Raw genomic sequence first — 57,671 nt, 5'->3', positions numbered from 1 at the left:
GTGCATCTTCTGTGAAGGTAAGTCTGGCCGCTTAGGGTTTTTGATAATAGTCACTTTCCAGGTTGATGTGTCACTGCGGTCTATTAAAGGCTCGCGCACATTAACGTCTAGCATGAATTTGTTTTGCAAGTGCGACTCGATATCGGCAGATAACGAAGAGAAGTCTTTAGGTGAAAAATGCGCCCCTCCTGTGAAGTCCAAGTCTTCTGACAAGCGATTAGAGCCATAGCACATACGTAAAGCCGTTCCGCCGATAAAAGTGAGATGTCCCAGAAACCCTTCTTTATGCAGAATGTTAAGCAACTCATGATGCACAATCTCTTTTTCTACTACATCTTCCAACCCTATTAATTGAGGGTTCTTCTCAATCGCCTGAGAGACCAAATCACTAATCATTCACTGCCTCTTCATTTATCATATCCACATTTCTCCCGACCCGCTTTAAATCAGCTATTGCGCGCTTGGCTCTGGCCCGGAAAATTCGTGTATCTGGATCATAATACACATCTTCTGCCGTTCGGTTTTTTCGATTGGTATGCGTAAACTCAATGGTTCCATATCGCGTCTCTATTTTCCCACTTCGACCTTGTGTCATAACGGTAAGGTAACTAAAAGGAATTTGCGATATTACTCCTTGCCTTGAGAGCTCACTTTCGAGACTGACGTATATGAATTTATTCCAATGCAGGCGCGATGCAATATATTCAAGCACGCCTCGCTTTGTAGGCTCATCACTGGGCAATGCATACATGTCTCGGCATACTTTCAATAGCCACCCTCTTGAAACACCTTTAGAAAGTTTTTTTCGAAAATTATCATCAGCGCTTTCTAATAAAGATAATGCAATATCGTGAGTCGTAAATATACCGAAGTGCCCGTTTTTTATGGCTTTGTGTAGTGTACTAGTAACCTTAAGAGCAAAACTCATCTACACTTTTTCTCCATATAGACGAAATTATGTATAGATAATAGCATAAGTTTTTAAGTTTACTTCACTTGGTACTTCGCAAATATTCACCAATACTGAAGAATATTAACGTTGACATTGGTGCATGTGCATGGCGAAGAATCGCCCCCCCTCAGCATATGTTTTTCTCATCTATTTAGCAGAACAACGAATTGGCTCGTTAACTTTTGATAAAAGCACCAACCTGCTTAAATTAGAATATGAGTCGGATTGGCAGCGTCATGGAGAAGCGATACTCGATAGCGCATTGCGAGCCATAAGGTGTCAACGCTTAAGGGTCGAATACAATTCAGGGCATGAAGTTCAGCATTATGGGATTTCCATAACGCATATCGGTAACACGTAAAAAAGGTCTATTGTACTCCTCATACAGATAAACCTGCGTACGTGAAACGCTGTGTAGAAGAAGAATGACTTAATCTATGAGTGCTTGATGCTGCTTTATCAAATTATCTAGCGTAGATACGATACTTTTACCTGCAGCTCGTAATTGCATTTCGTCTTTAGACTTTAAAACGCCTTCCAGCTCTAAACTTGATGTATTCTCAATACCAGCAAGCGCCATCGACCAGTCGGCAAAATTCCTTTCTTCTAGCGGCTCAAAGTGCAACACGGTAACGTCGGCATGGCGCTCATCCATTTGGATAATTTCAAAAAGCGTTTCTAACGCATCTTCTGTTCCTTCAATAACCTGACAAAAATAGCCACCGGAATAAAGTAGCGCGCCTGTAATTTGCATTGCAGGGTTATTGCGACGTGCTGATTCAAGTATTTTAGCAATCTCTGTTTTAACATCATTATCGTCGCCATGTATGGCATTACGACTGATATAAGCAATATGAAAAAGTGACATAAAGGTTACTCGCTGCTGTTAGTCTGTAAGTAGGTGGCCACATTGTTCTCCTCAAGAGGACGTGAAAAATAAAACCCTTGAATAAAAGTAACTCCAGCATCTAAGCATGTGGAGAGCTGGTACTGTGTTTCCACACCTTCGACAATAGGAACAAGATTGAAAACATCTACCAGTGATACTACGGCTCTTATCATATTAAGTGCTTTGCGCTCTTGCTTCTCGTCTTTTCCGCCAATGCTTGCGATAAATGAACGGTCGAGCTTTACATAGTCTATCGGGATATTGTTGAGTTCCATCAACGAAGAGTAGCCCGTTCCAAAATCGTCGAGCGCGACCGAACAACCCAGTGTCCTTAATTGGCTAATGGTTTCAATCATGCCGCTCGATATTTCCTGAGACTCTGTAATTTCTAAGTTTAAACGATTTGGGTTAAGCCCACTTTTGTCAAGTGCACGTTTTACTGTTTGGTAAATAAGGGCCCTATTTTGTAACTGGCTAGGGCTCAAATTTACGCTGATACGGGGAGATTGATGTTGAGAAGTCTCAGGCCATGCGGCCGCGAGCGTGCACGCTCTGCCTATTACCCAGCTACCCAACAAGTCCATCACCCCAATTTGCTCTGCAATTGGAATAAAAACTGTAGGAGAAATCACCCCTTTTTTAGGATGACGCCAACGTAACAATGCTTCAAATGCAGAAACCTGCTTACTTTTTGCATTTACAATTGGCTGGAAAACCAAAAAAAACTCTTCGCTTTGAACTGCTGTATGAAGCTCGGTAGCCTGTGTTGTTAACGACACTCGCAATGCGTTTTCAAGTTGGTGAGAAGCTCGCGCATCAGCAATCATCTGCGTGTCAAAAAATGAAAATTTCACTCGACTACTTAGTGCATTGTGCAATGCTACTTCTGCGGCATGAATTGCGTCTGCAATATCATCAAAGTGAGAACAACTCTCCGCTACACCTATGTTAACGCTTAGTACAATAACTTCACGCCGCAGCAAAATTGGACGCTCAGCAAAATCTCGCAGTCGTGTTATTTGATGCTCCACTTCGTTTTCAGACAGATTGTAAAACAGCAGCGCAAAATTACCGCCAGCCATTCGGCCAAGCAATGCAGCATTTGGAAAGGTTTGCTGTAATCGCTTCGCTATTTGCACAATAACCTTATCGCCTAACTCATCGCCTAACCCGTCGTTAACCTGCTTAAAGCGAGCTATCTTCATACAAATAATTGTGTAGGGCACGTCTGGCGTGGTGAGGGATGCAGCTTGCTCAAAGAAACTTTTTCGCGACGCAAGCCCAGTCAGTCTATCGGTCATCTTTTTTCCGTTAGTTTCTTACTCAAGCAGTTTTGAACGTAATATTGATTACTTATTGAGTATTACAATTCTAATACTAAGTTAAACAGGCATAATTTCGTCTAATATTTAAAACTACCATTACATGCTTGTAAGCACTCTAAATTTTCGTTCAGAAAAACAACATACTAATACTTTTATTAAAAACGCACACTTTATTCTAGATATTCATTTGAAGAATGTTTCGCCCCTTCGGTGGACATTAGCAGTTCCGCAAAACTTAACTTTAATTAAACAGAGAAACGTCTTCAACAAAGCAACAAGCTAGTTTGGCTATCACTTGGATATTTTTAAATTCGGCGATGGGTATGAAATACGCTGGTTGCGCTTTGGACGGGGGTGTGACAGCAATGGCAATATGACTAAGGTGCAACCACAAACCTGTACACAACACAGCACCTAAAAGCGCCATATATACCGAATATTGTAATATGAGGTTATTTACTAGTTAGCTGACTTTTGACTAAACCTCATCATGGTAAGCTTAGCCATGAAAAGCACATACTAGATATATATTTAATGTATATACTCCTGTAAGCTTGTTAGAATATCAATTGTGTTCATACGCATTAGTGCGCACACTTATATGCGAAATAATGCATTTAAAGAACTTCTACAGTCAGTGATGTAATGCATAAACTTGTTTTAAGTGCAGCAAATTAGGAGAAAAGATTTGGAAAACTGGACTATGACACCGTTCGAGCCGCTATCCGGCGTAGCAGGAGGCATTCTCATTGGGTTATCAGTTGTACTGCTGTTGCTCACGCTAGGCCGCATCGCAGGTATTTCTGGTATTTCTGCTGGTGCGTTAACCCAAAGAGGTTCAGAACAGTATTGGCGACTAGCATTCCTGGCAGGAATGATTTTAGCGGCCATATTCTACAGCAATTTTATGGGCGGCTTTAAGGTAGAGACTCAATTAGGCTCGGGCTGGATGATAATAGCAGGGCTACTGGTAGGCTTTGGCACTCGCCTTGGCTGTGGATGTACGTCTGGCCATGGTGTCGCGGGTTTATCTCGATTATCACCACGCTCGATAGTAGCCACTCTGACGTTTATGGCGGCAGCCGCCGCTACCACAAACATTATAAGACACCTTTAATACAGCGGAGGAAATAGATTATGAAGGTACTTATCGCTTCGCTATTTAGCGGCCTACTTTTCGGTTTTGGGCTTGTTGTATCGGGAATGAGTAACCCTGCCAGGGTGCTTAATTTTCTTGATTTTAGCGCGAACTGGGATGCCACTTTAGCTTTTGTTATGGGCGGTGCTATTTTAGTGGCGGCCCCAGGCATTTATTGGGTACGCAAAAGAAGCAAACCTATGTTTGCTAGCAAGTTCGATATTCCCACGAGCAAAACCATAGATAGTAAATTGGTTTTGGGATCTGCGTGTTTTGGTATTGGCTGGGGAATAAGTGGCTTTTGTCCAGGCCCTGCCGTGGTTGCTGTTGTATCTCTTCAGTCAGATGTTCTTTTATTTATCGGCGCCATGCTTGTTGGCATGCTGGCGCAGCATTTTTTAACACCGAAGTCTTCTTAATTAAAAGGAACACACCATGCTAAAAATAAAAAACGTAAACCTGATGGCTTGTTGTTTGGTCGCTCTCTTTAGCTTTAACTCTGCTGTTAACGCTCAAATGTCGACGTTTAAAGACGGACCAGTAATCACTGGCTTTGGAAAAACCGCCCCCGTGCCCTCTCATTCTTTACCTGAAAACAGCGAATTTAACATTACCTTCGACGTTGCCAGTACCAGTGGTGAAGGCGTTGTAAACCGAAAGTTTGATAGCCTTGCGCGCTTTATTAATATGCATGCTGCTGCAGGTGTGAAAAAAGAAAATATCCACCTTGCCCTTGTTGTTCACGGAAGCGCAGTTTTTGATTTATTAAATGATGTGTCTTATCAAGAAAAGTTCGACACACCAAACCCTAACGAACCGCTACTAAAAGCACTTTTAGAGAACAACGTGCGCGTAATTTTATGTGGTCAGAGCGCCGCTTCAAAAGCTGTAGAAAGCGGCCAGCTGGTAGAGGGCGTAGAGATTCAATTATCGGCTATGACCGCTCACGCTTTACTTCAGCAAGAGGGCTATACGGTTAACCCATTCTAAATTTATAAATATTATACAAAGCCAAACTTGTTATCGGTATCAGCGAATTGTTCTTCATACGGCTAATAGAAATGAGTTTACTGTGAGTTGTAATACTAAAGAGAATTGTATTGTTATGAATTGCATTAAAGTCTTCGTTGGGGTTGCCTTTTTACTCACTGCCAATACTGCGCTTGCTGACGTAAAACGAACGCCAGATGAGACCAAGTTACCTAACTACCTTAACAGTTTTAGTAAAGGTTTACCTCATAACGAGTGGGGAGTAGTGGATGAAAAGGCTTACGAGATACTATTAACGGCACTCAAAGAAGGTAACAGTACTGCTTTTGAAAATGTGCCTATGGGCGTGAAAAACGGGTTTGGGCTTCGTAATCCACTCGCGGCCTACGCAAGTGTTCACGAAGGGGACGCCCCAGACACTTTCACAATACCGTCAGCTCCCGAGTTTGATAGCGCATGGCAAGCCTCAGAAGCCGTTGAGGTAATGTGGAAAGCGTTACTTCGAGATGTACCTTTTGCTGACTACGCAAGTAATTCACTAGTTAAAGATGCCACAAAAGACTTACAGCAGCTGTCTGAGTTTCGCGGCCCCACATCAAACAACTCGCATACAAAGGGCAAGATAAGCTCGCAAACATTGTTTAGGGGTGTAGGCCCTGGCGAAACTGTTGGGCCTTACATTTCACAATTTTTATTGAAGCCTATTCCTTACGGCGCTACTACTATTCCTCAACGCTATAAGGTGCCCAAGCTTGGTAACGATCACCTCACAAATTACAACGAGTGGCTTCGTATACAAAACGGCGGTAAGCCCTCTGGTATCACTACAGCATTATATGAAGCCGAAAGTCTCTATTTATATAGCGGTAGAGCGTTGGGCGAATACGTATTGCACGATTTTGTGAACATGGCCTACCTCAACGCAGCCCTTATTATTGGTTCGTTTGGTGATGAAGCATTTGCTAAATCAGATCCTTATAGTAAAACCAAGTCTCAAGCTCGCGCGCCGCTATTTGGTATTAATCATGCCATTGATCTTTTATCTCGTGTATCAATGCCGTCACAGCAAGTAGCGTGGTACCAAAAGTGGCTAGTACACAGGCGTGCACGACCTGAAGTATATTTCGGGCGTGTTCACAACCATTTAGCAGACAATGGCATTGCATACCCGATACATGAAGAAATGCTGAACTCCAAAGCGCTTGATAAAGCTCTGAAAGAAAATGGCACCTATTTATTGCCGCAAGCCTCGCCCAAGGGCGCGCCGCTTCACCCTACTTACCCAGCTGCTCACGCCGTTATGGCTGGCGCCGCTGTCACAATGCTGAAAGCGTTCTTTAATGGTGATTTTGTTATTCCCGACCCAGTAATGACAAGTGCTGATGGAAAGCGATTATTGCCTTATAAGGGTGAATCACTCACCATAGAGGGTGAGCTTAATAAACTCGCCAGTAATATTTCATTGGGCCGTAATTTCGCTGGTGTGCATTATCGCTCTGATGGAGACTATGGCTTAGTGCTAGGTGAGGAGTATGCCATCAGTGCACTAAGAGAAATAGCACACCAATATAGAGAAGAGTTTGGAGGTTTCACCTTTAGGCGGTTTAATGGAACTACCGTGGAAATAAGTCAATGAGGCGAGCCGCAGCGGTAATCAACTGGTTTAATTTTCATACATATAGCCGAATGTGACGACCAACCGATGAAAGACAAAATACTCTCTATTACTTTAATTTGTATTATTGTGCTTAAAATTGCAGATTTAAATGCAGATGTTGCCGACGAAGCTAGCCTCACCCACCTGATTCAAGAATCCATTTTGATTTTGATTTCATCCGGGCTGTTCATTTTTCTTATTTTTGATATTCGCCAACGATCAAACAACGCAAAAGAATTAAAAGCAGAGCTTGCCGCTTCGTCAGAAAGAGAGCAGAAAGTAACCGCGGAACTGCATCAATCGAAACAGCAGTTTTCAAAAGCGATTGAAGCACAGTTTAATGTTTGGGGCTTAACACCGAGTGAGAAAGAAGTGGCAATGTTTTTATTGCGAGGCTTAACGCTATCAGAAATTGCAGAAATGCGGAGTACTTCAGAAAAGACTATACGCCACCATGCTTCTGCAATTTATCGCAAAGCAGATTGCAAAGGCAGGCATGAGCTAGCGGCTCTTTTTTTCGAAAACTTGATTTAAATCATAATTTTATATCGTTTATAGGCGGTTTGCCCTAGGTTATTAGGTGCTATGCCCAATATCTTTTCTACCTTGTTTACCGTATTGTCATTGTAGTTTGTGAATGGCTATGTTCGGATTAACTGTTGTTGAATCGAAAAGAGCCTGTTTTCGTTAAGGTTTTCTGGATTATCCATAAACCTGAACCAACCCAGGTAGTGTTCACTACCTGGGTTGGTTCAGGTTTATGGATAATCCAGAAAACCTTAACGAAAACAGGCTCTTTTCGATTCAACAACAGTTAATCCGAACATAGCCATAATATTAGATATATTTTATAAACCGCTAGTCTAGAATATGTGAGGGACATGCGCGTCGTAAACCAACTTTCGATTAAAGTTTTACAGTTCTTTTTGATAAGCTTCTGGCGGCAAATTCCTGAGAATATTACATGCTCTGTCTTCGTTTTTAGTATAGCTGCCATACCGAAGGAAGTTTTGTTACCTGATGGAGATTTTCAAACAACAAACAATCAAAAAAATTGAGCGTTACAGGGTGTTGAAGTGTTCAATGAAACCCTTTTAATGTAGTTTACCAAGCTAGATAAAAATCTGTTTGAAATTACGCTTTTGTATCAAGTTGTTAGCATCTCCAATCTCCACCCTATGTAATGATTTCTAAAGGGTAACGGTCTTTTGTTCGTCCTTGTCAAAGAGATAATGTAAGTCGCTAGCGATGTAGCAAAGAAAATTCATGGTATCTCCATATAATTTGTAAATGTTAGACGCACATAAAATGGTCTCGAAGACTAACACTCGAAAGGTGAAATTGGTGAACATGGCGCGATTCGAACGCGCGATCTATCATTCCTCTTGAGGGGAAGCGCGTAACGCCAATATTGAATAAAGCACACATACATTCGCCATTAATCGAACTTGCCCCCCAAACGACACATCTTTGTCAATATCATAACCCCAATGCTCCGAGAGAATTCGCTTTAGCTTGCGCTTGATATTTTTTAATAGACCAGGGCGAAGGTATTTTTGCGGCAACATGTACTTCACGGGCAGATTTTGCAAAATAGAAGGGTAGTCTTTTCTGTAAAGCTCAATACATTTGAGCGCTTTATCAGCAAACTCCATAGGGGGCAGAAACTGAACCTGCTCTTTATTCTCTTTTTCCATCTTAAAGAAAAGGTAAGACTGAACGCTCCATGTGATGTCAATAATTTCGCTAGGTATTTTGTTTCTGATTACCTCTGACAAAAGCAGCTGGAAAGGCAAAAACTCTGTTAGCTCCTCTTTTTTTTGAAACGAAGGCATATTAAATAAACAACGAAACACTGGAGGCGATAGTTGCAGTGCAGTCTCACTCCACCAACTAAGACCCATCGGGTCTCTATCGATGTAAGTTTTACAAAAATAGGAGCCAGCTAAAAATGCTTCTTCATCGCTCAACTGAATGTTTGAGAGTAACTGCCCTAGCTTTTGTGTAAACTCGGTATAGATGTTATGTGTGGAAAAAATAGATAATTCGTCATAGTTATTGTGACATGCAATCATACCATTTGAGCGCGGATGAATGGGCTGCCTAGGTGAACCTTTATAAAAAAAGCCCCTGTCTACTTTTGTCCGCCCTAAGACGAAAGTTAACTCCTCCATCAGTTGTAAGATACTTCTCGTTTGCATGCCTGAGAACCTGTCATCTGAGACAGTATCGTTAGTTGTAGGCCTCAACCAATGCATCATACACTGTCTATTCACGCTATTTCGATGAAAATATCCGCAAAAAGCAGTTAGGAATAGCATGCTTTTGCGTTGAATATTAGAAACGCCCAACTCATCTGCCTTTGAACACCAGGTAGCCAGATTATGCTCTGGCGACTTTTTATCGGATGCAGATAACTCAGTCTCTGATTGCGCTTTTTGTAAATTATAAGCGATATATTCTAACGCTGGCATCAAAGAGGGACTTATCACCTTCCCATTTTCCACACAGTAATCTTGAAAAACATCATGAGTTGCTTGCCAGGTACTGAGATAATCCGACAGCCCTTTGGCCATTGCTACCTGTTTCCCATGATTCCGACAAAGGCGAGTCCAAAATCCAGCTAAAACTTCGTTCCTTGTATTAGAAAATTTTTTGTGTCCATGAAACGTGCAGATTTGACCGTGGAACAATTGAGCCAAGACTTCTAAAGCTTCACAAATGATTTTCACATCGCTTTTCGTGACACTATCCTTCTTACTCAATTCGTTCGATGCCACGGTGATTTCACGAGTAAACTCTCGATAGAAATTGTCTATATTGTAATTATCGAATGGGTTGTAGAGGAAGGCCGACTCATCTACATCAACCAAAAAGTCGGTCACTTTTTTGATGGTTGGATGATTGAGAGCGCTTACCTGCTCTTCACAGAGCTCTAAATTTAGGCGAGTTATTAATGATTGAACTGACATTTTATTCTCCTGTTTTTAGCAAAAACTAATCACAAAGAGAATATTGAGATTGGGGCATTGGAACGTATGAGGTCGTTACTACACCAGAACGATTAGGTCGTTACTATTCCAATCCAAATATTCAATTTGGAATACGACAAGGATAACGTATCAGTAATGAATGTCCAATCTATTCACTACAGTAGTAATGTCACATTAATACTTAGCTTTGTTAAAATAGTTATGCCTTTTCATCACGCCTTTTTACGTCGTTAGTATTACTACAGACAAATATCGCGTTTGATATGCTCTATTGCCTAAATTATTGAGGCAGACAAATGCTCTCTCTTCCAACCAATCCTTTTAAAAGCGACGCTACCAACATAGCATTGATGTAATAAAGCATTTGGTTTACCAACTGTGCCATCAACGAAAACAATATCCGAATATTTGAGATCATGTTTATATTCAATATCAATCGAACACTGCACTGCTGAAGTATTATCAACCTTAAAAACAATAAAGCGCCGGCTCTTGTAAATAATCTGAGATTCGAGAACATAGGCAGGAAAAGAATAGTGCTACTCAAATTTTTGTATAAGCCTCTCTTTAGGTGTCTTACCTACGACCCCAGCCATATATTCTCTGGTGTAACGGCCACTACCAACGCAAATAATTCGGGCACGTTTACCTCTGAATTTTGATAATACACCTCGTTGATACATAGGCACGTCATACAAATAAGACGAGCCAATCCTATAGGCCAAGTAACGCTTTGGAGGGCCCTTGAACACAATATATCGTTTCTTTTTAAGAAGGTTCAAAAGTTTAGCCTTCAACTCAAACTTTTTGGCTGTCCAGCTATCGATGGAGTTGATTTGCTCTAGAAGTGAATTTACTTCGTCATCAAGATTGTCATTCAATTGTGTTTCTTCGGATATCATTCTTATGACCGAGCTTTGCATAATATGCCCATGGTTTTTCATAGTAGCTGCCATGTGAGCAGGTTTCAATCGAGCATCCAGTTAGCGCTAAGCAGGTTTTACAAAAACTGATTATTGTGTTTCAGTTATGAATAACGTCATTAATGGTTCAAAGATTTATGAGTGTTAGCTGCAGCCTCATCCAAGCTTATCTGAATGCAAAATATGTAGTTTGTACTGAACCTCAGATCACCATGCGAGTTAACGAATTTAATGCCGATTTGTTGCAATTTCTAGCAAAAAATGACGGTGCAACGGCTGCCTTTATCACCGCTTATAACCCTTTCAGCAATTCTCTTACGCAAGAGGAAAATGAGCGACGGCACGCAAATTTTCTCTCTATAATACTTGAAAAGAACATGCAGCACTTTGTGGGCTTTGGTACAGACGAAGCCAAGGACTGGCCGCAAGAACAAAGTTTGTTACTTTTAAATATCGGAAAGCCTTATTCGACAGAGCTTGCCAAAAAATTTGGCCAGAATGCAATAGTGTGGATTGAAGATGATGCAATACCTCGGTTACTGATCACGCAATGACCTTCATAAGCTTTATTGATGTGACTACAGAAGGGTACTACCGGTTTAATTAAAAACCAATCGATTTCGGATGAAAAAAGCTCCAAGATATCGATAATGAAAAATACCATTAATTTCAAAAACTTACTTCACCCCACTCAAAACCCAAATTTCGCCTGTTAACACCGATGGTCACAGTACTGCCACAAAACTTTGTGACTTTGCGTGGTGAAATTAGCAGTATTGGAGCACTTAGTAGTCTCTACAAACTTGCTCGAATCACTGAGCGACTTTAAGTTTTTTAGTTTTTTAGTTTTTTAGTTTTTTAGTTTTTTAGTTTTTTAGTTTTTTAGTTTTTTAGTTTTTTAGTTTTGTAACCATTAACACTTGTTGAATGTATTTTCTTAAAGACTGTTCAATGTCAGCCATCTTTTTACCCTCTAATTCTTCTTCTCTGCACTCATTTAAGTAGAAGTCAGAAATTTTTCTACCAACAATATCGTATTCAAAATGAAAAGAAATAACTGAAACTCCATCGTTCTCAATCGATAAGACATAGCCTTTTGAATAATTCGTATAGTCTTCTTCGCTATCAAGCTCTTGTTCGCAAAACTGACTAATCCCAGTGTCAGAAGTGCTTCTGTTAACTAAATTAGTACACTCCTTACGAAATGCGGACAATGTATCGTCAAGCTTAGAGAATTCATCAAGTCCTTCTTCAATTACAAACCAATCCTCAAAATGTTCAATCAGGCTTATCGTATACATTACAGTTTTACCATATATAGATTTGCTATTGGATTTCATTTTTAATGGGAGAACACTATAGCTCAACAGCTAATAGTTACAAGAGGAGTCTATCCCGATAGAATTAGTAGGCCCTCAAAACATAGCAGTATGAAAGGTTTTACGCTTAACCTGATGGCAAGTCTAGTTGCTTATTGTCTCAAGGAGAGCAGGCCATCCGTTAATATTAATGATGTTAAGCGCAATTCAATTTAAACAATAAACAAAACATCAAGACTATCTCAACCTCAGACTATCATTTGTTGAACGGTTCAATTAACGTTTAGGAACAAACTGAAATATTTTCTACTAATTTTGAAAAGGAAAATTAATTGGCAATCACTGTTGTCTTGCGATTGTTCAGCTTTGTTTAACCAACTCAAGGCTCTATGAACGCGAAGTGCAAGCGGGTCAGAACACCGATCTTATACACTCCTTTGCTTTTGCTGCCTGGTAAGTCATAGAATTCCTTTTGCAATGTTTTTCAAATATTACATTAGGGGGAGAGGCCTGCAATGTCAGTCAACTGTTCAGGAAGCACTCAATTATTCCCGTTTGTAAGATGGACCAGAGGTATTGAACTTCATGAACGAGCAATTTGCGGAAGCACTAATTAAAATTTTCCTACTTATTCTACCGTGGTCACTGTAGATAATGTGAAATACAATGTAAGTTCGAGCACTGAGTAAACTTTGGTCACGACTACGTCACGACCCCAAAAAACTACAGGAAGTAGTCACAAGGGCTAACTCTCAAAAAAGAAGGAAATGGCGCACCTGGCGCGATTCGAACGCGCGACCTACGGCTTCGGAGGCCGTCACTCTATCCAACTGAGCTACAGGTGCGTAGCGGGTTACATCATTTATAGTGTCAGTCTCGACCAAGACACTCCAAAAGTGTTGTTGACCGTTTGCCCAGTGACCCAGTTTCAAAATGACCGTCGGCTTCGGAGGCCGACACTCTATCCAGCTGAGCTACAGGTGCATTAAAGACGTTTGCAGACATTAATGTATGTTAATAATCACACGTTGCAAACGAGGCGTATGATACTTAGGGCTACGGCGAGCATCAACTAATTTGTTCTTTTCTTTTTATTTTACCAAAGCCCAATTGTTAAAAATCCTTACTTTTTATAGGTAATTGGATTCTAATAGTTGTTCAACCGCCAATTACCGTTATAATCTGGCGTGTTATATTTTAAACAAATTCATCATTGCCTGGAGACAGATGTGAAATTAAAGACTTGGTTAACTGTTGCTGCTACAGCGCTTACTGTTTTTGCAGCACAAGCACAAGAAATGAGTAACGATGAAATTGCAGATCGTATTAAACCACTAGGTAAAGTGCATGTTGCAGGTGCAGCAGCACAAGGCGACGCTGCTGCGGCAGGCGGAGCAAAATCTGGTGAAGACATTTACAATTCTGCTTGCGTTGCGTGTCACAGCGCAGGCGTTCTTGGCGCACCCAAATTACAGGTAGCAGCAGATTGGCAACCACGCCTTGATGAACGCGGCTTAGACGGCGTTTGGCAAAATGCTATCAACGGCATCAACGCTATGCCTCCAATGGGTACTTGTGGCAACTGTTCAGAAGACGATATTAAAGCCGCTATCGAGTATATGATCGAAGGAATTTAAACTAGTCTGCTTTAGTTTAAGTTGTTTGAAAAATTAGCGTTTTTTCAGTGGATGAGGTAAGTTATTCCGCTACATAAAATGTTAGTTTTATATTGGCGAGTGGAATGTCATCAAATTCGACACAATCTGAGCTGTCTGAAGAAGAACTGCGGGAACTCATACCGCAGCTTCAACAGCTTACAGATAAGTACAAGCGCGCTGAACGTGTTCAGAAAGCGCTTTTTGACATTTCCGAACTCGCCAGTTCAGTTAGTAATCTAAACCATCTCTACACGTCTATTCATGAAATCATTGGCGATTTTATGAACGCGGACAATTTCTTCGTAGCCTTTTACGACCCCGAAAGCAATGTTGTCGACTTTTCTTATTTCGTTGATGAATTTGACGAACAAACGGTTCGCCAGCTTCCCGCGGAATCGTTAATGGACGGCATGACCGGCTATATTCTTAAAACGGGTAATCACCTTTTTTACAAGCGTGACGAAGAGCAATCTCTTTCCAAAGAATTAGGGTTTAAACTTGTTGGCTCTCCGCCTTTTGAACTGCTAGGCGTACCACTTAAACGTGGAAGCCAAGTTATAGGGGCTATGGTAGTTCAAACCTACGATGAAGGTGTTCACTACACGCAAGAAGACCTTGAGGTTCTGTTGTTTGTGTCTCAACACATTGTAACCACTGTAGATAGAGTTAAAAACAGAGAGCTTACTGAACGCACTATTCGTGATCGCACGCGACAGTTGAGACGAACTAACGACGATTTACAAGAAGAAATCCTTGAACGCCAAAAAGTAGAATCGCTACAGCAGGCGTTATTTGAAATATCAGAGTTAGCGGCCAACCTTGAAGGCGATATGAATGTCTTCTATTCAAGTCTGCATGAAATTCTCGCCAGGCTTATTAGTGCGCCAAACTGTTACATCGCTATTGTAGATAGAGAGCAGAACAAACTAGAGTTTCCTTACTTCAGTGATACTAATCAGGCCAGTATAAATTCAAGGCCAATGAGTCGTGGTTTAACTGAGTTTGTGCTTCGCACTGGTCAAGCGGAATTAATAAACCCGCCTCGCGTTTTACAATTGGCTGAAAGCGGTGAATTAGACGTTACCGTTGCTCAGAAAATGCTTAAGAGTGCTAACTCTTGGCTGGGCTCACCGCTAGTTGTAGATGGCGATATTGCCGGTGTAATCGCAGTACAAACTTATGGTAAGCACGCCAAATATACTGCGAGAGACCAAGAACTTTTGCGCTTTGTTTCGCACCATATTGCTGTGGCTATGGAACGCAAGAGCAACACCGAGGCAATTCAAAAGTATAATCTTCAGTTAGAAGAGCGAGTAAAAGAACGCACTGCTGAATTAAACCGCGCTAACAGCTTTTTACAGCAGCAAATTGATGAACGTAAAGAAATCGAATTAAAGCTTATTCACGACGCTCATCACGACTCTCTTACCGACTTACCCAACCGAGCCATGTTTACTAGCCGCTTAGAATTAGCCGTTGCTAGCAAGCAGCGTTATAGCGAAAACATGTTTGCGGTACTATTTATCGATTTAGACCGCTTTAAAGTAATTAACGATACATTAGGCCACCACGCTGGCGATGAATTTTTAATTGAAGTGTCGAAACGCATTGCGCTTTGCATTCGCGGCCATGATTTATTGGCCCGCTTAGGCGGTGATGAGTTCGTTGTCTTATTGGATAACTTTGAAGACAGTAGCGATGTAGAAGAAGTAGCTCGTCGCATTATTTCGTCTATTTCAGAGCCGTTTTTACTGGATGGTCGAGAAATGTACTCTGGAGCAAGTATTGGTATTGCTCACATTCAAAGTTACTACAATGCCGCTGATGAAGTGTTGCGCGATGCAGATGCCGCCATGTATCAAGCAAAAACACTGGGCCGTGGGCGCTTTGTAATGTTCGATAAGAGCATGCGTGAAAGGTTAATTGAAGAGCTTGAGCTAGAGAATGAGTTTAGACGAGCACTTAGAGACGAGGAATTTGATTACTTTTTACAGCCGGTAGTCAATCTTGGGGATAAAACCACTCTGTATAGAGAAATGTATATTCGCTGGTCTCATCCCACTTACGGGAAAATTGCGCGAGAGCAATTTAGGCAAGTTGCAGAACACAGCGGGCTAACGATTGATTTGGATCTCTTTCAGCTGACAAAAGCGTGCGAATTAATTAAGCGTTATGAGTCTACCGATACTCCTATAGAGCGCATTGCTGTAAACGTTTCAATCAATCATCTATTACAGCCCTCTATGGTCAATCGAATGACCGAAGTTATTGCAGAGCAAGGCGTTAAAGCCAAGCAATTGGTGTTTGAATTCGATGAAAATGATTTAAATCGTCGCTCGCAGTTTATACTCCCAGCCATTAAAAAGCTTAAGCGCGCTGGTGTCACCTTGGTATTAGATAACTTTGGTAGCGGCTTAGCCTCTCTTAGCTATTTATTTGCCTACCCTTTCGACTTTATTAAAATTGATCATCGATTTGTTAAATCCCTACCTCGATCACAACGTAACCTAAAACTTATTCAGTCTGTCATGCTGATTTCTGAGCACTTAAAATTCAGTGTAATCGCTGAGGGCGTAGACGCTAAATCTCAGCTTGATGCTCTTAACGACATTGATTGTGTTTACGGACAAGGCAAAGCGCTTGAACGCGCAACTGTGCTGGACATGTCTAAGGTCACCGAGTAACTGCACACCCCAGTGCGCTTCGTAGTTAGTAAACATTCACTTTTTTATTTTTTACCTAATATATCCCGTAAATTTGCAATTCCTACCTGCGCTTTTTGTTGGCGCTCTTCTTTTGTCGCTTTTGGTTTTTGATTTTCCCACTGGATATCGTCTGGGGGCAATTCAAATAAGAATCGACTTGGCTCGGGCTGAATAACTTCACCAAACTGCCTGCGCTCTTTTGCCAAACTAAAGATAAGCTCTCGTTGCGCTCGGGTTATCCCTACGTAAGCTAAACGGCGCTCTTCCTCTACATTATCTTCATCGACACTGCTTTGGTGAGGTAGTAAGCCCTCTTCCATACCCACTAAAAATACAATGGGGAACTCAAGGCCCTTAGACGCGTGTAGCGTCATGAGTTGAACTTGGTCGCTTTCACCGTCTTCTTCTCCCCGCTCCATCATGTCGCGAAGTATTAAGCGATTTACCACTTCATTTAGCGTCATGGGGCTGTCGAGATCGTTCCCCTCTAACATATCGTTCACCCAACCAAACAGTGTACTTACGTTAGCCATCGCCATTTCCGCAGCTTTAGGACTTGCGCTAGTTTCGTATAACCACTCTTCGTACCCCATGGTACGGATCATACTTCTCACTGCCTCTACCGTATTTCCACGCTCAGCGTTATCAGACAATTCAACAATCCAGCGCGCAAAGCCTGACACCGAATGAAATGCTTTATCCGGCAGCACACTATTTAAGTTATTGTGCGTAGCAGCTTCGAACATCGAAACCCCCAGGCTATTTGCAAAGTTACCCAGCTTTTCTAAGGTAGCTCTACCAATACCCCGCCCCGGCGTATTAATTACCCGCAGCAACGCATTATCATCGTCTTGGTTTACCAGCAGCCGTAGGTAAGCCATGATGTCTTTCACTTCAGTGCGACCGAAGAATGACATGCCCCCACTTATTTTGTAGGGAATACGGTTACTCATGAGTAACTTTTCAAACAAACGACTTTGGTGATTACCGCGATAAAGAATGGCGTAATCTTTAAACTTAGTACGGTTCATAAACTTATGCGCCAGTAGCTCGGCAACAACCCTCTCCGCTTCGTGCTCTTCGTTTTTTGCTTCAATCACTTTTAAAGGTTCGCCGTAATGAAGCTCAGAAAATAGGGTTTTATCGAATAAATGCGGATTGTTTTGAATGAGAATATTTGCACAGTGCAATATGCGTCCAGACGAACGATAGTTCTGCTGAAGTTTAATAACGTTTAGGCGCGGAAAATCTTTTTGCAATAGGTTTAGATTTTGAGGCTTCGCACCGCGCCATGAATAAATAGATTGGTCGTCGTCTCCCACCACGGTAAATCGAGAGCGCTCGCCTACCAACAGCTTCACTAATTCATACTGACTGGTGTTTGTATCTTGATATTCATCAACCAATAGATAGCGTATTTTATTTTGCCACTTTGTCCTTATCTCTTCGCTTGTTTTCAGCAATAAAGTGGGCAGCAATATAAGGTCGTCGAAGTCTAATGCGTTGTAAGCTTTAAGGTTATCTTGATAGCGCCGGTAGGCTTCTGCAAACTCTTTTTCTCCCGTGCTTGTGGCTTGTTTAAGGAGCATGTCGGGCAAAATAAGATCGTTCTTCCAATTAGAAATACAACTTTGCAGCAGTTTTAATTGGTCTTTGTCGCCGTCAAGTGTGTCGGCTGTAAGGTCAGTAAGCAGAGAAATGGAGTCTTTATCATCAAAGAGCGAGAACCCCGGCTTTAGGCCCAAATCTTTCACATGCGATTTAATAATGTTTAAACCTAACGTGTGAAATGTAGATACTTTTAACCCTCTTGCCTCGGGCTTTCCTAAGGTTTGAGCCACCCGCTCTTTCATTTCACGAGCAGCTTTGTTAGTAAACGTTACCGCCGCGATATAGCGTGCCGGCATATCGCAGTTGCGAACTAAATGGGCGATTTTATTTGTAATGACTCGTGTTTTACCGCTGCCTGCCCCTGCCAATACTAAACACGGGCCAGATACGTAGGTAACAGCAGATTCTTGAGCATCATTGAGTTTCATTGTGTTCCTAAAGCAGAGTTAATAGTCGTCGGTGACGAATAAATCACGTTGGTTTTGTCATCAGTCAAACGTAGTGCAAAGATACCTGTAAAAAGATACGCGTAATAAACGGCCTAGACCGGCTAGCTAATTTTGCGGTTCACGGTTTTCATTGCATGTCGTGTCGATACCGATAGAATAGAATGACTATTTTGAGCTGTGTATTATAAGGGAATTCCATGCTGGATCCGAAAAAACTAGAAGAGTTAGCGAAACAGATTGCAGATGCTGTACCGCCAGGCGTAAAAAATATGGCCGAAGGCGCAGAATCACGCGTAAAAACAGTACTTCAGTCGCAGCTGTCGAAACTCGATTTAGTCACACGCGAAGAATTTAATATTCAAAGCCAGGTGCTCATTAGAACACGTGAAAAACTGGATATGATGGAAGCGCGTATTACCGAGCTTGAAAGCCAGTTAAACGAAAAATAAATAATTCGCCGCTAGTCCGATGGTTATACAAAGACCAACTCTATGACTTTCCAAAAACGCAGTAAAACAGCCCTCGCGCTGTCTGCGTTTTATTAGTTGGTAATGCCTTACACATAATAAACCAGCTACTAAAACAGACACAAAGTATGGCCATGCGGCCCCTATCGCTAAACCAACGCACCACAGAATAGTAAGAGTAACTGCCTCTAAAAGCATAACTATAGTGACATCTTGCTTGCCAAATAGTATTGCAGAAGACTTCACTCCAATTTTAAGGTCGTCGTCTCTGTCTACCATGGCGTACATAGTATCGTAAGCAACTGTCCAAGTGAGGTTGGCTATAAACAACCACCAGCCATAGGCAGGTACAGTTTCTAATACCGCCATAAATGCCATGGGGATAGCCCACCCAAATGCGGCGCCCAAAACAGCCTGTGGCAAATGCGTGTAGCGTTTCATGAAGGGATATGAAGCAGCAAGTAACAGTGCCACCACAGATAGCGCTATGGTTTGCCAATTTAAAAACAGAACCAGGACAAACGCAATGGCAATGAGCAAAGCGAAAAGCTGCAACGCTTGTTTTGACGTCACCTCACCTGTAGCTAGGGGCCGAGCAGCGGTACGCTTTACACTTCCATCAACCTTTCTATCGGCATAGTCATTAATAACACACCCTGCACAGCGCATCACAATCACTCCCGCGATAAAAATAGCGGTAATACCGAGCGATGGTAACCCCTGTGAAGCAATAATTAATGCCCATAGAGTTGGCCAGAGTAAAAGGTAAAAGCCAATGGGCTTGTCTAAGCGCATTAAGCGAGCATATGCGCTCCAGTTATACTGTTTCATGTCCACTTCTCACTCATTAATGACCTACAAATATACGCCATTTGAGGCATAAACTGGCGACGGGGGCAGGAAAACTTCAGCCACTATTAGGTGGTGAGCTTCAAAAGTAAATACAGAACGTCTACCCCATAAGCTATGGCTAGTATCGCCTCCTAACTGGTTAGCTTGTGCCGACGACAGCTTACACACCTGAAATTCCGACCGTAAAAAACGTTTATCATTAAATAACCGCTTTCCTAAAGGTTCACGGCCTAGATTTGATAACTCGGCGTCTATAATGGCTTGGGGGATAACAGAGCGGGCAAACACCCAAGGACTGTCGTTATCGCACAAAAGGATTTCTCGTACTTGGTAAGAAATGGCCTGATGATGGGTCTCTTTGTTCCCTTGCAGTAGAGATAGCTCATTTTTGTGAGGGGTTAACACTTCTTGACCTAACAAGCGCAACGAGAAACTATGACAAAGCGACTGTACTCTATCTGTTAACGAGCCCGTATCTAACAGCCAATCTTTCAAGGTTGCATTGGGTATATTTGCGTCTTCTGGAGGCATCCAGTTAACAGCAAGGCCAACAGGGAATGTAGCGGTAAAGCTCACTTCAACACACTCTCTTTCTTAGTCTTTTTGCATGATAACATTTATTTATGCACTGTAATTGCCTTCAACGCTAAACTTTACATAGTTAGTAAGCGTAAGATGTTGTAGAACATAAACAAAGGGCTTTGTGCTATTCGCACCTTTGTAGTGGTGTACTACTTTTGCAGTAGTGCGTTTAGGCGCAGCTTTGCTACAATAAGGCTGATCAAAATTTTATCACTTTTCGGTTTTCACCATGCCCAAGTCTTTCATTTTACATTGTTTAGCGTTAAGCGCGTTATTATTAAGCGTATCGTTTTCTGCTCAGGCTCAAGAAAAATCACAGTTTGCCTACATTGGCCTAGAGCCTGAGATTGTAACAAACTACATAAGCGATAGTTCTCGCAAGTTAGGCTATGTGCGCGTTCAAGTTGAATTGATGATATACGATGTAGACCAGCTGGAAATTGCTGAACATCACATGCCTCTTCTGCGCTCTACGGCAATCGAAATTTTTGGTCAACAACCCGCCGAAAAAGTGAAGTCGTTAAAAGGACGCGAAGACATTCGCCTAGCACTTTTAAAAGCGCTTAAAGAGCACATGAAGCAAGAAACTGGCGGTGAAGTAGTAAAGAACGTGATCTTCACAAAGTATCTTTATCAGGGCGATTAAGTGACTGACGCTACCGGCTTTATTTAGATTTTCCAGACCCTAAGCTTAATACGCCGGCTAACAAGCACCCTGTTATCAAACCAGCTGTATGGGCTGCATTAGCCATATTGACCCATAAAATATCTGCGTAGCCCAATACCAACCACACCAACATAAAACCAACAATGGAATTAGGCAACGATAGCCCCCATTGCGGTCGCAACCACCCTAACCACCACACAAAGCCCATTACGGCGTATACCACGCCAGATAAACCACCAAATAAAAATATGTTGGACGAAACAGGCTCGCTAAATAAGGCTTGTGCTGCGTTTGATACAACTGCCGATACAACGAACACAATGCACAGCATTGATACGCCAAACGTACGCTCAATTTTGGCGCCGAGCATGCTCCACCACAAAAGATTAAACACAATATGCAGTATGCTGAAATGAATAAACGCAGGGCCTAACAAACGCCACCATTGGTTATTTTCAGCCAACAAACCAAAGGGCTGCATGAGCAGCTGTTGAGCAATAGGAGCGAACAACCCTAACAAAGACAACCCGTAAACCAATACGCACAACATAAAAATAAGCGACGTAAACGGGGTTGAAACAGCATTTGCGAAAAGCTGACCAACAGAAAAACTGCTACCAGAGGATGCCAGCTTTATGTTTTGACCGCTATCCCATGCGGCTTGCTGATATTTAGGGTGTGTTGGGTTGGCAAGAAAGTCTTTAGCAATGAGTTCAGCTTGAGCGGTTTGCTCAGCATCTTTGAGCACAACTATAAATTCAGACGATGATTTTTGCGATGAGCCAGACTCGGAGACGGAAGAGTGGATACCTTGGCTATTAAGGTAATTAGCGAGTAAATGCGCAGCGCTTTGCTGATTAAAGGCAATGAGCGGATGGTCCATCTAAGAACAACTCCAAAACACAAAGGAATACTGTAAACACCATATAGGTATTACGTTATTAGTAAATAGGAGAAAGAGAAGAAAAGGTGCACAAGGCACCTTTTTACTGGAACTATTCTGTGTCGACAGGGTTGGCTAAGCGCCACGCTTCGAAACCGCCATCCATACTATAGACAGTCTCAAAACCTTGCTGAGCAATAACTTGGGCGGCTTGTTGACTGCTCACACCGTGATAACACACCACTACCACGGGTTTGTCTTTCGGAGTCTGCTCTACAAACTCAGAAAAATTATCGTTATTTAACGGCTTTGCATTAGGTATGTGCCCATTGGCATAAGACTGCGGGTCGCGAATATCGACTATAGATACATCGCCTTTAAAGTCAGCGACATCTTGTACACTAATGTGTGAAAACGTGATCATGATTGCCAGTCCAAAATAACTTTTCCAGATTGCCCAGAGCCCATGGTATCAAAACCTTTCTGAAAGTCATCAACGCTGTAGGTATGAGTGATTATGGGCGACAAATCTAGCCCGCTTTGCAGCAAACTTGCCATTTTATACCAAGTTTCGAACATTTCTCGTCCGTAGATACCCTTAATCACTAAGCCTTTAAAAATAACTTGGTTCCAATCAATGGCCACATCGCTTGGTGGTATACCAAGCATTGCCACCTTACCACCGTGGTTCATTTTATTGAGCATATCGCGCAGAGCTACTGGTACACCAGACATCTCTAAACCCACGTCGAAGCCTTCGGTCATGCCCAGACTGTTCATGACATCTTGCAAATTCTCTTTAGATACATCGACAGCACGGCTGGCGCCCATTTTTTCCGCTAACGCTAAACGGTATGGATTAATGTCTGTTATAACCACGTGTCGGGCGCCAACATGCTTAGCCACTGCTGCAGCCATAATGCCTATAGGGCCAGCACCTGTTATAAGCACGTCTTCGCCTACAAGGTCGAAGCTGAGTGCGGTATGCACTGCATTGCCAAACGGGTCAAAGATAGATGCCAGTTCGTCGCTAATGTTATGAGGAATTTTAAACGCGTTGAACGCAGGAATAACCAAAAATTCAGCAAACGCACCAGGACGGTTTACGCCAACGCCCTCTGTATTGCGGCACAAATGTCTGCGCCCAGCTCTACAGTTTCGGCAATGGCCGCAGGTAATATGACCTTCTCCAGATACTCGGTCGCCAATGTCAAAGCCTTTGACTTCCTGTCCCATGCCTACCACTTCGCCCACGTACTCGTGACCAACGACCATAGGTACAGGAATAGTCTGTTGAGACCATTCATCCCAGTTGTAGATATGCATATCGGTTCCGCAAATGGCGGTCTTGCGAATTTTGATCAGTAAGTCGTTATGGCCTACTTCTGGCTTTGGCGTGTCTTCTAACCAAATGCCCCGCTCAGCCTTCGCTTTTACTAATGATTTCATGCAATGACTCCCATTTCTTTGCCCACTTCAATAAACGCGTCTATCGCTCTATCGACGTGTTCAAGAGAGTGACCAGCTGACATTTGCGTGCGAATACGCGCTTGTCCTTTTGGCACTACTGGGTAAGAAAAGCCAATAACGTACACGCCTTTTTCAAGCAGCTTGTCGGCCATTTCGCTCGCTAAGCGAGCATCACCTAGCATGACTGGGATAATAGCGTGATCTTTGCCTGCTAACGTAAAACCAGCCTCTTCCATACGATTGCGGAAATGCTCTGCATTGCGCCACAGTTTTGCTCGCAGCTCATCGCCATCTTTCATCATTTCAAACACTTTAAGCGATGCGGCAACAATAGGGGGCGCAACTGAGTTGGAGAAGAGGTAAGGACGAGAGCGCTGACGCAACCATTCAACCACTTCTTTTTTGCCCGACGTGTAACCGCCTGAAGCACCGCCTAATGCTTTGCCAAGTGTACCGGTTATGATATCTACGCGGTCAAGTACACCGCAGTATTCGTGGCTACCTCGCCCATTTTCCCCGAGGAAACCTGTAGCGTGGCAGTCATCTACCATTACCATAGCATCGTACTTGTCTGCCAAGTCACAAATAGAGGCAAGGTCGGCAATCACACCGTCCATAGAAAACACACCGTCAGTTGCAATAACCTTAAAACGGGCGCCTTCTTCGTTTGCCTTAATTAGCTGCTCTTCCAATGCAACCATGTCGTTATTTGCATAGCGGTAGCGTCTTGCTTTACTCAAACGGACGCCATCAATGATACTTGCGTGGTTAAGCGCATCTGAAATAATAGCATCTTCGGGACCTAGAATAGTTTCAAACAGGCCGCCGTTAGCGTCAAAGCATGATGGGTAAAGAATAGTATCTTCGGTACCTAAGAACTCACTTATAGATGACTCTAGCTGCTTGTGAATGTCTTGTGTGCCGCAGATAAACCTTACCGATGCAACGCCAAAACCGTGCGTATCTAAGCCTTGCTTGGCCGCTTCAATTAATTGTTCGTTATTTGCGAGGCCAAGGTAATTATTGGCACAGAAGTTAACGACATGGTCTCCGTTAGCAACATCAATATCAGCTTGCTGCTGAGAAGTGATCACGCGTTCTTTTTTATATAAACCATCTTGCTTGGTGGCTTCAATTTGCGATTGCAAATGCGAAATAAATGCCGCTGACATGCCGTTCTCCGAAATAAATAAAAGTGTATTTTAGTAAAAGCCTAATGAGGGGTATACAGTGATACGCTCTATTTCACAGGAAAGCCGATGAAGTGTGTAAATTATTTAGCACACTTATAGTAATCAAGATGGTAGTAATCACGATGGCCAGACTCGAGTTCTGGATGAAAGTTAGCTAGTAGTGCCGGTCGACTTTGAAAGTTTCCAATATCCACCTTCAACATACTTATTTAATACACTCCAAACCTGATGCTCTGGAATTGGCTTGCTAATCATGTAACCCTGACCATAATCGCATTCAAAATCACACAGTAAGTCATATTGAGCTTGTGTCTCGATACCTTCGGCAACCACCTGCATACCCATATTACGTACCATAGACACAGTGGAATTAACGATATTGCGGTCGTCGGTATCATTGGTAATATTTGACACAAAGGAGCGGTCAATTTTTATATAGTCTGCAGGCAGAGACTTAAGATAGCTTAATGACGAATATCCTGTCCCAAAATCATCTATGGCCAACATGCACCCCATATTGCGAATGGTTTGCATAATATCTCTCGCTCGCTTTATATCCGACACTAACACCGTCTCTGTCAGTTCTAGACACACTTGCTCGGGCGCTATTTCGTTACGTTCGATCTGTTGCTGTAAATAGTCAGGTAAGCTGGGGTCGATAAACTGACCGGCCGATACATTTATTGCTACCTTAATGTCAGGGAAACCACTGTGACCCAGCTCCTGAATCAGTGAGCAGGCTCTCGCTATTACCCAATAGTCTAGTTCAAGCATAAAGGTGGTATTTTCTAAAAGCGGAATGAAGTCTGCTGGCGAAATAGCACCTTTGGTCGGGTGGTACCAACGCAGTAAGGCTTCAAAGCCTATCACTTTACCTGATTTCATGGCTACTTGAGGCTGTAGCGCCAGACTAAACTGGTTTTCTCTCAGCGCTTCTCGAGCTTCAGACTCTAGCTCGACCTTTTGCATTACGGCCAGGTTCATTTTAGCTTCATACACTCTGTAAGCTGCACCTTGCTTAGATTTTGCCGCGTACATGGCAATATCTGCATGCCTCAATAATTCAACAGGGCTAGCTTGAGAATGGCTCGTTATAGCAATTCCAATGCTTACTGAAATATAAAACTTGTACCCTTCGATAATAATAGGGGTAGCGAATTCATTGATTAGCTTGTTGGCAATATCATCGACCTGGGTGCGCTCCTCAATATCAGAAAGCAACACCACAAACTCGTCTCCACCAAATCGCGATGCGATATCACTCTCTCGAATGGGGCGGGATATTCGCATTGCCGCAGCTTTGAGCAGCGCGTCGCCTACATCGTGACCGTGGCTATCGTTTACTTTTTTAAAATCATCCAAATCCATGAACATGAGTGCCACTAGCTTTTCATCACGAAAAGAACGGGCAAGTTGCTTTTCAATCTGAAACGTAAGCATGTTTCGGTTGGGAAGCCCCGTAAGCGCATCGAACATGGCCATTTTTTCTAGCTTTGCTGTGTTGATAGCCATTTGACCGTCAAAATCTTCGAGCTGTTTCGCTAAATTATTGGCTGCGTTCTCTACCACATCTAATTCATCGACAAAGGTTACGTTTGATAAGCGTTTCTGCTTAGCGGCCACGGCATGGAATTCATAAAACTTGTGATCGGCTAACAAGGGGAGCCGCTCACTAATAGAAAGCAACCGCCTTTTATAACCGTTCAAAAAGAGGTAGAGCAGAATAGTAAAAATGAGGAATAAAACGATAGCCGAACCAACAACTACCGCCTGATATTGTTTAGTTTGCTGAACAACAGCCGTCACATCTTGCACCAACAAAAGGTACGGGCGGTTTGCATTACTTTTCGAAAACGGCAGCAAACTTATCAGCAACTGTTGCTCGCCAAGAGTGATATTAACCCCTCTGCTGGTTAGGCGATTAATAGACCAGTCAGGCGGTAAGCTATCGAACACCTGCGTTATATATTGACGATTTGCCGCAGAAAGCTGGCTAGCAATAGATAATGCAGCTTGGCTGCTTTCATCAGTGCCTTGCTTCACGATTGCCACCTTGTGCACACCGGCGGCTCGGTTAAATAAATAAAGTAGTTCGCGTAAAGATGTCGAAACCACCACAACCGGGATAGTGTCATTGCTACTCATTAGCGGAATAGACATGTAGTGCGTGCACACCTTGGCGCAAAAAATAGTAGAGCGGCTTTCTATGTTATTTCGGGTTGCTCTGACAAGTTGCTCCACAGCCTGGCGTGATTGATTGACACTTTGTCCAACAGGACCTGCCTCATCGAAAAGTATTAGCTCTTCGACCTGAAAATTGAGGGTAAAATAGTCAGACAGATTGTCCAGCGTGCGTTTTAGTTCATCAAGACTTTTATATTGAAGCTCTCTTTGCTGACTCACCACATCAATAAGGTTAATCATGCGGTTGTGCAGCACTTCTTCAAAAAGTTGAATTCGACGTTGATGGCTGACTTGGCTTTCTCGCTGCTGAAGCAATAAGCTAGCTTCCGACTCTTTAATTAGTAGTGCGGAGACAACAATAGTCACGGTTAAGACCATCGCCAACAGTATGGTGATGGTCTTAGTCGTGAAAGATACTTGAACCTTCATGGTATCTCTACCACCAATACATCAGTTGCAGAGACCACATATCCCAGTTTTTATCAGCCTGCTCTGCAACATTCAGGTTGAGAAGACTGACGACGCGCGTAGCTCCTTCAACCCAGTGATATTCTCCCTGCAGCCTCCATTTTGGAGCAATATCCCAGCGCAGCCCTATAGTCGTTGTGTCTTGATAACCAAAGTAAGCAGGGACAGCACCGCCAGTAGACTGCTCTAACAACTTTCCATCTCTATCGTTTCGATCATTATCATAGGTGTCGTAACCAACTAATCCGCTTAACTCACTGTTAAATAGATATCTGAGCTGAACAAAACCGCCTTGCCCTCGGCGCTTTTGATCAAAGTCTGGTGCAAAAAGCCCTTTGCTATGTTGAGTTTCAGAGAGAAGCTCCATGGAGAATTCCCACTGCTCTGCAAAATATTGTGCAGATAGCATGAACCTCTCTATGTTTGCATTACCTGCAAGACGATTATCTTGCGCTGCAGGTGTATAGCTAAAATCAGAATTGAGCCAACTCACTCCCACTTTCCATGCCATGGATGACGGCTGCCAAAACACGCTCGCCTGATGCACAAAATCTTGCTTCGCCTTACCGTTTGCTTCCTCACCTAACAAGAAATTCCGCTGCGCATCGTTTATATGAGAACGACCATAGCTCCAATTTATTTCCCATATATTGTTTTCCCCAAAATGAGTAAAGCTGGTCAATACGCCGTTACTGCCTAACGCAACATCTCGAAAACCATCGAAATACACCGACTGAGGAAGCACGGCGGTGTAACGAGTTTGCGGTACATCCCGGGTTACAGAGTAAAGCCAGTGTCTGTTTTTAAAGCGTCCTGCATGAATGTGGGCTTGCCACCCTGCGCCCAAATCAGGAATTTTCCAGTCGACAAAAAGATAGTCAAGACGTGTGCCTTGCTCAAACCGGTTGCCGCCATCTAGATAGTTTATTTGCCCAGCAATAGATAAGTTTTCAGACAATCGATATAAGCCGTTAATGCCAATTTCAGTGAGTTCTGCAGTAACAGCGTTATTGTCGGTGATAAAACTGCTGTCTCTAGACTGCGTTAACCCTTGAGAAACATATCCATGCCAAGAAAAATCTGACTGAGCAGAGAGAGCGGTAAAACTGCTTATAAGCAGCGAAAAACAAACCAATACTTTCATTTTTCTTCTACCTCTATGCGACGAAGTTTAACAATGTCGTTTTTGTCGCCATAACCAATAGCTCCCTCTGTTGACTCGAGCGCTTTTATTAAAGCGTTATATGTTGATACCCGTACAGGTGTAACACCTTGCCCCGAGTAGGTTAGTTGATCCCATAACCGAGATAGCTGATAAGGAAACATCTGTAAAATGTCTCTACAAAATTGCTGATGTAGTTCGTCGCTGTCTTGCAATACAAATACGGTGATTTTTGTTCCGTCTTGCCAGTATTGGCGATGACCTGTGAATATTTGTCGCAGCTCAGAACGATTAAGCTGAGACACGGTGACACTGTCATGAGCCATTACTTTTAACTCCGCCGCATGTAAAAAAGACGAAGTCATAGTTATTGTCATAACAATAAGAAAAGTACGATAAGGAATAAGAGAAAAAGACTCTACGAGCCGCCTTATCAAGGGCGTTTTCATTTGGTAACAGCTCCCTGTTGTTGAGCAACACTATTTAATGAAATAAAAAGCACCGTGCTTGTTGAAATATTCAACTTTATTTTAGAGAAATAGAGCAATTAAGGTTGCTAAACACAGTGTAGTTACAAGCTGAACAATTTACCCAGAAAAAAGCAAGCTAAACGATATAGCCACTGATTTTTTCTTTTACCTGTTCGATGGAAATTCTTTCCATTAGGTGGCTGCCTTTCGCTCTTGTCCCCCACGGAAGCTTGCGCCATGACTTGCCTTTTTGCTCTTCTATACATTCATTATAAACGGACACAACATCATCAAGATTATTATATGGGCCTGTTCTAAGAGGGTTTGAATGCGCATAGAGCCCAATAACAGGGGTGCCAACGGTGGTAGCCATATGTGCAGGGCCAGTATCTGGCGCGATAACTAAATCTGCGTGTTTAAGTAACATAAGCAACTGATGAAGCGACGTTTTTCCCGTGAAATCCTGTAACTCCGTGGCTGCATGGTGCTTAATGGCGTCAGCAGTCTCTCTATCGAGCTTTCCTGGGCCGCCGCAGAGTATTACATTTACATTTTGTTGTTGAATATAATCAGCAATACTCGCGTATCGTTCTGGCAACCAATTGCGTTCGGCTTTACTAGCAGCTGGGGCAATAACGATATACTTACCTAATTTTTGAGCTTGTTGACGCGCCCATAATTTATCTTCGTCAGACACTGGAATGTCCCACTTCAGCTTCTCTACACTGGGCACGCCGAGTGCATCTGCAAAGTCCATAAAACCGTCTAAAACATGGGCATGCTTCCTACTTGCCACACGCTTATTCGCAAATAACCAATGAAGTTCTTTACTGCGTGCCCAATCGAAGCCAATGCGCTGCTTTGCATTGATTACCCGAGACGCTAAGTTAGCTCTAAGCGCCACTTGCATCATCAATAGCGTATCAAATACCTCGTCTTTAACCGCATGTTTAAGATCGTCTACAGCCGCCTTTCCACGTTTTTTGTCAAAAATAATGAAACGAATATTGGGCATAAGCCTAACTAACTGGTATTCAACTTTACCGATAATCCATGTAATTTCAGTATCAGGCCACGCTGTTTGGATTCGATTGACCATCGCCACGGCATGACACACGTCGCCAATGGCTGATAAACGCATTAAACAAATCTTTTTTCCCACTTAGCGCTCTCTCATTGCTGAAAAACTTAAATAAATCGTTAGAATGTTAAATTTACCATAAGTTATGAAAAACATGGCGATAATACGACGAGACCTAGGTGCCGGACACCACTTTCTATACGATGACGCCATTAGTGATGCCCTTGATGAAGAACTTGGCATCGACACTTTCACGTCCGAATATTGGCAGTTTCAAAATAAAATTACCGGTAAAGCACAAGGCCGCGGCACTACCCTGTTTATTGAACACAACCATCATCAGTGGGTATTAAGGCACTACCAACGCGGCGGAATGATTGGCAAAGTGCTAAGCGATCAGTATCTGTTCACTGGTGTAGAGCACTCACGGCCATTCGAAGAGTTTAGGCTGCTGGCTGCTATGCGAAAAGAAGGTCTAAAGGTCCCCCTTCCGGTTGCGGCTCGCATCCATCGCCGAGGGGTCATTTACCGAGGTGACCTTATTACCGAAAAAGTTCCCAACAGCCAAGATTTGCATCGCGTTTTATGCCAAAAGCCATTAGGAAAAGACCTATGGCGCAGCGTTGGCGAAGCCATGGCAGCTATGCACAAGTGTCAGGTTCACCATCACGATGCAAATATTCGTAATATCATGATGGATGATGACCAACAAATATGGCTGATTGATTTTGACCGTTGTCGCAAACGCAAAGGACATCACTGGAAAACGAGTAACTTAGACAGACTATTGCGCTCGCTACAAAAAGAGAAAAACAAAAACCCTATATTTCATTGGTCTTTTGATGATTGGCAGTATTGCCTCGATGGCTATCACTCAATGCTATGAGGTGAAAGTAATGAGTTGAATGCAAAGGGTTTCATGCTTGGCCTGGTTTGCTCAGGCATTAACTGTGATACATTAGTGCCGTAAATCACTCTGACTACACAACTAAAAGATTTAACAATATGCATACACGAGCACTCTACCCGGGAACGTTTGATCCAATAACAAACGGCCATGCCGACTTAATCGAACGCGCTTCTAAATTGTTTTCTCACGTTATTATTGCCATTGCTTCTAACCCTAGTAAAAAGCCTCTTTTCACATTAGAAGAGCGGGTAGAGATGATTAAGCAAGTCACAGCAGATTTAGCGAATGTAGAAGTAGTTGGTTTTACAGGCTTGCTTGCAGACTTTGCCGATGAACAAAACGCCACCATACTTATTCGCGGGCTACGTGCGGTATCAGATTTCGAGTATGAATTTCAACTCGCCAATATGAATAGACGACTGAACCCGAAGCTAGAGAGTATTTTCCTCACCCCAGCCGAAGAAAACTCATTTATTTCTTCAACACTGGTAAAAGAAGTTGCGCTTCATAGAGGTGCCGTAGACGGATTTTGTCATCCCGTAGTAGAAGCCGCACTGCGAGAGCGATTGGGAAAGAAATAATCTTTAAAGCTTTGGCTTTTAGACTGTGACTTTTAACCTCATTAACAGGCTGATTTAAAGCTCAGCTTTATAAGTTAGCGCTGACAATGAAGACAGAAAAAAGTGTTTCGCTGCCCAATCACTTTGCTTTGGATCATGTTTCCACACACTTCACAGTTTTCACCTTTTTTACCATAAACGTTAAGGTGCTGAGCAAAGTAACCCGGGTTACCATCGGTCTGAGCAAAGTCTTTAAGTGTGGTTCCACCTTGCGTGATTGCCTTTGCAAGCACGAGCTTAATGTTTTCAGTTAAGCGCTTATATCGCTCAGCGCTAATTCGCCCTGCCTGTCTTCGAGGGTCGATACCGGCTAAAAACAAAGCCTCGTTGGCATAAATATTCCCCACACCTACCACTACGGCGTTATCCATAATAAAGCTTTTTACCGGGCTTTTTTTACCTCGCGACAATGCAAAGAGACGATTATCGTCAAACGCCTCAGTAAGCGGCTCTGGGCCTAAGTTATTAAAAAGCGTCAATGCTGCATTGGGGGCTTGGAATAACACTGCGCCAAAGCGCCTAGGGTCATTTAAACGTAAACATAGGCCTGTGTTTAATACAATATCGACATGATCGTGTTTTATCAGCGGAGTAGACGCGTCAATAACCCTTAGCTTGCCAGACATGCCCAGATGCAGTACCAAGCTGCCCACATCGGTTTCAATTAGCAGATACTTGGCTCTTCGTTTAACATCATTGATTTTATGCCCTACCACTAACGAGACGTCGTCAGGTATAGGCCATCGCATGCGCCGTTCTCGAACAATAATATTGTCGATTGTATTGTTGATGAGATGCGGTGATACACCTAAACGGCTAACTTCAACTTCCGGTAACTCAGGCATTTACTTTTTCCATGGCAGTAGTGTATCTAAACTAACATCTTGTAATGTATACCAGGCATTATCGACTTCGACGAGAGTAGATGAAGAGCGTGGATAAAAGCCGTAAACGCGGCCATTTTCTTCACCGGCCAGCCAAACAACAACAACTAGAGGCTCTTCTCCAGCTACCTCATTTGCCACCGACGGAGCACGTTGTAATATGCCATTCTGCCAACCTAGCAGTTGCACTTCTGGGCTTATTGACGGCGTGTGCTCAACGGTACGCTGAAGCCACTGCTGCCCCTGTCGTATTAGCTGGCTCCCATCATGCTCTATCTTTAACAGATAGGCGTTTTGCGGCAATAAACTGCGAAACTCGGACGCTTTCTTCTTAGGAAGAAAACTGTCTATATTAAACAAAGCAATCATGATCAACATGGCGACGATGACCACATTGTTCATTGCACGTTGTGAAAGTCTTGCCACTATATCGACCTGCTATCATAAAAGTGCTCATATCATAAAGGTTGAACGTTAGAGATACCAATTCAATCCCCTATCACTACTATAATTAAAAACTAAAAGGCGTGGATAGAACAAAGCAGACGATGTTCAAATAGATACTTAAATTTGTGTCTTCACAAAGATCGCTGGATGATCTGAGTATTTCAAAACGCAAAAAACCCGGCAAAGGCCGGGTTTTCGTGGAGACAAAAGCAAGTGCTCTTTCTAAAAGGGCTTTACTTGATTTTTGCCTCTTTGAACATAACGTGCTTACGCACAACAGGATCAAACTTTTTGATCTCCATTTTGCCTGGCATGTTACGTTTGTTCTTATCAGTGGTGTAGAAGAAACCTGTACCTGCTGAAGAAACTAGTTTAATTTTATCGCGCATTGTCGGCTTCCTTAGATTTTCTCACCACGGGCACGAACATCAGCTAATACTGAGTCGATACCTTTCTTATCGATGATACGCATGCCTTTAGCAGACAAACGTAGTTTAACAAAACGGCTTTCGCTCTCAACCCAAAAACGGTGTGTTTGAAGGTTTGGCAAAAAGCGACGACGGGTCGCATTTCTTGCGTGTGAACGGTTATTACCAACCGTTGGACGCTTACCTGTTACTTGACATACTCTTGACATTGTATTTGTCTCCAGAACAACGATAACTGTCGCGCCAGTCAATCCCACCGCTCAAACAGTCGTTGGGTCAAATGACGTATTACTATAAATTAGAGGGCGCATTTTATACAGCAAAGGCAGGATCATTTCAATAAGAAAGTAAAAAAAGGTCACTTTTTAGCTGTTTTTTCCACGATCTTGGTATATCTACTACTAATTACTGTACTTTAATTAATAACCGCAACCCACACCCGATTATTTTTGTGGTATCTTACGGTGAACAATAGGCTCATTAGAAAGCCACAAATAAAGTGGGCGCAAACATACCACGGGTGCTCAAGCGCGTCACTAAAATAAAAAGCAACTATGCGAAAAATAGGTCACGTATCACATGACAAAGTCCATCATTTTTGATGTTCAGCATCTTTATTACCTCCCTCAGTATTTTCCTGTCGCAAATGCACTCAAAGAATCGGGTGTAGAGGTAGAGTTTGTTTTACATCCAGAACCGGGCTACGACGAAGTAAAAACACAAAAGTTAGATGCTGATGGTCTTCAGTACCATTTTATTCCTGATGAATGCACCACACTGTCGTTTTATCAGACAAAAAGAGTAGATTGGATAATATTTGGCAACGTACCGCCTTTTTCAGCGGCAGATAAGTCTACACTTCATGCTAAATTGGCGCTTATGCAGCATGGAATTGGGCCTAAAGCCTGCTATTACAGTGTGTCTGAATATCCCTTCGATGTTCGCTTTGTTGATGACGTATTTATGGAAGAGTCGCTTGAGAAAAAGCGAGATTATATTCTTCAACATAAGGCAGACGTATTAGTGATGGGCAACGAGTGGGAAGGTAAATTTGATGAATTTAGTGATGTTTGTGAAGTAGTTTACCTTCCTAGAACGCCGTCAGTTTCTACTACTGAAATAATCGAAGTTATTAAAGAAAGTCAGTAGCGCGCGATATTATGACAAAAATCTATTTAATCAATCTTGAAAAAAGCACGCAGAGACTCTCCCAAAGTGCATCTCGACTCTCGGCACAAAATATCGAGTTCGAGAGACTAAATGCCATATTGGGAAAATCTCTTTTGGAAAAAGAGAAATTCGCGCATTACAGCAAAGGTCTAAATGAGAAACAGTATTACTATAACCTTTCAGATGCTCAAATTGGCTGCTACCTGAGCCACAGAAAAGCATGGGAACGCATTGCTTCGTCTAATGAGCCTTTCGGGATCGTGCTAGAAGACGACTTTGTACTAAATTCAGATTTGAAGCGTGCAATTGAAACCATTAAAGGGCTTGACGTGCCTTGGGATGTTATTAAGTTAGCAGCTTATAATAATCGTACTCGCCCTATTGCATTCTCATATGAAATCGACAATGAGTTTAAGCTAGTCATTCATAATAAGCCCATGAGTGGAGGCGCTGCCACAGCAATAACGAAAGAAGCCGCACAGCGTTTACTTGATACAACACAAACCTTTGGTCGTCCATGTGACACTGATATACAGTATTTTTGGGAACGGGGGGTTGAAGTAATGTCGCTGTTACCCTATCCAGTCTCACAAGATTTACATTATGAGAGTACGATAGGCGATGGAACAAACAAGCAACATCGCCGACCAATTAGAAGGCTTTGGTTACAGCTTTTGCAAAAAATTCAAAACCATTATTACGTGAAGCTTCAAATTACAAAATTTAAGCGACACGTAAAAAGTTACTGACTGCAAAGACGTCCTAATCGTAGAACGGAGACCTTATTTCAGTTTGATTAATTAAGCGAGCAGGACGCTGAAGCATCTGTCCACCATCTCTGGAGATTGGAACCCATGGGAAGAATCCACGCCCCTTAGACGGTTGGAGTAAGAATAAATCAGTGGGTATAGAGATATAAAAGCCTTTAGTGAAACTACCCTCACCATATTCTTCAGATGATACATTGGTAAAGGCCGCAAAAGCTCCGACAATAATGCCACTGTCAAACCGCTTCGCGTAATCAATGTTAACGCCTCTGTCTTTTGCCAAAAACTGCCCTGCACTCACCGTGATTTGCGTGTCATCTAGAAACTCTGGTTTCCAATAAACGCTGGCATGGCCGGTAATGGCTTCATAATCTTCCGTTGCTAACTGTCTAAACGGATCACGCTGTTTTACATAGTTAATATCGACACCGTAGGCTAGGTTACTATCGACAGGACGATACATTACCTCACCGCCCACGCCTGCAAACATAGTTTCTAAATAACCGGCGTAAACTTGGCCAAACACATTTTCTGCCAGTCTGTCTTTATAATGCAATATTGCAGTGTCTAACCAAATATTATTGTCAGACACGTACTCTCTTACCCGCGTTCTTACTCTTGGAAGAGATACTTCTTCGTTATCAACTAGGTAATTAAATTTATCAAAGTTATCTAATAATGTTACGCGAGCGCTGCCCCTTACTGAGAACTTCTCATCGAAGGCATAACCTCCCCCTAGTAAGAACCCTGTTTGGTACAAGAAAAAGTCTTCAGGGTTCCCAATAGACTGAGTGAAAAAGAAATCTGCGCTATAAAACATCCCTTTCGTGTTCTCTGGATCGTAAGCATCTAAGACTTCTTGTGACGGTTCCGTTCTTACATAAGTTTGCTTTATGTCAGCGTCGACAGATTCATATCGCGCGGCGGCAATAAATGCCTCCGCGTCTACTTGTGTATCTACCATTGGCTGGCCACCACGGTTGTCTACAATGTGGTATGTCTCTACTGAATCCGGTAACTCAGAAGCGGCAACACGGCCAATTCGCTCTATTGCTTCATCTTGGTCACGATAACTAACTTGTGTACCGTAGAATGTAGCCTTGTTTTCTTCTAACTCAGCATCCGACAGCACAAAACCAGCACTGCGAAACATATCGTTATACAAAGCTGACTTATTGACGTCTTCTATCTTTTTAGGGGGGCGCCTAGTCATTAAAGACCGAGGCTCTTCATCGAATTTCAACTGTGATACCGTGTTCATATTGAAGCGGTAAGTAACCCCAAAGCCAATTGTATTGCCTCGCTGATAGTTTAGACTTAAATCAAGGTCTTTATAGCGATAAACCGCACCAATATTCCAGCGTGAGTCTTGCTCTAATTCACCCGCTCTATCTCGAGAATAATCATTACCCTCAAATTCAAGTTTTAATGTGAGCGGCTCCCATGGGGTTTGGTATTCTACACCACCAAAAAATGACGCAGTGCCCTTGAAAAACTGGTCATAATCAACTTTGCCCCCTCGCCCCGAAAAGCCACCTGGACGTTCGCAAAAGCTCTCTCTTAGCTCACAAAAAGGGTTGGTGATATCATCAGCAGTTCCTAAATATCCCCAGCCTAAGCCCAAGTGGAAATCAAACGGTCCTACAGATTTGCTCGCATTGATATATTCACTTTCGAAAAAACCCGTGCCACCGAAGTCTCTAAATCCAACACTGATATCAGGGAGATAATAGCTCTCTTTCCAAAGTCTGAATTTTACATCTAAACCTTTGTCTTTGAGCGTTTGATCTCCGCTAAAAGACTCCACTTGACTATAGAACTGTGTACGTACGTCGGTGTAACGCGCGGTTGCTTCCATCCAATCATACAGCTGGATATTTACAGACCAGAAGCGATATTCGCCATTATCAGTATAATTAATTGCCATACCGCCTTGCTCTCGCATGCGAGCAGTAGGCGTTTGAATAAGCCCGTTACCCCCTTGCACCATTTGCGAAGGCGTTACTTTTATTTGCGTGTCTGCATGAGAAACAGACGATAATACACTGCCCACAACCAGCGCTAATGTTGTTTTTTTTGAAGGAAAATACGCACTCATTGAGGAAGGATCCTATTTACTGCTAAAGCGGCAACGCGCTCATTAAGAAGACTAATTTCGTTGCTGAATAACTCAGATGAGATAGGTACATAAACCTGACTGCCCGGCATTAACTGAGAAAAGTCTAAATTCCAGAGCGCCACGCCCTTACGCTCTATCTCTCCTGAGGGAAGAATAACGTAAACATGGCTTTTATCAGCATCTCTGAGTTTAGCTACGTTATGAGATGCCGTATAAACCGAGGTGTCACTTTGATGTTGATATGCACCGGGTTTAGCGACAGCGCCAGAAAAATGAATAACATTAGGCCGTCCATCGAGTCTTATCCAGTATTTGCCAGGCTGAAACATTGGATTTTCTTCATAAAAAAGTCGCGCTCTATTATAAGATATTGGCATTTTTAAACGGGTAGAAACCGTCCATGCCGCCACCTGTTGATAAAGGCTGCTTAGCGCTTTATGTGTATCGCTATTAGAATCAAAATTACTGAGTAACTCCCTAATATTAGATAACACAACTTCTTTATCGTGTTCCGCAGAATCGTTAGATAAGTCGAATGCTGCAGCGGTAGGCCAATACCACTGACCGCTGTCTGCAACAATAGATAATGCGCTTGACAGTCTTATGGCTCTATCAAATTGATATGTCTGCTTATTTATCATAACAGTAACGAGGTCGCGCTGAGCTGCCGCGATATCGGTAAAAAGAAAAGCTGCTATTAGCAGAGTATGAATTAGCGTTCTCACTGTCCTCGCACTCCTTGCTTATTCATTTCGCGCACTATGCGGCTCAAATACACCATTTCGTATGTATCACCAGTAGGACTGAACTTTTGCGTTGACGCGAAAAGCTCTTTTGTTGTTTTATGTAGGTAATAAACATTTTCCCATGATAACCCTGTGTCAATAAAGGGTGTGTAGTCAGGGAAAGAAACGGTTTCCACAACTTTTATTAAGGGGACTGAATACTCGAGATAGTTACGAGTTACCTCGCCCTCTATTTGCCACGCCGAGTTTACAGCAACACCGAAACCTATATCCGACACATCAATTTTCCGCTTCCAGTTATATGCTAGAACATCGGCACCACCAAGCGGGTTATGTTGAAGGTTACTGGTATAAAAAATATCGTTATCCAAGCCTTCTGTTTTTACAATAACACCGTGATGCATAGTAAAAATAACTTTATCTGCCGACACCCAGCGATAACGATCGCCGTCAATATAGGCTAGCGCCAGAGAGGCTGTATCACGATCACCTGCTTTTATCTGCATTAAATCGGCCTTACTAGCTGTGATTTCTTCGACCGTGTAACTGACTGTGCGATCTTTTAGGGCAAGCTTAAGGGTGTTGTAATAGGCTAGTGTTGTAGTTGAACAACCAGAGATCGCAAGGATAAGAATTCCAACGATCGCAAAAGAAAAGTATGGTTTCATGTAAATGCGCCGACGAGAGGAAAATTAGGGTAGAAAAGTTTCTTGCTACTAATAAAAAAGCCGCTAATTAAAGCGGCTTTCAAAAAATCTGTTGTATTTACTGTACTGTCGGAGCGTAAGTAAATGTCACAGGAACAGTAACTGTAGTAGTTGCTGTAGTTGTGCCAGAAGTAGTTACCGTTACAGTGTTAGTTGTGCCCACGCATACGCCATCTACCAAAGGATCGTCACCTTCACAAGTAGGAGTTGCTGGATCCGGATCAACTACCGTAGGAGCGTCTGCAGAGTTGTTGTTTGAAACAGCAACAAGAACACCAAGACCAACAGCAGCCGATGCAACAACGCCACCGGTGACAACACCCGCACCGCCTGCGCCTGAACCACCTTCTACTTCTTGCGCGCTAACGCCAGCTACCATAGTAGCAGCTGCAAATAATGCAATAATCGACTTTTTCATAACAGTCCTTTAATAAAAATACCCACTAATATCCTATGCTAAATCATTTTTGACGCTTTGACTAGAATATAATCAAAAAATGACCTAGGTTGCTATGATAACAACCCTCTTTGAGCAAAAGAAATAGTTTCTTTGTCTCCCACGACAAAATGATCTAGCACAGGCACATCGATCGTGCTCATTGCGGCTTTGATCTCGCTGGTTAAACGAATGTCTGCATGGCTAGGCTCTGCCACGCCAGAAGGATGATTGTGAACCAAAATAACCGCCGCCGCATTATCTCTCATCACTTGCTTAATTAATTCCCGTGGATAAACAGCCGCACTATTTATCGTGCCTGTAAACATAACTCTGAATGCAATAAGCTGATGCTGACTATTGAGCATTAACAGCGCAAACTTTTCTTGCTCGCAATCTCTTAGCTTAGCTTGCAAATATCGCTTGGTATCCTCTACATTGTTGAAAGCATCTTGACGAGTAAGCTGTATTTCTAAATTGCGACGAAAAATTTCAAAGGCTGCATGAAACTGCGCATAACGGCAGCGGCCAATACCTTTTAGCGACGTAAAGCGCTCCTCTGATGCAGTAACAACCTCTCTTAGTGTACCGAGTTCGTTAAGCATATCATGCGCAAGTTCAACGGCAGATTTTCCTCTTGTTCCCTTCCCAAATAATATTGCTATTAACTCAGCATCACTGAGACTATGAGCGCCAAAAGAGAGTAATTTTTCTCTTGGCCTTTCACTGGATGGCCATGCTTTTATTGTCATTATATTGCTCTGTTTATTCTGTAGCCATGTTATAGCGGAAAACCACTACCTCAACGACTGTATTCTAGGCGGGTTTGCTTAAAGCGGGTAAACCAGCGATTAACCGATATCAACTTTTGTTTACCTATCCCAGATTTTAGCTTCGTGATAGTTTAATATGCTGTTTAACAATCATTTGCTATCTGTGCTTCTTATGACTCTATCCCTTGCAAATAAAAATGTTTTACTTGGCGTAACTGGCGGTATCGCAGCCTATAAGTCACCAGATCTTGTGCGCAAACTCACTGCATTGGGCGCTAATGTGCGCGTTGTATTAACAAGTTCTGCGGCAGAATTTGTTAGCCCGCTATCTTTGCAGGCGGTGTCTGGGAATACGGTACATCAACATTTACTCGACCCTGCTGCAGAAGCAGCTATGGGCCATATTGAGCTTGCAAAATGGGCAGACGTACTTTTAATCGCTCCCGCCACAGCGAATACGCTAGCGAAATTAGCCTACGGTATGGCCGATGACTTATTAACTACAGTTTATCTTGCTACTACGGCCAAGGTATTTATTGCACCAGCTATGAACCAGCAAATGTGGAAGGCGCCAGCGACCTTGGCTAACGTAAACATATTGACCAACTACGGTGTTGAATTTATCGGCCCAGCAAGCGGCGAACAAGCTTGTGGTGATTTAGGGGCGGGTAGAATGGTTGAGCCTATAGATATTGCACATAGAGTATGTGAAGCCCTATATGACATCCATACAATAAATAACAAACAATCTTCAGTACCTATCAATTGCGGCGAGGTACTGACAGGAAAACACGTGTTAATTACTGCAGGTCCCACCCAAGAACCTCTCGACCCTGTTCGCTATATATCAAACCATAGCTCAGGAAAAATGGGGTTTGCTGTAGCTGAAGCGGCAGTTAATGCAGGCGCTGAAGTTACCCTTGTAGCAGGCCCAGTTTCTCTTGCTACGCCCAAAGGCTGTAAACGTATAGACGTAGTCACAGCAGATGAAATGTTGACCGCCTGTACGCAAAGTGCACCTAAAGCGGATATTTTTATAAGTACCGCAGCAGTAGCCGATTATAAAGCGGTAAATGTGGCTGATAATAAAATCAAAAAATCAGATGATGAGTTAACGCTTACTTTTATAAAAAACCCTGATATTCTAGCTACAATTTCACAAAGAAAAGACAGACCATTCTGTGTAGGCTTTGCAGCTGAAAGCCAAAATGTAGAAAACTACGCTCGTTCGAAGTTAGCAAAGAAAAATCTTGATATGATTGCGGCTAACAACATTACTGCAGATGGTCTAGGCTTTAATAGTGATAAAAATGCACTTCACGTGATATGGAACGGGGGTGATAAAAAGTTACCGGCCACCAGCAAGCGTGAGTTAGCGCATCAACTGATTTCGCTGATAGCAACACGTTTTAGTAGTACTCTTCAGTAATGATACTGCTTAGTGTTAATTAGGCTAAGAGATAAGAGCGATGCAGATAAATCAACACGCAGTTTGCTTCGCTTTTGGCCAGTCATGAACTGGCTTACATAACGCGTTAGCTTTAGCAGTGCGTTAGTTTTAATAATAAGAATATAAAAACAATAACTTTTGGCAATAGCCAACTTAACAAGGAACCCGAGTGTAACTTACTCGGTTGCGGAGGAAGTCATTTCGTCATGCCTGCAGTCAAAAAAACCAATCGCAGAGCGCAGATTCTGCAAGCACTTGCTGGAATGTTGGAAACTAATCCAGGACAGCGCATAACAACAGCAAAGTTAGCCGAAAAAGTAGGGGTTTCCGAAGCCGCACTTTATCGTCACTTTCCAAGTAAAGCCCGCATGTTTGAGGGGTTAATAGAATTCATCGAAGAAACCTTATTCACTCGCATAAATAAAATAGTGAATGAAGAAAAAGATTCTTTAACTCGCTGCCAGATGATTTTGCACCTTATTTTAGGGTTTGCAGAAAAAAATCCCGGTATTACGCGTATTCTTAACGGCGATGCGTTAATGGGTGAGCAAGAGCGCTTGCGTGCACGTATAGCAAAACTATACGAGCGCCTAGAGACTCAACTTAAACAAGTGCTAAGAGAACGAAAGCTGAGAGAAGGCAAAACCCTTTCCGCCGATGAAGCCATTATTGCTAACATGCTCATTTGTTATACTGATGGACGCATAAACTTGTTTATCAGAAGCGGATTTACACGTAAACCTACCGAGCAGTTTAACGAGCAGTGGGCAGCATTCAAGCAAATGTTTGTTTCATAAAAAATAGACATCTGGATTAGACAAAACATGCACCATTGCCTAATAGCACTTACTCATTACTCTTAATATCGAGTAGGGTGAGGCTTGCGCCTCATCCCTCTCACAGAACCGTACGTACGGGCCTCGTATACGGCTCCTGCATACTTCATATCACTTGCTAAGTACAGCGCCCTTGCCATTCGGATTATCTTCCCCTCAGTCAGGGTGATTCAGGTTTCTTTCAACCTGACGGGTTTGCCAGCTTCGCTGGGCAAACAAAAAACGGCGCATGACGCGCCGCTTTATTAATGTTACTGTACCTTACTTACCAAACGTATCGCCAAAGAAGTCACCTTCATTCCACTGAGGCTTAGCTTCTTGATTGGCTAACGTCCAACCTATTTGAGCATTCACCTTGGTAAAGGTTTCAGCTGCTTTCCAATTAAATGGCTGGTTAATGTCATCGCTAGGCTTGTGATAGTGAGTCGACAAAAACTGCCCAAACACTTTGCTGCCATCTACGCTTGGATCTTTTGATTTAAGACCTGGTACCATGAAAACAGCAGGAACGCCCTGTTTTACAAATGCATAATGGTCTGAACGAGTAAATAAAGCCTGTTCTGGCCATGGATCAGGGCTTAACTCAATATCAGCGTTGGCCGCTGCTCTTTCTACAGACTTCTGTAAATCACTATGGTTAGCACCAAATGCAATTACATCTGCAAACTCATAGGTTAAAATAGGCATATCAAGGTTTACGTTAGCCACCATAGACGTTACCGGAACTGTTGGATTGCGAGCAAAATAATCAGCTCCCAGTAGACCCTTTTCTTCGCCCGTAACAGATACAAACAAAATTGAGCGCTTGGGCTTTTCTTCCATTTCACTGAACAGTCGCGCTGTTTCTAGCATTACAGATGTGCCCGAAGCATTATCCATAGCACCGTTATTAATGTTGTCTTTCTTAACTGTTTTCGCAAAACCAATATGGTCAGAGTGAGCAGAAAACACTACGTACTCGTTTTTCAACTCAGGATCTGAACCTTCGAGCATACCGACAACATTAGGACTTGTGATGGTGTCATGCGTGCTTGTTTTGCTGATATCTACTACACCTTCTAACGCGAACCCCTTAGGAACTTTATCCGCTTCAAGATCAGCATATATCTCATCTAAGCTGCGCTCAGCGCCTTCAAATAACGTTCTAGCTGCGCCTTCGCTCATGTAGGCGCCGCCTTTAAGCTGAGGAAAGCTGTTAGCAGGTTCATTGTTATCATTCAGCCATGCCATACGCGGTGTATGGATGTAACTTAAACGGCTTTGATACGGACGAACCTTTTCGTTTTTAGGTGTAGTAATGGTAATCATGCCAATGGCGCCATTATCTACGGCATACTTTTGCTTTTGATAACCTGAAGCAAAGTGTGCCCCTTCTTCAGATGGAAAGTCGCTGGGTTTACCAGCTAACGTAACCACTATTTTGCCGTCTACATCTAAGCCTTCATAATCGTTGTGCGATAGTTCGTCGGCAATAATGCCATACCCCACAAATACAATTTCACCCTCTAGTTTTGCCTCTTCGCTCAATAAGCTAGGACCAGCGAGATATTGTTTGGGATAAGCAAAATCTACGGTATTACCGTTTTTCGTTAACGTAAACTGAGGAGATTCTTGAACTAAGTTTGCCTTGCGAAAAGAGACATTTTGGATGAATCCATCGGTACCCGCTGGCGTTAAGCCATACTTTGCAAATTCTGTTGCAATATAAAGCGCAGCAATATCGTGTCCACGAGAGCCGGTATCGCGGCCCTCCAACAAGTCATCGGCTAAGAAAAAGAGATGAGATTTGATGCGCTGAGTATCAGGGCTAAATACATTTTCTGTCGCTGCATGCTTTGCAGACGAATGGCCATGTGCACCCACAGCAAAAGTCATTGCTGTCATTACACTGCCTAGGAGTAGTTTTTTTATCATTTTGTTCCACCGTGTTTTGTTTACACCAAGCTTTTATTCAAGTGTAACGCTGTAAGCAATATGTTAACGCAGTTTATAGCGGGAATGCTATGCGACGTATTTCGTTTAACACAGGTTTTCTGCCATTGCTCGCATATGAGAGTCGTTATAAAATTTAAAAATAAATAAGTGGTCAAATACTCGAATATTGCGCCTCATAAACAAGGCGTAATGATAAGTATGGTTTTTAAATGACAAGAGCAGCACATGGCTAACGAAGAGTTGTTATACCGCATTCAATTTATTAGTAACGGCGAACGTTACGAGCTTTACGTAAAAACCCTTATGCAAGGCAGTTTATTCGGCTTTGTTGAAATTGGTGATTTTGTTTGGGATACGCATACCAGTGTTGTGCTTGATCCTAGCCACGAGAAATTAAAATCTGAATTTTCAGGAGTAACAAAAACTTATATTCCGATGCACAATGTACTTCGCATTGACGCCGTAAATAAAAAAGGTTCGGCCAAAATTACTCAATTGGAAAATAAATCTGATAAAGTAACTGTCTTTCCTAGCCCAATTTATACACCAACTAAAGAGTAACGCGCCGGGGTTTCCGGTTAAGGTTACCGGAGACCCTTATGTATCGCTTTTTAATAGCCGCGACACTTGTTATTTTCAGCTTAGGTATTTCGGCAAAAACATACGATGACAAAAGCCTGTATGCCTTACTTGATGATATCTGGCAGTACGAACTGTCGGTATCTCCACTCCTTGCCTCTCGTCAGGGTAATACTGAGCTTGCTCATGCCCTTCCAGATATATCCATCAAAGGACTTGAAGAGCAAAACAAGCATTGGCTGGATTATCAAAGCGAGTTAGCTAATTACAATGAGAACAACCTAACTCAAGAAGCCTATATTGCTTTACTGATGCAGCAATATCGTTTGGCTAATTATATCGACCAATACAAGTATCGCGATTACCTTGTTCCTATAAATTCAGAGTACGGATTCCATAGTGCAATGGCCTCTCTGCCTAACTTATCGACTTTTAAGCGAGTAACAGATTACAAGGCATACATTAGTCGCTTACAAGGGTTAAAGCCTTATTTCGAACAGCAAATTGCTTATATGGAACAAGCGCTGTCAGAGGGCTACACTCAACCACGCGTTGTACTTGAGGGTTTTGAAAACTCTATCTCGACATACTTAGTTGATGATGTAAAAGACAGTGGCTTCTACTCTCCGTTCATGCAGTTCCCCGATTACTTTAGTGACACTGAGAAAGCATCTTTAGAAAAACAAGGACAGCAGGCAGTACGTCAGTTTGTACTGCCCGCTTATCAGGCATTTTATGACTTTATGGTTAACGAATACATTCCAGGGTCACGTACTACTATAGCCGCGGAAAAATGGCCTAACGGGGTTGAGTACTATGCCAACCGAGCGAAACACTACACAACAACCGATATGACACCTCAAGAAATCCATGAGCTTGGTTTGTCTGAGGTAGCGAGAATTCGCGCCCAGATGCAGCAGATTGTTGATGATTTGGAGTTTGACGGCTCAATAAACGCATTCATCACATTTTTACGTGAAGATCCGCAGTTTTACGCCACCAGCGCAGAAGAGTTATTAAAAGAAGCCTCGTTCATTGCAAAGAAAATGGACGCTAAACTGCCGTCTTTATTTGAGTATCTGCCTAGAACACCTTATGGCGTGGCACCGGTTCCAGATGCTATCGCTCCTAAATACACCACCGGCAGATACATTCATCCTAGCAGAGATGATGAGCCTGGCTATTATTGGGTAAATACTTATGCGCTTGATAAGCGTCCACTATATGCGTTACCTGCATTAACGCTGCACGAAGCCGTACCTGGTCATCACTTACAAATTTCGTTGGCAGCAGAGCTTGAAAACCTTCCTATGGTACGCCGTAACACATACATTTCTGCATTTGGTGAAGGCTGGGGCTTATATTCTGAGTTTCTGGGTATAGAAGCAGGTATTTACGAAGACCCTTACGATAACTTTGGTCGCTTGAGCTATGAAATGTGGAGAGCCTGTCGCTTAGTTGTCGACACAGGTATGCACACCATGGGGTGGAGTCGTCAGAAAGGGGTAGATTACATGATGGAAAATACTGCTTTGTCAGAGCACAACGTTAACACCGAAATAGACCGCTATATTTCCTGGCCAGCCCAAGCTTTGTCTTACAAAATAGGCGAGATAAAGATAAAAGCCTTAAGACAAAAAGCAGAGTCTGCATTGGGCGAGCACTTCGACGTACGAAAATTCCATCGTGCTGTTTTAGAGAACGGCTCTGTACCTCTTTTCATTTTGGAACAGAATATTGATGCGTTTATTGAGGAACAAAAGGCGAAGGAAATATGATTATTGCTTTTAGTATTATTGGCTTACTTCTGCTGCTTTTGATTTTCTTTGTGCTTCGCACACAGAACTTGCAAAAAGAACTAACGCTTTCTCGTCATTCTAATAAGCAAAGTAATAGCAAGGCCAACTACGCTTATCGAAACTTAGTTTTAGTAACCGAGGCTTTAGAAAAAAACCTTACGCAGCGGTTGCAGTCTCTATATAAAAGTCGGCTTATTACGCAAGAACAGCACAATAGCTTATTGCCCTTAATGACATGTTTTGCCAGCATTGTAATGAACTGCTGTGAAAAAGGTGACACGCTAGAAGAATCGCTCAAGAAAGTGTTAACCGACGAAGATCCATCGCTTGAGGGAATACAGTTGGTAGTAAAAGAGTTACCAAGTAACCTAAGAATGCTGTGGTCGAAAAATACGGCGGATAGCTTTATTGCTTTTTGTCAGGCTGTTACAACAACAAAAAGCGGCGACGCTTCAGAGAACAGTGTTCCAGCTCAGAAAGCATCGTAACTGCCTCAACACTGTAATTTGCTATTCTTATTCATTGAAAGCTGCTGTTTAGGCAGCTTTTTTGTTTTTTATTCTGCTTTGCCTTTTGTTTTGCCCTTTTGCTTATCACACCTAATTCAAAAAGAAATTTAATACATTCTCTTTTCAAAATAATCAGTATGTTAGCGTGAAGTTATGCGCAGAAGCGTCGGTTTATCTTGAAAAGACAATACCTCTCTCTATAATACTGTACATATATACAGTTTTTGTTGGTGTTATGAATAAGTCAGTATCTGCATTAGAAAACCATCCCCACATATGGAGGGCAAGAGAGCAAAGCCAATGTGAAGAACGTTTTTCACTTGGCTATGATCAACTCGATCAGGCACTCAATGGCGGCGTATCGCCATCTGGCGTTGTACGCATACGCACGCTTACAGGTATTGGCGAACTGTCACTGTTTAAACAAGTATTAAGTCAGCACCGCAGCCACAAGATGATTGTTTTTATCAATCCGCCTGGCAGAGTCCAAACTCCGTGGTTGGAAGCATTTGGAATAAATGCTGAGCAAGTATTAATTGTTAAGCCGCATACCGAAAAAGAGTCGCTATGGGCTACAGAACAATGCTTAAAAAGTACGGCTTGTCATTGTGTTGTGGTATGGAATAACGCGGTAACGGCAAAAGAAGCCCGACGTCTGCAAGTAGCCGCAACACATAATGATGCACTCTGCTTACTGTTTACTGCGCCGAATAAAAATAGCAACGACGTAACGCAGACTCTGCCCATTTCCTTAGATTTATGCCTTCATTACCGCGAGCACGCCCTTGAAATTAATGTGTTAAAACAGCGGCAAGGCTGGCCAAAAAATAACATTGTTATACATAACAAGTGGACGGTGGATAACCGTGCAATCAAATGGGCTTTAGAACATAACAAAGTGAAGCGTCACGTTCTGCACTCTGTGAGCTAGCTATGTTGTGGGCATATCTTTATTTTTATCAAATTACTCTAGATACGCACCAAGAGAGCGGTCTTAGCCCTGTTGATAGCGCTCACCTAGAAATACCTTCCTCACCTGTAATTGTTTATTGCGAAAAAACGAATCATGTTGTTCAACGCAATCATGCCGCTTTACAACAAGGTATTGAAATAGGTCACGGGCTAGCTCAGGCAGCAGCTTTGTGCCCGCACGTATGTATCATTCCTTTCAATGTAGACAACGAGCACCTCACACTGACGCAGTTAGCACACCGCTTGTACCCTTTAGCGTCAGACATTGTGTTAGATACTCATAATACGCTTGCTGTTCGCCTTGATAACTTGGTGCATTATTATGGTGGACACAAAGCACTGTGGAACACTCTAACCCATGAACTTTCGCAGTCAAATGTGCATTACCATTTCGCTACGGCCTGGTCTATTGAGGCAGCTAAAGTACTTGCTTTAAAGGGCATTGATAGATATTACGATAATCACGATGATATAAGGCAATCGCTATCGCACTGCCCGCTGTCTTTAACGGCGTTAAATAAAAAAACAAAAGAAGCGCTCACCCGAGTAGGTATTCACCGCGTTCATCAGTTACTTGCTATGCCTGTGCATGAGTTAGGCAGGCGATTTGATAACAATACCATCACTTATCTCACCGCCTTACGCGGAGAAGTATTTCCCCGAGTAAAACTCTTTCGTCCTGCGGAACATTTTGAGCACTTTGCCTTACTACCCTTCGATGTTGAGAACACTCAACACCTTATTCCCTTTATGGAAAAGCTGCTGGAGTATCTTGCACACTATTTACGCGCTAGAAATTTACAAACATCTACGCTTAGTTTTCATATAGCTTTTAGAGATCAGCCGTCGAATCACCTCGAAATAAAGTCTGCACTACCACAGAGTACTAGCGACAGCTGGCTTTCCTTACTTAAACTTCGTATTGAAAACCTAGTTTTACCCGAACCCGCGGTATCACTGACACTGCGTTGCGATAACTTTGAAGCCATTGACGATAACAATGGGGACTTCTTTAGTAACCGCTTTAATGATGTGGCACAAAAACAACTTATTGGGCGTTTAAATGCAAAGCTCGGTGAAAAGTGCACGTTTAAACCAAGTATTTCAAACACGCATCAATTTGAATATATGTCTAACGGGCCTCGTTTAACAAAAGAGACGGTATTTTCATCAGACATTGTTCCTACTTTTCTTTTCGAGGCACCTAAACCACTTACTCAGTCTACGCAGGTTTGTTTTGGCCCTGTAAGGCTTCACAGTGAATGGTGGCACGATGCGCCGCATAAACGCGATTACTTTATCGCACAAACCCGGCAAGGCGTACGCATGCTTATCTTTAAAGATGAAGCAAGCAAGTGGTGGGCACAAGGCTTATTTAGCTAATACACCTATGAACTACAGCGAACTTTTTTGTCAAAGTCACTACAGCTTTCTCACTGGGGCCTCTTCTCCTGCAGAGCTAGTAACGACTGCTTCATTCTTAGGATATCAAGCCATTGCTATTACTGATGAGTGCTCGGTGGCAGGTGTGGTACGCGCATTTGATGAAATAAATCATCAGCGCTTACCTATTAAACTAATTATCGGAAGCTACTTTGTATTCGACGATTCACTTTCTTTTGTCTTGCTATGCCCAAATAAAGAAGCTTACAGCGAGTTATGTCGAATAATTACCAATGCACGTAGGCGTTCCGAAAAAGGTGAATATCAGCTGGCAGAGTGGGACTTGCGAACGATAAAGCACTGTCAGTTTATTTGGCTTCCTTCAGGGAAAAAAGAATACGACGACCGCTGGGCAATATGGCTGGCTAAACAGTCGGCGATTAATGTGTATATTGGTGCTCAGCGACTTCTTGATGGTAGTGATCACCACAGATTTGAAAATTACAACTACCTGCAAACTACCTACGAACTCCCAGTTATAGCCTGTACTGGTGTACTCATGCACCACAGTGAGTGCTTACCATCACAGCACGTTTTACATGCAACACGAGTGCATACTCGCATTGATGATATAGGCCGCGCTGCATTAAGTAATGCCGAGCGAAGCTTGCGGACAACACAAAAAATTAAAAAGCTGTATCCAGAAAAGTGGATCCTTAATACTAATAACTTAGCGTCGCAATGTAGTTTTTGCCTCAGTGAGTTGTGTTATCAATATCCAGCAGAACTTGTACCTTCCGGTTACACGCCAACATCGTACCTACGAGTGTGTGTTGAAAAAGGCATTAAACGACGCTTTCCCGATGGTTTACCTCCTGAAATAAGCGCCATCATAGAAAAAGAGCTGGTATTAATTAAAGAGCAAGAGTATGAATACTTTTTCTTAACTATCTACGATATTGTTCAGTTTGCTAAGCAACAGGGTATCTTATATCAAGGTCGAGGCTCTGCTGCTAACTCTGTCGTGTGTTATTGCCTTGAAATTACCGCCGTAGACCCACGCCAAATTAACGTTTTGTTCGAGCGATTTATCTCTAAAGAACGTAACGAACCGCCTGACATTGACGTGGACTTTGAACATCAACGACGAGAAGAAATCATTCAATACATCTTTCGTAAGTACGGTAGAGAACGTACCGCGATTGCCGCAACTGTTATTTGTTATCGCTTTAAGTCGGCATTTAAAGATGTCGGCAAAGCGTTGGGATTTAGTGAGTCACAGCTCGACTTCGTTATTAAACAAATAAATCGTCGTGACCGAGTTATTCCATGGAAATCGCAACTCAGCGGTCTCGGTCTAGACCCAAGCAACAAACGGGTTAGCCTTCTTATAAATTTAACTGAACAACTACTAGGTACACCTAGGCACCTATCACAACACGTGGGAGGCTTTGTTATTAGCGCCGGCCCTCTCTATGAACTTGTTCCCGTTGAAAATGCGGCTATGCCAGAGCGAACAATTATTCAATGGGACAAGGACGATATAGAAGCCCTTGGCTTGCTTAAAGTAGATGTACTCGCGCTGGGAATGCTCAGCGCGATACGACGCACATTTGAACTCATTAATAAGCAATTCCCTGTGGAAGTGAGTATTCCTTTTATTACTAAATTAGGCGACGACAAACAGGTTTTTGATATGATTTGCCAAGCCGATACGGTAGGCGTATTTCAAATCGAGTCTCGTGCTCAAATGTCGATGCTACCGCGACTAAAGCCACGTAAGTATTACGATCTTGTTGTGCAAATAGCCATTGTCAGGCCAGGTCCCATTCAAGGCGATATGGTGCACCCTTACCTCATTAGGCGCCATGGCAACGAAGTTGTTAGTTACCCATCAAAGGACGTTGAGAAAGTATTATCGCGAACCATGGGCGTTCCTATTTTTCAGGAGCAGGTTATTCAGCTTGCTATGGTAGCCGCTGGGTTTAGCGGTGGAGAAGCAGACCAATTGCGAAGAGCGATGGCAAGCTGGAAAAAAGATGGTCGTATTTTTGAGTTCAGAGATAAATTAATCAAAGGTATGACGGATAAAGGCTACGATAGCGGCTTTGCACATAACCTTTTTGAGCAGATTAAAGGCTTTGCTGGTTATGGGTTTCCAGAATCTCACTCAGCTTCATTTGCTGTGCTTGCGTATGTTTCTTGTTGGTTAAAGTTTTATTTCCCAGTAGAGTTCTATACTGCACTTCTCAATAGTTGGCCAATGGGGTTTTACACTCCATCTCAGTTAGTACAAGACGCAAAACGCCACGGTATTACCGTTTACCCTCCTTGTATTAATAACTCTGCTGTAGAGCATCTTATGGTAGTAGAAAACGGCCAAAAGCAGTTACAACTTGGCCTCATACTCGTTAAAGGATTAAGTAAAGAAAGCGCAGAAATCGTAGTGCAGCAGCGGCCTAAAAAGGGGTTTTCCACGGTAAACCAAGTTCGGCAGTTAAACTTACGCAGTAATGAGCTTGAGGCGCTAGCAAGCGCTGATGCGTTTCGTTTGATATCTGGCAATAGATACGAAACTCGTTGGCAAATGATGGACAGCCAAGGTAGCCTGCCACTTTTTGATGGCGACACTTGTTATCAAGAAATTGATAGCGTTTATGATAACAGCAAAGTTGAAAAACCGCTGCTGGGTCATGCTCCCTCAGAAGCGCAGAACCTACTTGAAGACTATGCCTCAACGGGATTATCGGTTAGCAGACACCCTATATCCTTACTGAGGCAGGCGAAAGATCTTAGCCGTATCAGTTGGGCTAACGCTCTTGCAGGCAAACACAACAGATCGGTAGTAAGTATTCTTGGTGCCGTTACTGGAAGACAAGCGCCTGGCACAGCTTCAGGTGTTACCTTTCTTACCCTTGAAGATGACACTGGCAATATAAACGTAGTAGTGTGGCAAGCAACAGCCAGAGCTCAGCAACAGGTGTTTTTAAAAGCGAAGCTTCTACAAGTTAACGGTATTGTTGAGCATTCTAAAGAGGGCGTTATACATGTTATTGCCGGTAAGCTTATTGATAGAACACCTTGGCTGGAAACAATCGCTATTCCATCTCGAGATTTTCATTAAGATGGGTTATTTTAGTTATAGATATGCTGACGTGCCATACAAGTATTTTCATTCTGGAGTGTTAAATGAAGCAACGGATAGCAGCAAGCCTTTTTATCATATGCGGTTTATTATGCTCATCTTACGCACTAGCCGAGCGCTTTATTGTTGGAGCACAAAACTTAACTTATTTTCCTCATTATGATTTTGAGTCTGATGTTGATAAAGGCGTTGGCTGGGCAATTTTAGAAGCTTTTTCTGAAGCATCAGACCATGAATTTATTTATGTAAGCTTGCCCATAAGACGGCTTCAGATGGAACTAGCCAAAGGCAATATCGATTTTGTCTACCCAGACAACCCAAGGTGGTATAACAGTATAACCAACACCGACGATAAAACTTTTTCGTTGCCGTTAACTTATACCGTAACAGGCACTATGGTAAAAAAAGGCAAGGCCGGTAAAGGGATAGATTCTATTAAGCAACTTGCCATGCCCCTTGGGTTTACTCCAGTTAACTGGCAGCAGAGAATTAATAACGGTGATACGCAACTAACCGCTGTTCAGGATATTCCACAAGGGTTAGCTTTGCTGCAACAAGAAAGAGTTGATGCGCTAGATTTAGAATACAACGTGGCTCGCCACTCTATTAGTCGCCTGTCTCGATATGATGACATCACTTTAGATCTCACACTTCCACATAATGAAGTTCCTTTTTCTCTATCCACTCTTAATAACAAGAAAGTCATTGATGAATTAAATACTTTTATTGCAACTAACCCAACGCTGATTGCGAGCATTATTGAAAAGTACGAAATCGCTTACCTCTCCGAGCTATATCCTATTTTGATGCGTGAGCAAGGCTTAGCGCCTGATGAGGTATGGTTAAAAGAGGCTCCTGCCAACAATTAGCTCTTTAAAACCTACACTCAAAAACTTCACGTTACCACGTGTAAAAACTGCATATTGATCAGTAAATTACACTTCACTGCATATTTAGACTCCAACTCGAAAAGACCTAAACCTCTGATTTTATGAGGGTTTAATTTTGGAAGCTATCTTGCTTACACTTCTTATAATTAAGGAGTTCCTATGAAACGTCATTCACCGTTATTCTATTTTTCGCTTTTCTCTACTCTACTATTAAACGCTGCGCCACTTTGTGCAAAACAAACAGTTAGTGCTGACTACATGCATGGCTTCGACGGCATTGACGGTGTTAGATTTGCTTATCGCCCTATCACTCAAGATATCGCCACATCATGGTTTGGCGACATCAAATTATATTGGGAAGCCAGTGCTGTAGTGTGGGAGTACGGTGAGACCAATACAAGAAGCACCAGCTATGCAGTATCTATTACCCCAGTTTTCATGAAACAAATAACGGACATTGCTGATAAGTATCCTCTTTACCTAGAAGCAGGCATTGGCGCTAGCTATATTGGGGATCAGGAAGTCGCTGGTAAAGATATTGGGTCAAATTACCAATTTGAAGACAGGCTAGGGCTTCTCATGGAACTAGATGAAAGCCAAGATGTTGCAATCAGATACATGCACTTTTCAAATGGCGGGTTAAACAGTGACAATCCAGGTCTGGACTTTCTTAACCTCTCTTACGCATACCATTTTTAGCTAACTGGGGGCAGAGTTCTGACTCTGACCCCATTATTTTGTTTCTTCCAGAAGCAAAAAAACCGCCGTTAGGCGGTTTTCTTTTAATGGGGACCTGGCAGTGTCCTACTCTCACATGGGGAAACCCCACACTACCATCGGCGCTAATACGTTTCACTTCTGAGTTCGGAATGGAGTCAGGTGGTACCGTATCGCTATGGCTGCCAGGAAAAACTGGTTTGCAGTAGCGTTTACTGCGTAAAGCTGGTTACTATCAACTTTACTAAATTCTGTAAGCCGTATACATAAAAATGTAGCGGCTTCTATATAAAGCAAAAAACCCGCCGTTAGGCGGGTTCTTCTTAATAGGACCTGGCAGTGTCCTACTCTCACATGGGGAAACCCCACACTACCATCGGCGCTAATACGTTTCACTTCTGAGTTCGGAATGGAGTCAGGTGGTACCGTATCGCTATGGCTGCCAGGAAAAACTGGTAACAATTTGGGAAAGATAATATTAATTCAATCAGTGAGTAACTACTTTTTACTCTATTTGTCGTGCAAAATCATGATTGCTTTTTATCATGACTTTTGCGCAAGGAGGACCAACAGTACATATTGTTGTTTGTCACATCCTATCGATTTACTTATCATTTGCTTACAACGCCAACTTCTCTTCGAAGCCTTTTAGGCGTTGTTGTATGGTTAAGCCTCTCGGGCAATTAGTACAGGTTAGCTTAACGCCTTACAACGCTTCCACACCCTGCCTATCAACGTCATCGTCTATAACAACCCTTCCAGACCTTAAAGGTCAGGGATGACTCATCTCTGGGCCGGCTTCCCGCTTAGATGCTTTCAGCGGTTATCCGTTCCGAACGTAGCTACCGGGCAATGCCATTGGCATGACAACCCGAACACCAGCGGTTCGTCCACTCCGGTCCTCTCGTACTAGGAGCAGCTCCCATCAATCATCCAACGCCCACACCAGATAGGGACCGAACTGTCTCACGACGTTCTAAACCCAGCTCGCGTACCACTTTAAATGGCGAACAGCCATACCCTTGGGACCGACTTCAGCCCCAGGATGTGATGAGCCGACATCGAGGTGCCAAACACCGCCGTCGATATGAACTCTTGGGCGGTATCAGCCTGTTATCCCCGGAGTACCTTTTATCCGTTGAGCGATGGCCCTTCCATACAGAACCACCGGATCACTATGACCTACTTTCGTACCTGCTCGACGTGTCTGTCTCGCAGTTAAGCTAGCTTATGCCATTGCACTAACCTCACGATGTCCGACCGTGATTAGCTAACCTTCGTGCTCCTCCGTTACTATTTGGGAGGAGACCGCCCCAGTCAAACTACCCACCAGACACTGTCCACAATCCCGATAAGGGACCAATGTTAGAACATCAAACATACAAGGGTGGTATTTCAAGGACGGCTCCACACAATCTAGCGACTGTGCTTCGAAGCCTCCCACCTATCCTACACATGTAGGTTCAATGTTCAGTGCCAAGCTGTAGTAAAGGTTCACGGGGTCTTTCCGTCTAGGTGCGGGTACACAGCATCTTCACTGCGATTTCAATTTCACTGAGTCTCGGGTGGAGACAGCGTGGCCATGGTTACACCATTCGTGCAGGTCGGAACTTACCCGACAAGGAATTTCGCTACCTTAGGACCGTTATAGTTACGGCCGCCGTTTACCGGGGCTTCGATCAAGAGCTTCGCTTACGCTAACCCCATCAATTAACCTTCCGGCACCGGGCAGGTGTCACACCCTATACGTCCTCTTACGAGTTTGCAGAGTGCTGTGTTTTTAATAAACAGTCCCAGCCACCTGGTCACTGCGGCCTCCATTTGCTTACCACGCGAAGTGTTCACAAACAGAGGCGTACCTTCTCCCGAAGTTACGGTACAATTTTGCCGAGTTCCTTCACCCGAGTTCTCTCAAGCGCCTTAGTATTCTCTACCTGACCACCTGTGTCGGTTTGGGGTACGGTTCATATAATCATAAGTTTAGAAGCTTTTCCTGGAAGCAGGGCATCAACAACTTCACTCCCTTGGGAGCTCGTCTCGCGTCTCAGCTTTAAGAACCCGGATTTACCTAAGTTCTCGGCCTACTCGCTTTCACTTGGACAACCAACGCCAAGCTTGCCTAGCCTTCTCCGTCCCTCCATCACTGATTATATAAGTACGGAAATATTAATCCGTTTCCCATCGACTACGCATTTCTGCCTCGCCTTAGGGGCCGACTTACCCTGCCCTGATTAGCATGGGACAGGAAACCTTGGTCTTCCGGCGTGGGAGTTTTTCACTCCCATTATCGTTACTCATGTCAGCATTCGCACTTGTGATATGTCCAGCAAGCTTTACAACTCACCTTCATCCACTTACACAACGCTCCCCTACCCAGCACAGTAAACTGTGCTGCCGCAGCTTCGGTATATTGCTTAGCCCCGTTACATCTTCCGCGCAGGCCGACTCGACTAGTGAGCTATTACGCTTTCTTTAAAGGGTGGCTGCTTCTAAGCCAACCTCCTAGCTGTCTATGCCTTCCCACATCGTTTCCCACTTAGCAATATTTTGGGACCTTAGCTGGCGGTCTGGGTTGTTTCCCTCTCCACGACGGACGTTAGCACCCGCCGTGTGTCTCCCGGATAGTTCTCATTGGTATTCGGAGTTTGCAAAGGGTTGGTAAGTCGGGATGACCCCCTAGCCTTAACAGTGCTCTACCCCCAATGGAATTCGTCCGAGGCTCTACCTAAATAGATTTCGGGGAGAACCAGCTATCTCCCGGTTTGATTGGCCTTTCACCCCCAGCCACAAGTCATCCGCTGACTTTTCAACGTCAGTCGGTTCGGTCCTCCAGTTGATGTTACTCAACCTTCAACCTGCCCATGGCTAGATCACCGGGTTTCGGGTCTATACCTAGCAACTCAACGCGCAGTTAACACTCGCTTTCGCTACGGCTCCGCTATTCGCTTAACCTTGCTACTAAATATAAGTCGCTGACCCATTATACAAAAGGTACGCAGTCACCCCATCACTAAGCACCCTGCTTGGGGCTCCCACTGCTTGTACGTATACGGTTTCAGGTTCTATTTCACTCCCCTCACAGGGGTTCTTTTCGCCTTTCCCTCACGGTACTGGTTCACTATCGGTCAGTTAGGAGTATTTAGCCTTGGAGGATGGTCCCCCCATATTCAGTCAAGATAACACGTGTCCCGACCTACTCGATTTCACTGTAAAGCACGCTACGTGTACGGGGCTATCACCCTGTATCGCTCCTCTTCCCAAAGGATTCCACTACACACTAAACAGCTTAAGGGCTGCTCCCCGTTCGCTCGCCGCTACTAGGGGAATCTCAATTGATTTCTTTTCCTAAGGGTACTTAGAT

The 57,671-nt window shown here is 43.0% G+C and carries 52 protein-coding genes, 1 tRNA gene, 3 rRNA genes and 2 pseudogenes (2 of these 58 only partly in view); 26 read left to right on the top strand and 32 right to left on the bottom strand.

The window, feature by feature from the left end; all coding sequences use genetic code 11:
- Window positions 1-396, bottom strand: the 5' portion of a protein-coding gene (locus BM528_RS00475) for a nucleotidyl transferase AbiEii/AbiGii toxin family protein (protein WP_071978203.1). It extends 504 nt beyond the left edge of the window; the window shows 396 of its 900 coding nt (coding positions 1-396); it begins with the start codon at window positions 394-396; its stop codon lies off the left edge, out of view.
- Complete coding sequence (abiEi, locus tag BM528_RS00470; protein ID WP_071978202.1) at window positions 389-928, bottom strand: type IV toxin-antitoxin system AbiEi family antitoxin; 540 nt, start codon at window positions 926-928, stop codon at window positions 389-391. Before abiEi ends, BM528_RS00475 begins: the two co-directional genes overlap by 8 nt.
- A gap of 130 nt (window positions 929-1,058) precedes the next feature.
- On the opposite strand from abiEi, the gene BM528_RS18415 reads away from it, so the two are divergent.
- Window positions 1,059-1,313, top strand: a complete 255-nt coding sequence (locus BM528_RS18415; protein WP_198033581.1) for a hypothetical protein — start codon at window positions 1,059-1,061, stop codon at window positions 1,311-1,313.
- Between the two features lie 69 nt (window positions 1,314-1,382).
- Here BM528_RS18415 and BM528_RS00465 read toward each other — a convergent pair whose 3' ends face one another.
- Complete coding sequence (locus BM528_RS00465) at window positions 1,383-1,820, bottom strand: BLUF domain-containing protein (protein WP_071978201.1); 438 nt, start codon at window positions 1,818-1,820, stop codon at window positions 1,383-1,385.
- Window positions 1,821-1,825: 5 nt separating this feature from the next.
- On the bottom strand, window positions 1,826-3,142 hold the full coding sequence (locus BM528_RS00460; protein ID WP_071978200.1) for a putative bifunctional diguanylate cyclase/phosphodiesterase: 1,317 nt from the start codon (window positions 3,140-3,142) through the stop codon (window positions 1,826-1,828).
- 712 nt (window positions 3,143-3,854) lie between these two features.
- Between BM528_RS00460 and BM528_RS00455 the strand changes: the two genes are divergently transcribed.
- The 5 genes from BM528_RS00455 to BM528_RS00435 all read left to right on the top strand — a co-directional run bounded on the left by BM528_RS00455 (window position 3,855) and on the right by BM528_RS00435 (window position 7,485).
- A complete protein-coding gene (locus tag BM528_RS00455) occupies window positions 3,855-4,283 on the top strand; it encodes a YeeE/YedE family protein (RefSeq protein ID WP_083595134.1) in 429 nt (142 codons plus the stop codon).
- 20 nt (window positions 4,284-4,303) lie between these two features.
- Complete coding sequence (locus BM528_RS00450; protein ID WP_071978198.1) at window positions 4,304-4,723, top strand: YeeE/YedE family protein; 420 nt, start codon at window positions 4,304-4,306, stop codon at window positions 4,721-4,723.
- A 16-nt stretch (window positions 4,724-4,739) separates the two neighbouring features.
- Window positions 4,740-5,294, top strand: coding sequence for a DsrE family protein (locus tag BM528_RS00445; protein ID WP_198033580.1), 555 nt, complete (start codon window positions 4,740-4,742; stop codon window positions 5,292-5,294).
- A gap of 115 nt (window positions 5,295-5,409) precedes the next feature.
- Complete coding sequence (locus tag BM528_RS00440) at window positions 5,410-6,930, top strand: hypothetical protein (RefSeq protein WP_071978197.1); 1,521 nt, start codon at window positions 5,410-5,412, stop codon at window positions 6,928-6,930.
- Window positions 6,931-6,996: 66 nt separating this feature from the next.
- On the top strand, window positions 6,997-7,485 hold the full coding sequence (locus tag BM528_RS00435) for a helix-turn-helix transcriptional regulator (protein ID WP_071978196.1): 489 nt from the start codon (window positions 6,997-6,999) through the stop codon (window positions 7,483-7,485).
- An 842-nt stretch (window positions 7,486-8,327) separates the two neighbouring features.
- On the opposite strand, the gene BM528_RS00420 is transcribed toward BM528_RS00435, so the two are convergent.
- Entirely contained in the window at window positions 8,328-9,923 is a 1,596-nt protein-coding gene (locus BM528_RS00420) for a hypothetical protein (RefSeq protein ID WP_071978195.1), read from the bottom strand.
- 560 nt (window positions 9,924-10,483) lie between these two features.
- A complete protein-coding gene (locus BM528_RS00415) occupies window positions 10,484-10,888 on the bottom strand; it encodes a hypothetical protein (protein WP_071978194.1) in 405 nt (134 codons plus the stop codon).
- Window positions 10,889-11,004: 116 nt separating this feature from the next.
- On the opposite strand from BM528_RS00415, the gene BM528_RS00410 reads away from it, so the two are divergent.
- Window positions 11,005-11,421 carry a DUF3293 domain-containing protein gene (locus BM528_RS00410; RefSeq protein ID WP_071978193.1) on the top strand — a complete coding sequence of 139 codons (417 nt, stop codon included), beginning with the start codon at window positions 11,005-11,007 and terminating at the stop codon, window positions 11,419-11,421.
- Window positions 11,422-11,757: 336 nt separating this feature from the next.
- Here the strand turns inward: BM528_RS00410 and BM528_RS00405 are convergent, their stop codons facing one another.
- Entirely contained in the window at window positions 11,758-12,168 is a 411-nt protein-coding gene (locus BM528_RS00405; protein ID WP_071978192.1) for a hypothetical protein, read from the bottom strand.
- A gap of 114 nt (window positions 12,169-12,282) precedes the next feature.
- Here BM528_RS00405 and BM528_RS18990 point away from each other — a divergent pair.
- A pseudogene (locus BM528_RS18990) lies at window positions 12,283-12,402 on the top strand (IS982 family transposase); the annotation flags it as partial.
- A 552-nt stretch (window positions 12,403-12,954) separates the two neighbouring features.
- On the opposite strand, the gene BM528_RS00400 reads toward BM528_RS18990, so the two are convergent.
- Window positions 12,955-13,031 (bottom strand) — tRNA-Arg (locus BM528_RS00400).
- 384 nt (window positions 13,032-13,415) lie between these two features.
- On the opposite strand from BM528_RS00400, the gene BM528_RS00390 reads away from it, so the two are divergent.
- Complete coding sequence (locus tag BM528_RS00390) at window positions 13,416-13,823, top strand: c-type cytochrome (RefSeq protein WP_071978191.1); 408 nt, start codon at window positions 13,416-13,418, stop codon at window positions 13,821-13,823.
- A 104-nt stretch (window positions 13,824-13,927) separates the two neighbouring features.
- A complete protein-coding gene (locus BM528_RS00385) occupies window positions 13,928-16,528 on the top strand; it encodes a sensor domain-containing phosphodiesterase (protein WP_071978190.1) in 2,601 nt (866 codons plus the stop codon).
- A 44-nt stretch (window positions 16,529-16,572) separates the two neighbouring features.
- Here the strand turns inward: BM528_RS00385 and rep are convergent, their stop codons facing one another.
- Window positions 16,573-18,588, bottom strand: a complete 2,016-nt coding sequence (gene rep / locus BM528_RS00380; protein WP_071978189.1) for a DNA helicase Rep — start codon at window positions 18,586-18,588, stop codon at window positions 16,573-16,575.
- A gap of 218 nt (window positions 18,589-18,806) precedes the next feature.
- On the opposite strand from rep, the gene ubiK reads away from it, so the two are divergent.
- Window positions 18,807-19,058, top strand: a complete 252-nt coding sequence (ubiK, locus tag BM528_RS00375) for a ubiquinone biosynthesis accessory factor UbiK (RefSeq protein ID WP_071978188.1) — start codon at window positions 18,807-18,809, stop codon at window positions 19,056-19,058.
- Here ubiK and ubiA read toward each other — a convergent pair.
- Window positions 19,044-19,907: a 4-hydroxybenzoate octaprenyltransferase gene (gene ubiA, locus BM528_RS00370; protein ID WP_071978187.1), complete on the bottom strand. Its 864-nt coding sequence runs from the start codon at window positions 19,905-19,907 to the stop codon at window positions 19,044-19,046. The two genes, ubiK and ubiA, sit on opposite strands and share 15 nt — an antisense overlap.
- A 24-nt stretch (window positions 19,908-19,931) precedes the next feature.
- Window positions 19,932-20,504 carry a chorismate--pyruvate lyase family protein gene (locus tag BM528_RS00365; RefSeq protein WP_083595130.1) on the bottom strand — a complete coding sequence of 191 codons (573 nt, stop codon included), beginning with the start codon at window positions 20,502-20,504 and terminating at the stop codon, window positions 19,932-19,934.
- A gap of 235 nt (window positions 20,505-20,739) precedes the next feature.
- Between BM528_RS00365 and BM528_RS00360 the strand changes: the two genes are divergently transcribed.
- Complete coding sequence (locus tag BM528_RS00360; RefSeq protein WP_071978186.1) at window positions 20,740-21,156, top strand: flagellar basal body-associated protein FliL; 417 nt, start codon at window positions 20,740-20,742, stop codon at window positions 21,154-21,156.
- A 19-nt stretch (window positions 21,157-21,175) separates the two neighbouring features.
- On the opposite strand, the gene glpG is transcribed toward BM528_RS00360, so the two are convergent.
- From glpG to BM528_RS00320, 8 genes are all read right to left on the bottom strand, one after another.
- Window positions 21,176-22,060 carry a rhomboid family intramembrane serine protease GlpG gene (gene glpG / locus BM528_RS00355; protein WP_071978185.1) on the bottom strand — a complete coding sequence of 295 codons (885 nt, stop codon included), beginning with the start codon at window positions 22,058-22,060 and terminating at the stop codon, window positions 21,176-21,178.
- 112 nt (window positions 22,061-22,172) lie between these two features.
- Window positions 22,173-22,484 (bottom strand): thiosulfate sulfurtransferase GlpE, encoded by a 312-nt coding sequence (gene glpE / locus BM528_RS00350; protein WP_071978184.1) that lies wholly within the window; start codon window positions 22,482-22,484, stop codon window positions 22,173-22,175.
- Entirely contained in the window at window positions 22,481-23,509 is a 1,029-nt protein-coding gene (tdh, locus tag BM528_RS00345; RefSeq protein WP_071978183.1) for an L-threonine 3-dehydrogenase, read from the bottom strand. Before tdh ends, glpE begins: the two co-directional genes overlap by 4 nt.
- The gene (locus tag BM528_RS00340; RefSeq protein WP_071978182.1) at window positions 23,506-24,702 is read right to left on the bottom strand and encodes a glycine C-acetyltransferase; all 1,197 of its coding nucleotides are present in this window, start codon (window positions 24,700-24,702) and stop codon (window positions 23,506-23,508) included. The genes tdh and BM528_RS00340 overlap by 4 nt, the downstream gene beginning before the upstream one ends.
- A gap of 171 nt (window positions 24,703-24,873) precedes the next feature.
- Entirely contained in the window at window positions 24,874-27,336 is a 2,463-nt protein-coding gene (locus BM528_RS00335; protein ID WP_071978181.1) for a putative bifunctional diguanylate cyclase/phosphodiesterase, read from the bottom strand.
- Window positions 27,337-27,343: 7 nt separating this feature from the next.
- The gene (locus BM528_RS00330; RefSeq protein ID WP_071978180.1) at window positions 27,344-28,519 is read right to left on the bottom strand and encodes a hypothetical protein; all 1,176 of its coding nucleotides are present in this window, start codon (window positions 28,517-28,519) and stop codon (window positions 27,344-27,346) included.
- A complete protein-coding gene (locus BM528_RS00325) occupies window positions 28,516-28,986 on the bottom strand; it encodes a hypothetical protein (RefSeq protein WP_071978179.1) in 471 nt (156 codons plus the stop codon). Before BM528_RS00325 ends, BM528_RS00330 begins: the two co-directional genes overlap by 4 nt.
- A 157-nt stretch (window positions 28,987-29,143) precedes the next feature.
- On the bottom strand, window positions 29,144-30,148 hold the full coding sequence (locus tag BM528_RS00320; protein ID WP_071978178.1) for a glycosyltransferase family 9 protein: 1,005 nt from the start codon (window positions 30,146-30,148) through the stop codon (window positions 29,144-29,146).
- A 94-nt stretch (window positions 30,149-30,242) separates the two neighbouring features.
- Between BM528_RS00320 and BM528_RS00315 the strand changes: the two genes are divergently transcribed.
- Window positions 30,243-30,974 carry a 3-deoxy-D-manno-octulosonic acid kinase gene (locus BM528_RS00315; protein ID WP_071981075.1) on the top strand — a complete coding sequence of 244 codons (732 nt, stop codon included), beginning with the start codon at window positions 30,243-30,245 and terminating at the stop codon, window positions 30,972-30,974.
- A 119-nt stretch (window positions 30,975-31,093) separates the two neighbouring features.
- Window positions 31,094-31,579, top strand: a complete 486-nt coding sequence (gene coaD, locus BM528_RS00310; protein ID WP_071978177.1) for a pantetheine-phosphate adenylyltransferase — start codon at window positions 31,094-31,096, stop codon at window positions 31,577-31,579.
- Window positions 31,580-31,653: 74 nt separating this feature from the next.
- Here the strand turns inward: coaD and mutM are convergent, their stop codons facing one another.
- The 4 genes from mutM to rpmB all read right to left on the bottom strand — a co-directional run bounded on the left by mutM (window position 31,654) and on the right by rpmB (window position 33,586).
- A complete protein-coding gene (gene mutM / locus BM528_RS00305; protein WP_071978176.1) occupies window positions 31,654-32,463 on the bottom strand; it encodes a bifunctional DNA-formamidopyrimidine glycosylase/DNA-(apurinic or apyrimidinic site) lyase in 810 nt (269 codons plus the stop codon).
- Window positions 32,464-32,928: a hypothetical protein gene (locus BM528_RS00300; RefSeq protein ID WP_071978175.1), complete on the bottom strand. Its 465-nt coding sequence runs from the start codon at window positions 32,926-32,928 to the stop codon at window positions 32,464-32,466.
- 254 nt (window positions 32,929-33,182) lie between these two features.
- Window positions 33,183-33,338, bottom strand: a complete 156-nt coding sequence (gene rpmG, locus BM528_RS00295; RefSeq protein ID WP_013786148.1) for a 50S ribosomal protein L33 — start codon at window positions 33,336-33,338, stop codon at window positions 33,183-33,185.
- A gap of 11 nt (window positions 33,339-33,349) precedes the next feature.
- Window positions 33,350-33,586, bottom strand: coding sequence for a 50S ribosomal protein L28 (gene rpmB / locus BM528_RS00290; RefSeq protein WP_032094753.1), 237 nt, complete (start codon window positions 33,584-33,586; stop codon window positions 33,350-33,352).
- A 730-nt stretch (window positions 33,587-34,316) separates the two neighbouring features.
- Here rpmB and BM528_RS00285 point away from each other — a divergent pair.
- Window positions 34,317-34,526: pseudogene (locus tag BM528_RS00285) on the top strand (glycerol-3-phosphate cytidylyltransferase); the annotation flags it as partial.
- A gap of 11 nt (window positions 34,527-34,537) precedes the next feature.
- Complete coding sequence (locus tag BM528_RS00280) at window positions 34,538-35,296, top strand: glycosyltransferase family 25 protein (RefSeq protein WP_071978174.1); 759 nt, start codon at window positions 34,538-34,540, stop codon at window positions 35,294-35,296.
- 13 nt (window positions 35,297-35,309) lie between these two features.
- On the opposite strand, the gene BM528_RS00275 is transcribed toward BM528_RS00280, so the two are convergent.
- The 5 genes from BM528_RS00275 to radC form a co-directional block, all read right to left on the bottom strand.
- Window positions 35,310-37,412, bottom strand: coding sequence for a YjbH domain-containing protein (locus BM528_RS00275; protein ID WP_071978173.1), 2,103 nt, complete (start codon window positions 37,410-37,412; stop codon window positions 35,310-35,312).
- Complete coding sequence (locus BM528_RS00270; protein ID WP_232230532.1) at window positions 37,409-38,158, bottom strand: capsule biosynthesis GfcC family protein; 750 nt, start codon at window positions 38,156-38,158, stop codon at window positions 37,409-37,411. The genes BM528_RS00275 and BM528_RS00270 overlap by 4 nt, the downstream gene beginning before the upstream one ends.
- Window positions 38,155-38,847 (bottom strand): YjbF family lipoprotein, encoded by a 693-nt coding sequence (locus tag BM528_RS00265; protein ID WP_071978172.1) that lies wholly within the window; start codon window positions 38,845-38,847, stop codon window positions 38,155-38,157. The genes BM528_RS00270 and BM528_RS00265 overlap by 4 nt, the downstream gene beginning before the upstream one ends.
- 97 nt (window positions 38,848-38,944) lie before the next feature.
- Window positions 38,945-39,304 (bottom strand): hypothetical protein, encoded by a 360-nt coding sequence (locus tag BM528_RS00260; RefSeq protein ID WP_071978171.1) that lies wholly within the window; start codon window positions 39,302-39,304, stop codon window positions 38,945-38,947.
- A 92-nt stretch (window positions 39,305-39,396) separates the two neighbouring features.
- The gene (gene radC / locus BM528_RS00255) at window positions 39,397-40,074 is read right to left on the bottom strand and encodes a RadC family protein (protein ID WP_071978170.1); all 678 of its coding nucleotides are present in this window, start codon (window positions 40,072-40,074) and stop codon (window positions 39,397-39,399) included.
- A 157-nt stretch (window positions 40,075-40,231) separates the two neighbouring features.
- On the opposite strand from radC, the gene coaBC reads away from it, so the two are divergent.
- Window positions 40,232-41,524: a bifunctional phosphopantothenoylcysteine decarboxylase/phosphopantothenate--cysteine ligase CoaBC gene (coaBC, locus tag BM528_RS00250; RefSeq protein ID WP_232230531.1), complete on the top strand. Its 1,293-nt coding sequence runs from the start codon at window positions 40,232-40,234 to the stop codon at window positions 41,522-41,524.
- A gap of 227 nt (window positions 41,525-41,751) precedes the next feature.
- Window positions 41,752-42,342, top strand: a complete 591-nt coding sequence (slmA, locus tag BM528_RS00240) for a nucleoid occlusion factor SlmA (protein WP_071978168.1) — start codon at window positions 41,752-41,754, stop codon at window positions 42,340-42,342.
- Between the two features lie 300 nt (window positions 42,343-42,642).
- Here the strand turns inward: slmA and BM528_RS00235 are convergent, their stop codons facing one another.
- On the bottom strand, window positions 42,643-44,295 hold the full coding sequence (locus tag BM528_RS00235; RefSeq protein ID WP_071978167.1) for a M28 family metallopeptidase: 1,653 nt from the start codon (window positions 44,293-44,295) through the stop codon (window positions 42,643-42,645).
- A 246-nt stretch (window positions 44,296-44,541) separates the two neighbouring features.
- On the opposite strand from BM528_RS00235, the gene BM528_RS00230 reads away from it, so the two are divergent.
- The 8 genes from BM528_RS00230 (at window position 44,542) to BM528_RS00195 (ending at window position 54,292) form a co-directional block, all read left to right on the top strand.
- Window positions 44,542-44,877, top strand: coding sequence for a DUF1820 family protein (locus BM528_RS00230; protein ID WP_071978166.1), 336 nt, complete (start codon window positions 44,542-44,544; stop codon window positions 44,875-44,877).
- A gap of 38 nt (window positions 44,878-44,915) precedes the next feature.
- On the top strand, window positions 44,916-46,673 hold the full coding sequence (locus BM528_RS00225) for a DUF885 domain-containing protein (RefSeq protein ID WP_071978165.1): 1,758 nt from the start codon (window positions 44,916-44,918) through the stop codon (window positions 46,671-46,673).
- Window positions 46,670-47,182 carry a hypothetical protein gene (locus BM528_RS00220; RefSeq protein WP_071978164.1) on the top strand — a complete coding sequence of 171 codons (513 nt, stop codon included), beginning with the start codon at window positions 46,670-46,672 and terminating at the stop codon, window positions 47,180-47,182. The genes BM528_RS00225 and BM528_RS00220 overlap by 4 nt, the downstream gene beginning before the upstream one ends.
- 256 nt (window positions 47,183-47,438) lie before the next feature.
- Entirely contained in the window at window positions 47,439-48,134 is a 696-nt protein-coding gene (gene imuA, locus BM528_RS00215; protein ID WP_071978163.1) for a translesion DNA synthesis-associated protein ImuA, read from the top strand.
- 2 nt (window positions 48,135-48,136) lie between these two features.
- Window positions 48,137-49,558, top strand: a complete 1,422-nt coding sequence (locus tag BM528_RS00210) for a Y-family DNA polymerase (protein ID WP_071978162.1) — start codon at window positions 48,137-48,139, stop codon at window positions 49,556-49,558.
- A gap of 7 nt (window positions 49,559-49,565) precedes the next feature.
- Window positions 49,566-52,682, top strand: a complete 3,117-nt coding sequence (locus BM528_RS00205) for an error-prone DNA polymerase (protein ID WP_071981072.1) — start codon at window positions 49,566-49,568, stop codon at window positions 52,680-52,682.
- Window positions 52,683-52,747: 65 nt separating this feature from the next.
- Window positions 52,748-53,572, top strand: coding sequence for a transporter substrate-binding domain-containing protein (locus BM528_RS00200; RefSeq protein WP_232230530.1), 825 nt, complete (start codon window positions 52,748-52,750; stop codon window positions 53,570-53,572).
- Between the two features lie 180 nt (window positions 53,573-53,752).
- Complete coding sequence (locus BM528_RS00195; RefSeq protein ID WP_071978161.1) at window positions 53,753-54,292, top strand: acyloxyacyl hydrolase; 540 nt, start codon at window positions 53,753-53,755, stop codon at window positions 54,290-54,292.
- 92 nt (window positions 54,293-54,384) lie between these two features.
- On the opposite strand, the gene rrf (BM528_RS00190) is transcribed toward BM528_RS00195, so the two are convergent.
- The 3 genes from rrf (BM528_RS00190) to BM528_RS00180 all read right to left on the bottom strand — a co-directional run.
- Window positions 54,385-54,500: ribosomal RNA gene (gene rrf, locus BM528_RS00190) — 5S ribosomal RNA — on the bottom strand.
- A gap of 141 nt (window positions 54,501-54,641) precedes the next feature.
- Window positions 54,642-54,757 (bottom strand): 5S ribosomal RNA (gene rrf, locus BM528_RS00185).
- A 215-nt stretch (window positions 54,758-54,972) separates the two neighbouring features.
- A 23S ribosomal RNA gene (locus BM528_RS00180) occupies window positions 54,973-57,671 on the bottom strand; it runs 194 nt beyond the window's last position.

The sequence above is a fragment of the Alteromonas sp. RW2A1 genome, from assembly GCF_001886475.1.
Classification (GTDB): Bacteria; Pseudomonadota; Gammaproteobacteria; order Enterobacterales; family Alteromonadaceae; genus Alteromonas; species Alteromonas hispanica.
This window is presented reverse-complemented; position numbering and strand designations above follow the sequence as displayed.

Coding starts and splice junctions, on each gene's coding strand:
- BM528_RS00440 (WP_071978197.1), top strand. CDS start 5,410: ATGAATTGCATTAAAGTCTTCGTTGGGGTTGCCTTTTTACTCACTGCC.
- BM528_RS00320 (WP_071978178.1), bottom strand. CDS start 30,148: ATGCGTTTATCAGCCATTGGCGACGTGTGTCATGCCGTGGCGATGGTC.
- BM528_RS00230 (WP_071978166.1), top strand. CDS start 44,542: ATGGCTAACGAAGAGTTGTTATACCGCATTCAATTTATTAGTAACGGC.
- BM528_RS00410 (WP_071978193.1), top strand. CDS start 11,005: ATGAGTGTTAGCTGCAGCCTCATCCAAGCTTATCTGAATGCAAAATAT.
- coaBC (WP_232230531.1), top strand. CDS start 40,232: ATGCTGTTTAACAATCATTTGCTATCTGTGCTTCTTATGACTCTATCC.
- BM528_RS00360 (WP_071978186.1), top strand. CDS start 20,740: ATGCCCAAGTCTTTCATTTTACATTGTTTAGCGTTAAGCGCGTTATTA.
- BM528_RS00220 (WP_071978164.1), top strand. CDS start 46,670: ATGATTATTGCTTTTAGTATTATTGGCTTACTTCTGCTGCTTTTGATT.
- BM528_RS18415 (WP_198033581.1), top strand. CDS start 1,059: ATGGCGAAGAATCGCCCCCCCTCAGCATATGTTTTTCTCATCTATTTA.
- BM528_RS00235 (WP_071978167.1), bottom strand. CDS start 44,295: ATGATAAAAAAACTACTCCTAGGCAGTGTAATGACAGCAATGACTTTT.
- glpE (WP_071978184.1), bottom strand. CDS start 22,484: ATGATCACGTTTTCACACATTAGTGTACAAGATGTCGCTGACTTTAAA.
- BM528_RS00280 (WP_071978174.1), top strand. CDS start 34,538: ATGACAAAAATCTATTTAATCAATCTTGAAAAAAGCACGCAGAGACTC.
- BM528_RS00465 (WP_071978201.1), bottom strand. CDS start 1,820: ATGTCACTTTTTCATATTGCTTATATCAGTCGTAATGCCATACATGGC.
- abiEi (WP_071978202.1), bottom strand. CDS start 928: ATGAGTTTTGCTCTTAAGGTTACTAGTACACTACACAAAGCCATAAAA.
- slmA (WP_071978168.1), top strand. CDS start 41,752: ATGCCTGCAGTCAAAAAAACCAATCGCAGAGCGCAGATTCTGCAAGCA.
- BM528_RS00405 (WP_071978192.1), bottom strand. CDS start 12,168: ATGTATACGATAAGCCTGATTGAACATTTTGAGGATTGGTTTGTAATT.
- BM528_RS00325 (WP_071978179.1), bottom strand. CDS start 28,986: ATGAAAACGCCCTTGATAAGGCGGCTCGTAGAGTCTTTTTCTCTTATT.
- BM528_RS00415 (WP_071978194.1), bottom strand. CDS start 10,888: ATGAAAAACCATGGGCATATTATGCAAAGCTCGGTCATAAGAATGATA.
- ubiA (WP_071978187.1), bottom strand. CDS start 19,907: ATGAAACAGTATAACTGGAGCGCATATGCTCGCTTAATGCGCTTAGAC.
- BM528_RS00335 (WP_071978181.1), bottom strand. CDS start 27,336: ATGAAGGTTCAAGTATCTTTCACGACTAAGACCATCACCATACTGTTG.
- BM528_RS00450 (WP_071978198.1), top strand. CDS start 4,304: ATGAAGGTACTTATCGCTTCGCTATTTAGCGGCCTACTTTTCGGTTTT.
- glpG (WP_071978185.1), bottom strand. CDS start 22,060: ATGGACCATCCGCTCATTGCCTTTAATCAGCAAAGCGCTGCGCATTTA.
- rpmB (WP_032094753.1), bottom strand. CDS start 33,586: ATGTCAAGAGTATGTCAAGTAACAGGTAAGCGTCCAACGGTTGGTAAT.
- BM528_RS00445 (WP_198033580.1), top strand. CDS start 4,740: ATGCTAAAAATAAAAAACGTAAACCTGATGGCTTGTTGTTTGGTCGCT.
- BM528_RS00225 (WP_071978165.1), top strand. CDS start 44,916: ATGTATCGCTTTTTAATAGCCGCGACACTTGTTATTTTCAGCTTAGGT.
- rpmG (WP_013786148.1), bottom strand. CDS start 33,338: ATGCGCGATAAAATTAAACTAGTTTCTTCAGCAGGTACAGGTTTCTTC.
- BM528_RS00200 (WP_232230530.1), top strand. CDS start 52,748: ATGAAGCAACGGATAGCAGCAAGCCTTTTTATCATATGCGGTTTATTA.
- imuA (WP_071978163.1), top strand. CDS start 47,439: ATGAATAAGTCAGTATCTGCATTAGAAAACCATCCCCACATATGGAGG.
- BM528_RS00460 (WP_071978200.1), bottom strand. CDS start 3,142: ATGACCGATAGACTGACTGGGCTTGCGTCGCGAAAAAGTTTCTTTGAG.
- BM528_RS00195 (WP_071978161.1), top strand. CDS start 53,753: ATGAAACGTCATTCACCGTTATTCTATTTTTCGCTTTTCTCTACTCTA.
- BM528_RS00260 (WP_071978171.1), bottom strand. CDS start 39,304: ATGAAAAAGTCGATTATTGCATTATTTGCAGCTGCTACTATGGTAGCT.
- mutM (WP_071978176.1), bottom strand. CDS start 32,463: ATGCCTGAGTTACCGGAAGTTGAAGTTAGCCGTTTAGGTGTATCACCG.
- tdh (WP_071978183.1), bottom strand. CDS start 23,509: ATGAAATCATTAGTAAAAGCGAAGGCTGAGCGGGGCATTTGGTTAGAA.
- BM528_RS00210 (WP_071978162.1), top strand. CDS start 48,137: ATGTTGTGGGCATATCTTTATTTTTATCAAATTACTCTAGATACGCAC.
- coaD (WP_071978177.1), top strand. CDS start 31,094: ATGCATACACGAGCACTCTACCCGGGAACGTTTGATCCAATAACAAAC.
- radC (WP_071978170.1), bottom strand. CDS start 40,074: ATGACAATAAAAGCATGGCCATCCAGTGAAAGGCCAAGAGAAAAATTA.
- BM528_RS00315 (WP_071981075.1), top strand. CDS start 30,243: ATGGCGATAATACGACGAGACCTAGGTGCCGGACACCACTTTCTATAC.
- BM528_RS00420 (WP_071978195.1), bottom strand. CDS start 9,923: ATGTCAGTTCAATCATTAATAACTCGCCTAAATTTAGAGCTCTGTGAA.
- rep (WP_071978189.1), bottom strand. CDS start 18,588: ATGAAACTCAATGATGCTCAAGAATCTGCTGTTACCTACGTATCTGGC.
- ubiK (WP_071978188.1), top strand. CDS start 18,807: ATGCTGGATCCGAAAAAACTAGAAGAGTTAGCGAAACAGATTGCAGAT.
- BM528_RS00435 (WP_071978196.1), top strand. CDS start 6,997: ATGAAAGACAAAATACTCTCTATTACTTTAATTTGTATTATTGTGCTT.
- BM528_RS00205 (WP_071981072.1), top strand. CDS start 49,566: ATGAACTACAGCGAACTTTTTTGTCAAAGTCACTACAGCTTTCTCACT.
- BM528_RS00385 (WP_071978190.1), top strand. CDS start 13,928: ATGTCATCAAATTCGACACAATCTGAGCTGTCTGAAGAAGAACTGCGG.
- BM528_RS00265 (WP_071978172.1), bottom strand. CDS start 38,847: ATGAAACCATACTTTTCTTTTGCGATCGTTGGAATTCTTATCCTTGCG.
- BM528_RS00330 (WP_071978180.1), bottom strand. CDS start 28,519: ATGAAAGTATTGGTTTGTTTTTCGCTGCTTATAAGCAGTTTTACCGCT.
- BM528_RS00340 (WP_071978182.1), bottom strand. CDS start 24,702: ATGTCAGCGGCATTTATTTCGCATTTGCAATCGCAAATTGAAGCCACC.
- BM528_RS00275 (WP_071978173.1), bottom strand. CDS start 37,412: ATGAGTGCGTATTTTCCTTCAAAAAAAACAACATTAGCGCTGGTTGTG.